This is a genomic window from Kitasatospora sp. NPDC022785 (assembly GCF_055561295.1).
In genome coordinates, this window is the sequence record NZ_JBVHHB010000026.1 from 54,790 (window position 1) to 112,460 (window position 57,671).

The 57,671-nt window shown below is 73.6% G+C and carries 40 protein-coding genes, 1 tRNA gene, 1 other RNA gene, 2 pseudogenes and 1 riboswitch (1 of these 45 running past the window's edge); of the genes and pseudogenes, 8 read left to right on the forward strand and 36 right to left on the reverse strand.

From position 1 onward, the window contains the following. From ACZ3YO_RS31500 to ACZ3YO_RS31510, 3 genes are all read right to left on the reverse strand, one after another. On the reverse strand, nt 1-1,079 hold the 5' portion of the coding sequence (locus ACZ3YO_RS31500; protein WP_465576148.1) for a glycoside hydrolase family 18 protein. Its footprint begins 511 nt before the window's first position; only the first 1,079 of its 1,590 coding nucleotides appear in the window; it begins with the start codon at nt 1,077-1,079; its stop codon lies beyond the left edge, outside the window. A 278-nt stretch (nt 1,080-1,357) separates the two neighbouring features. Next, a complete protein-coding gene (locus ACZ3YO_RS31505) occupies nt 1,358-2,923 on the reverse strand; it encodes a sensor histidine kinase (RefSeq protein WP_465576151.1) in 1,566 nt (521 codons plus the stop codon). Then, nucleotides 2,920-3,645 (reverse strand): response regulator transcription factor, encoded by a 726-nt coding sequence (locus ACZ3YO_RS31510; protein ID WP_465576154.1) that lies wholly within the window; start codon nt 3,643-3,645, stop codon nt 2,920-2,922. Before ACZ3YO_RS31510 ends, ACZ3YO_RS31505 begins: the two co-directional genes overlap by 4 nt. Before the next feature lie 200 nt (nt 3,646-3,845). Here ACZ3YO_RS31510 and ACZ3YO_RS31515 point away from each other — a divergent pair, with 200 nt between their 5' ends. Continuing rightward, complete coding sequence (locus tag ACZ3YO_RS31515) at nt 3,846-4,397, forward strand: hypothetical protein (RefSeq protein ID WP_465576156.1); 552 nt, start codon at nt 3,846-3,848, stop codon at nt 4,395-4,397. Between the two features lie 22 nt (nt 4,398-4,419). On the opposite strand, the pseudogene ACZ3YO_RS31520 reads toward ACZ3YO_RS31515, so the two are convergent. After that, nucleotides 4,420-4,866: pseudogene (locus tag ACZ3YO_RS31520) on the reverse strand (VOC family protein); the annotation flags it as partial. Between the two features lie 269 nt (nt 4,867-5,135). On the opposite strand from ACZ3YO_RS31520, the gene ACZ3YO_RS31525 reads away from it, so the two are divergent. Beyond that, on the forward strand, nt 5,136-5,681 hold the full coding sequence (locus tag ACZ3YO_RS31525; RefSeq protein WP_465576159.1) for an Lrp/AsnC family transcriptional regulator: 546 nt from the start codon (nt 5,136-5,138) through the stop codon (nt 5,679-5,681). Between the two features lie 69 nt (nt 5,682-5,750). Here the strand turns inward: ACZ3YO_RS31525 and ACZ3YO_RS31530 are convergent, their stop codons facing one another. The 3 genes from ACZ3YO_RS31530 to ACZ3YO_RS31540 form a co-directional block, all read right to left on the reverse strand. Next, nucleotides 5,751-6,557 (reverse strand): S16 family serine protease, encoded by an 807-nt coding sequence (locus ACZ3YO_RS31530; RefSeq protein WP_465576161.1) that lies wholly within the window; start codon nt 6,555-6,557, stop codon nt 5,751-5,753. A gap of 24 nt (nt 6,558-6,581) precedes the next feature. Beyond that, nucleotides 6,582-7,232 carry an IclR family transcriptional regulator gene (locus ACZ3YO_RS31535; protein ID WP_380316659.1) on the reverse strand — a complete coding sequence of 217 codons (651 nt, stop codon included), beginning with the start codon at nt 7,230-7,232 and terminating at the stop codon, nt 6,582-6,584. Between the two features lie 620 nt (nt 7,233-7,852). Continuing rightward, nucleotides 7,853-9,685, reverse strand: coding sequence for a DEAD/DEAH box helicase (locus tag ACZ3YO_RS31540; protein ID WP_405363714.1), 1,833 nt, complete (start codon nt 9,683-9,685; stop codon nt 7,853-7,855). A 333-nt stretch (nt 9,686-10,018) separates the two neighbouring features. On the opposite strand from ACZ3YO_RS31540, the gene ACZ3YO_RS31545 reads away from it, so the two are divergent. Continuing rightward, nucleotides 10,019-10,516 carry an SsgA family sporulation/cell division regulator gene (locus ACZ3YO_RS31545; protein ID WP_465576164.1) on the forward strand — a complete coding sequence of 166 codons (498 nt, stop codon included), beginning with the start codon at nt 10,019-10,021 and terminating at the stop codon, nt 10,514-10,516. A 128-nt stretch (nt 10,517-10,644) separates the two neighbouring features. On the opposite strand, the gene ACZ3YO_RS31550 is transcribed toward ACZ3YO_RS31545, so the two are convergent. Genes ACZ3YO_RS31550 through ACZ3YO_RS31560 form a run of 3 tightly spaced genes read right to left on the reverse strand, consistent with a single transcriptional unit; the run spans nt 10,645 to nt 15,145 of the window. Then, nucleotides 10,645-13,182 (reverse strand): rhomboid family intramembrane serine protease, encoded by a 2,538-nt coding sequence (locus tag ACZ3YO_RS31550; RefSeq protein ID WP_465576166.1) that lies wholly within the window; start codon nt 13,180-13,182, stop codon nt 10,645-10,647. Further along, on the reverse strand, nt 13,179-14,504 hold the full coding sequence (locus tag ACZ3YO_RS31555) for an alpha/beta hydrolase (protein WP_465576169.1): 1,326 nt from the start codon (nt 14,502-14,504) through the stop codon (nt 13,179-13,181). Before ACZ3YO_RS31555 ends, ACZ3YO_RS31550 begins: the two co-directional genes overlap by 4 nt. Continuing rightward, nucleotides 14,501-15,145, reverse strand: coding sequence for a class F sortase (locus ACZ3YO_RS31560; RefSeq protein ID WP_465576171.1), 645 nt, complete (start codon nt 15,143-15,145; stop codon nt 14,501-14,503). Before ACZ3YO_RS31560 ends, ACZ3YO_RS31555 begins: the two co-directional genes overlap by 4 nt. A gap of 418 nt (nt 15,146-15,563) precedes the next feature. Between ACZ3YO_RS31560 and ACZ3YO_RS31565 the strand changes: the two genes are divergently transcribed. Next, nucleotides 15,564-16,871, forward strand: a complete 1,308-nt coding sequence (locus tag ACZ3YO_RS31565) for a polysaccharide deacetylase family protein (protein ID WP_465576173.1) — start codon at nt 15,564-15,566, stop codon at nt 16,869-16,871. Nucleotides 16,872-16,874: 3 nt separating this feature from the next. On the opposite strand, the gene ACZ3YO_RS31570 is transcribed toward ACZ3YO_RS31565, so the two are convergent. Beyond that, nucleotides 16,875-18,311, reverse strand: coding sequence for an MFS transporter (locus ACZ3YO_RS31570; protein ID WP_396322750.1), 1,437 nt, complete (start codon nt 18,309-18,311; stop codon nt 16,875-16,877). A gap of 94 nt (nt 18,312-18,405) precedes the next feature. After that, on the reverse strand, nt 18,406-18,720 hold the full coding sequence (locus ACZ3YO_RS31575; protein WP_396322751.1) for a DMT family transporter: 315 nt from the start codon (nt 18,718-18,720) through the stop codon (nt 18,406-18,408). 44 nt (nt 18,721-18,764) lie between these two features. Further along, nucleotides 18,765-18,830: riboswitch (guanidine-III (ykkC-III) riboswitch) on the reverse strand. A 236-nt stretch (nt 18,831-19,066) separates the two neighbouring features. Here ACZ3YO_RS31575 and ACZ3YO_RS31580 point away from each other — a divergent pair. Then, a tRNA-Cys gene (locus ACZ3YO_RS31580) sits at nt 19,067-19,141 on the forward strand. Nucleotides 19,142-19,270: 129 nt separating this feature from the next. On the opposite strand, the gene ACZ3YO_RS31585 is transcribed toward ACZ3YO_RS31580, so the two are convergent. The 6 genes and pseudogenes from ACZ3YO_RS31585 to ACZ3YO_RS31610 form a co-directional block, all read right to left on the reverse strand. Beyond that, entirely contained in the window at nt 19,271-21,598 is a 2,328-nt protein-coding gene (locus ACZ3YO_RS31585) for a xanthine dehydrogenase family protein molybdopterin-binding subunit (protein ID WP_465576177.1), read from the reverse strand. 895 nt (nt 21,599-22,493) lie between these two features. Continuing rightward, nucleotides 22,494-22,938, reverse strand: a pseudogene (locus ACZ3YO_RS31590) ((2Fe-2S)-binding protein); the annotation flags it as partial. A 71-nt stretch (nt 22,939-23,009) separates the two neighbouring features. Then, nucleotides 23,010-23,876 (reverse strand): FAD binding domain-containing protein, encoded by an 867-nt coding sequence (locus tag ACZ3YO_RS31595; protein ID WP_465576259.1) that lies wholly within the window; start codon nt 23,874-23,876, stop codon nt 23,010-23,012. Nucleotides 23,877-24,197: 321 nt separating this feature from the next. Continuing rightward, nucleotides 24,198-25,808, reverse strand: a complete 1,611-nt coding sequence (locus ACZ3YO_RS31600; RefSeq protein WP_465576180.1) for a beta-N-acetylhexosaminidase — start codon at nt 25,806-25,808, stop codon at nt 24,198-24,200. 84 nt (nt 25,809-25,892) lie between these two features. Further along, entirely contained in the window at nt 25,893-26,174 is a 282-nt protein-coding gene (locus ACZ3YO_RS31605; RefSeq protein WP_174315682.1) for a DUF3039 domain-containing protein, read from the reverse strand. A 63-nt stretch (nt 26,175-26,237) separates the two neighbouring features. Continuing rightward, a complete protein-coding gene (locus ACZ3YO_RS31610) occupies nt 26,238-26,822 on the reverse strand; it encodes a YqgE/AlgH family protein (RefSeq protein ID WP_396322755.1) in 585 nt (194 codons plus the stop codon). Nucleotides 26,823-27,158: 336 nt separating this feature from the next. On the opposite strand from ACZ3YO_RS31610, the gene murA reads away from it, so the two are divergent. After that, a complete protein-coding gene (gene murA / locus ACZ3YO_RS31615) occupies nt 27,159-28,499 on the forward strand; it encodes a UDP-N-acetylglucosamine 1-carboxyvinyltransferase (RefSeq protein ID WP_465550090.1) in 1,341 nt (446 codons plus the stop codon). A gap of 73 nt (nt 28,500-28,572) precedes the next feature. Here murA and ACZ3YO_RS31620 read toward each other — a convergent pair whose 3' ends face one another. From ACZ3YO_RS31620 to ftsE, 8 genes are all read right to left on the reverse strand, one after another. Beyond that, nucleotides 28,573-28,854 carry an HU family DNA-binding protein gene (locus ACZ3YO_RS31620; protein WP_030059737.1) on the reverse strand — a complete coding sequence of 94 codons (282 nt, stop codon included), beginning with the start codon at nt 28,852-28,854 and terminating at the stop codon, nt 28,573-28,575. Between the two features lie 510 nt (nt 28,855-29,364). After that, nucleotides 29,365-30,837: an NAD-dependent malic enzyme gene (locus ACZ3YO_RS31625; RefSeq protein ID WP_405360001.1), complete on the reverse strand. Its 1,473-nt coding sequence runs from the start codon at nt 30,835-30,837 to the stop codon at nt 29,365-29,367. A 338-nt stretch (nt 30,838-31,175) separates the two neighbouring features. Beyond that, nucleotides 31,176-33,479: a HelD family protein gene (locus tag ACZ3YO_RS31630; protein ID WP_465576185.1), complete on the reverse strand. Its 2,304-nt coding sequence runs from the start codon at nt 33,477-33,479 to the stop codon at nt 31,176-31,178. A gap of 185 nt (nt 33,480-33,664) precedes the next feature. Next, nucleotides 33,665-34,046, reverse strand: a transfer-messenger RNA (tmRNA) gene (gene ssrA, locus ACZ3YO_RS31635). A gap of 108 nt (nt 34,047-34,154) precedes the next feature. Beyond that, entirely contained in the window at nt 34,155-34,631 is a 477-nt protein-coding gene (gene smpB, locus ACZ3YO_RS31640) for an SsrA-binding protein SmpB (protein WP_396322759.1), read from the reverse strand. Nucleotides 34,632-34,701: 70 nt separating this feature from the next. Beyond that, a complete protein-coding gene (locus tag ACZ3YO_RS31645) occupies nt 34,702-35,844 on the reverse strand; it encodes a S41 family peptidase (protein WP_465576189.1) in 1,143 nt (380 codons plus the stop codon). A 157-nt stretch (nt 35,845-36,001) separates the two neighbouring features. Further along, nucleotides 36,002-36,913, reverse strand: coding sequence for a permease-like cell division protein FtsX (ftsX, locus tag ACZ3YO_RS31650; protein WP_396322761.1), 912 nt, complete (start codon nt 36,911-36,913; stop codon nt 36,002-36,004). Between the two features lie 76 nt (nt 36,914-36,989). Beyond that, a complete protein-coding gene (gene ftsE, locus ACZ3YO_RS31655; protein ID WP_148644607.1) occupies nt 36,990-37,679 on the reverse strand; it encodes a cell division ATP-binding protein FtsE in 690 nt (229 codons plus the stop codon). Between the two features lie 349 nt (nt 37,680-38,028). On the opposite strand from ftsE, the gene ACZ3YO_RS31660 reads away from it, so the two are divergent. After that, on the forward strand, nt 38,029-38,223 hold the full coding sequence (locus ACZ3YO_RS31660; RefSeq protein WP_465576194.1) for a hypothetical protein: 195 nt from the start codon (nt 38,029-38,031) through the stop codon (nt 38,221-38,223). A 128-nt stretch (nt 38,224-38,351) separates the two neighbouring features. Here the strand turns inward: ACZ3YO_RS31660 and prfB are convergent, their stop codons facing one another. The 3 genes from prfB to ACZ3YO_RS31675 form a co-directional block, all read right to left on the reverse strand. Beyond that, complete coding sequence (gene prfB, locus ACZ3YO_RS31665; protein WP_465576197.1) at nt 38,352-39,467, reverse strand: peptide chain release factor 2; 1,116 nt, start codon at nt 39,465-39,467, stop codon at nt 38,352-38,354. 79 nt (nt 39,468-39,546) lie between these two features. Further along, complete coding sequence (locus ACZ3YO_RS31670; protein WP_465576200.1) at nt 39,547-40,803, reverse strand: serine/threonine-protein kinase; 1,257 nt, start codon at nt 40,801-40,803, stop codon at nt 39,547-39,549. A 211-nt stretch (nt 40,804-41,014) separates the two neighbouring features. After that, entirely contained in the window at nt 41,015-42,895 is a 1,881-nt protein-coding gene (locus ACZ3YO_RS31675; RefSeq protein ID WP_465576203.1) for a serine/threonine-protein kinase, read from the reverse strand. A 426-nt stretch (nt 42,896-43,321) separates the two neighbouring features. On the opposite strand from ACZ3YO_RS31675, the gene ACZ3YO_RS31680 reads away from it, so the two are divergent. After that, nucleotides 43,322-46,171, forward strand: a complete 2,850-nt coding sequence (locus ACZ3YO_RS31680) for an FtsK/SpoIIIE domain-containing protein (RefSeq protein ID WP_465576206.1) — start codon at nt 43,322-43,324, stop codon at nt 46,169-46,171. Nucleotides 46,172-46,265: 94 nt separating this feature from the next. Here the strand turns inward: ACZ3YO_RS31680 and ACZ3YO_RS31685 are convergent, their stop codons facing one another. The 7 genes from ACZ3YO_RS31685 to ACZ3YO_RS31715 form a co-directional block, all read right to left on the reverse strand. Beyond that, nucleotides 46,266-47,084, reverse strand: coding sequence for a hypothetical protein (locus ACZ3YO_RS31685; RefSeq protein WP_465576209.1), 819 nt, complete (start codon nt 47,082-47,084; stop codon nt 46,266-46,268). Nucleotides 47,085-47,274: 190 nt separating this feature from the next. Then, on the reverse strand, nt 47,275-47,829 hold the full coding sequence (locus tag ACZ3YO_RS31690; RefSeq protein ID WP_465576212.1) for a hypothetical protein: 555 nt from the start codon (nt 47,827-47,829) through the stop codon (nt 47,275-47,277). A gap of 96 nt (nt 47,830-47,925) precedes the next feature. Further along, entirely contained in the window at nt 47,926-52,872 is a 4,947-nt protein-coding gene (locus ACZ3YO_RS31695) for an NAD-glutamate dehydrogenase (protein WP_465576215.1), read from the reverse strand. Between the two features lie 320 nt (nt 52,873-53,192). Next, nucleotides 53,193-54,824, reverse strand: a complete 1,632-nt coding sequence (gene pruA / locus ACZ3YO_RS31700) for an L-glutamate gamma-semialdehyde dehydrogenase (protein WP_465576262.1) — start codon at nt 54,822-54,824, stop codon at nt 53,193-53,195. 144 nt (nt 54,825-54,968) lie between these two features. After that, on the reverse strand, nt 54,969-55,625 hold the full coding sequence (locus tag ACZ3YO_RS31705; RefSeq protein WP_465576218.1) for an HAD family hydrolase: 657 nt from the start codon (nt 55,623-55,625) through the stop codon (nt 54,969-54,971). A gap of 76 nt (nt 55,626-55,701) precedes the next feature. Continuing rightward, the gene (locus tag ACZ3YO_RS31710) at nt 55,702-56,211 is read right to left on the reverse strand and encodes a DUF6912 family protein (protein ID WP_465550064.1); all 510 of its coding nucleotides are present in this window, start codon (nt 56,209-56,211) and stop codon (nt 55,702-55,704) included. Between the two features lie 236 nt (nt 56,212-56,447). After that, on the reverse strand, nt 56,448-57,521 hold the full coding sequence (locus tag ACZ3YO_RS31715) for a patatin-like phospholipase family protein (protein WP_465576221.1): 1,074 nt from the start codon (nt 57,519-57,521) through the stop codon (nt 56,448-56,450). Nucleotides 57,522-57,671: the final 150 nt, after the last annotated feature.

Genomic DNA, 57,671 nt, shown 5'->3' on the forward strand with positions numbered 1-57,671 from the left:
TTCTTCTGCAGCTGGGCGATGGCCTGCGCACGGCGGGTGTTGGCCGCGGCGTTGGCGATCGCGCCGCCCTCCACGTCGAAGTCGACCTTGGTGAGGCCGAAGGTGTCGACGGTCTTCTGGTAGACGGCCGTGAGGTCGGCCACCGAGGAGCAGGTGAGGGCCGGCTCGCTGCCGTTGGCGCCGCCGAAGGAGACCCGGACGTCGCCGCCCACGGCCCGCAGCGCGCCGATCTGGGCGGCCACCGCGTCGGCGGCGAGGTCGGTGACGCCGCCCCACTTCGGGGTGCAGCCGCCGCCGGAGACCACGAACGCGAGGTTGAAGTTCCTGACGCCGGTGGCCTTGGCGGTGGCGACGAGGTCGTACGGCGGGTAGAGCGAGGTGTCCACGTACGGGGCGAACCCGGCGCCCCCCGGCGCCGGGGTGGGGGTTCCGGTGGGGCTCGGGGTGGCGCTGGTGGGGGCAGCGGTGGGGCTGGGTGAGGCGGTGGTGGGCTTGGCCGTGGCGGTCGGGCTCGGCGGCGCCGGGGTGGGCTTCGCGGTCGCGGTCGGCGTCGTGGTGGGGGCCGTGGTCGGCGAGGCGGTGGGCGTGGTGGTCGGACGGCCCGAGGGAGTCGGCGCGGGGCCGTCGCCGGCCTTGCAGGAGACGTTGTCGATCAGGCAGTTGCCCGGCTCGGCCTGGGCGGCGCCGGCGCCCTGCGCGACGAAGCCGACCACCACGCTCTTGCCGGGCTCCAGACGCTTGTTCCACGACTCGGGCCTGACGGTGATGTGCTGCCCGTCGGCGCTGAAGGTGGCGTTCCAGAGCGAGTCGATCTTCGCCCCGGCCGGCAGGTCGAAGGTCAGCGTCCAGTTCTCGATCGCGCTGCCGTCCGTGTTGGTGACCAGGTACTGGCCGGTGTAGCCGGCGTCCCAGGTGCTGGTGCGGCTGTAGACGGCGCCGAGCGAGGCGGCGCTCGCCGAGGAGGCGAGGGCGACGACGCCGCCGGTGACCAGCGCGGCGGCGACCGCCGAGGCCCCGATGACGACGCCCTTGCGGCTGCGCCGGCGGTGGCCTGAACGGCGGTTGGGCTGAGTCGTCATGGTGGCGTACCTCCGCGGGTGGCAAGTGGGACCGGATGGGGTCACCGCGGCCGGGCAGGGGTCCGTGGACCCGTTGCGGGCGGCGTGCCCCGGCTCGGTCGGGTGACCGGCGCGGATGACGCTAGCGGTGCCGGATGGCCGAAACCGGCCCCCTGAGCGAGGGGTACAGCTCCCTTAGGGCCCGCTTAAGAAAGAGAGGGGAGGAACGGCCCGGGAGAGGGAGACGGCCCGGAACGCGCGCGGGGGATCCGGACCGCGGGCTCACCGCCCGCCGGTGGTCACCGTTGGAACAGCGTGTTGCGGCTGCGCCGGCGGCTGGCGCGGGCCGGGGCGCCGTCGGGCCGGGCCTGGAGCCGCAGCCGGATCTCGGCGCCGCCGAGCACGGCGGATCGGCCGAGGGCGAGGTCGCCGCCGGTGGCCTCGGTGAGCTTGCGGACGATGTCCAGGCCGAGGCCGGTGGAGCCGTCACCGCCGTGGCCCTGGCCGCGCTGGAGGGCGGACTCGGGATCGGTGAAGCCCGGGCCGGCGTCGCCGACGAGGACGATGACGGAGCTCTCGGTGGCCAGCACGTCCACCGAGAAGGCGGTGCCGACGGTGGTGTGCCGGAACACGTTGCCGAGCAGTGCGTCCACGGCCGCGGCGAGGTCGCCGCGCTGGACCGGCACCGGGACGGGCCGGTCGGCGCCGGCCAGCTGCCAGCGGCGGCCCTCGTCCTCGGCGAGCGCGGACCAGAAGCCGACCCGCTCCTGGATCACCTCGGCGGCGTCGCAGCCGACGGTGACGGCGGGCGCGTCCTCGGGGGCGCGGCGGGCCGAGCGGATGATCTGGTCGACCTCGCGTTCCAGCTGGGAGACGGCGTGGCGGGTGGCGTCGGCGGCGTCGCCCTCGCCGAGCGAGGCGGCGTTGAGCCGCAGAACGGTGAGCGGGGTGCGCAGCCGGTGCGACAGGTCGGCGGCCAACTCTCGCTCGGCGGCGAGCAGTTGGACGACACGGTCGGCCATCGCGTTGAACGCCTGGCCGGCCTCGCGCAGTTCCTCGGGGCTGCCGGCGCTCCGCGGGCCGTCGACCGGCACCCGGACGGCGAGGTTGCCGCCGCCGAGCGAGCGCGCGGCGGCGGCCAGCCGGCGGGCGGAGGCCACGATCCGCGCGCCCATCCGGTCGGCGACCAGCACCGAGATGGCCACCAGCGCGAGTGCGACCGCGGAGAGCACCAGCCAGGCGGTGGAGACGCCGCGGGTGAGGTCGCCGTCGGCGACGAACACCTCGACCACCGCGGTCCGGCCGGTGTCGACGGCGACCGGCTGGAGCAGGGCGAAGCCGCCGGGCACCTCGACGGTGAACGAGCGGCCCTGGCCGCCCGCCGTGGCCACGTCGGCGGCCAGGGCGCGGGCCTCGCCGATGGTCGCGCCGCCGTCCGGCCCGACCATCGCCGTCGCGCCGGATGCCGTCACGCCGGGCGGTGTCGCCACGGGCAGGGTCGCCACGGCCGGTGTCGCCACGGCCGGTGTCGCGGCCGGCCCGCCGGGCGGGGCGGACGGCGCCGGGGAGGCCGGCGGAGCCGGGGCGCCCGCCCCCGTCGGCAGCGGCAGGTGGACCGCCATCCGCCGCTGCGCGCCGGCGTCCGTACTGGCCACCGCGCGGGCGATGGCGTCCTGGTCGGTGGTGATGGCGAGGGCCGGTCCGAGCGCCGCCGCCTGCCGCTCGGCCGCCGTGAACGCCCGGTCCCGGGCGGTCTGTTGGACCATCAGCCCGAGCGGGATGAGGAAGGCCAGCGCGACCATGGTGGTTCCGGCCACGGCGGCCTTGATCAGGGCCCAGCGCAACGAGTGCCCGGACCTCCTCATGTCCGGCGCTCCGCGGGGGCGGGCCCGGGCCCGGCCGGGTGCTCGGCCGCCTCCAGCCGGACGCCGACGCCGCGCACGGTGTGCAGGTAGCGGGGGTTGGAGGCGGTCTCGCCGAGCTTGCGGCGCAGCCAGGAGAGGTGGACGTCGATGGTCTGGTCGCCGCCGTAGGTCTGGCGCCACACCTCGGCCAGGATCTCCTTGCGCGGGACGACCACGCCGGGCCGGGCGGCGAGGAAGGCCAGCAGGTCGAACTCACGCCGGGTCAGGTCGAGCGGCCGGCCGTCCAGGGCGGCCTCGCGGCGCTGGAGGTCGATGGCGAGCCCGCCGACCCGGAGCACCTGGGCGGCCGGCGCGGTGCCGCCGCCGAGCCGGCGCAGCACGGCGGCCATTCTGGCGCTGAGGTGTTCCCCGGAGAAAGGTTTCACCAGGTAGTCGTCGGCACCGTCGTTGAGCAGCCGGACGATCTCGGCCTCGTCGTCCCGGGCGGTGGAGATGATCACCGGCACGTTGGTCAGCCCGCGGATCATCTTCAGCGCCTCGCTGCCGTCCAGATCGGGCAGTCCGAGGTCGAGGATCACCAGGTCACAGCCGACCTGGGCGACCTCGCGCAGCGCCTCGAGTGCCGTGCCCACACTGCGGACCGCGTGACCGGTGTCGGTCAGGTGCCGGATGAGGGCGGAGCGTACGAAGGGGTCGTCCTCGACCACGAGCACTGTTGCCATGGCCCTGCACGGTACGCCATCGGCCTCCGGTGGTCTGTACCTCGGGTGGGTCCGGACCGGCGACGCGACCGGCCGCGGGAGAGGTGCCGGGGCCGGGCCGGGGCCGTTCCGGTGCGACCCTCGCGGTTTGTGCAACTTCCCTGCTGAATAGCAGGGGTGCCCACCTGCGGTGCCCCGGAATGCGGCAGGATGTGCGGACGATGCGGAACGGACTGGTACAGCTCGGCGCCTGGGCGGCGGCCACCGGGGCGGCGGTGGCGCTGTCCTGGTTCGGCGTGCACGCGGTGCTGACCGGCGCCGCGTTCGAGCAGCCGACGGCGCTGCCGCTGCCGTCCCCGGCGTCCACCGGGGCACGGACGCCGTCGCCCACCACGACGGCCGAGGCAAAGCCCGCACCCCAGTCGGAGCCACCCGCCTCTCCGGCCTCCCCGACGTCCGCCCCGGCCTCGACGGCCGCCTCGCACAGCGCGGCCCCGCCCGCCAGTGCCCCGCCGTCCTCGCGCCGGCCCTCGCCGACCGCCACCACCACGTCCTCCGTGAGCAGCTACCCGGTGCCGGGCGGCCGGGTGGCGCTGGACCTCAAGGCGGACAGCGCCTCGTTGGTCTCCGCCACGCCGGACCCGGGCTGGCAGATGCAGGTCTGGAACGGTCCGCAGTGGCTGCGGGTGGACTTCACCAAGGGCGACCAGGCCAACTCGGTCTTCGTCGCCTGGAACGGTCACCCGCCGACCGTGGAGACCGCCGTCCGGTGACCGGCTACCACCCCGCGAACGGCACGTACCCGGGGAGGTAGGGGCCGCGGTAGCGGGAGCGGTCGACCAGGGTGTGCCGGGTGCCGCCGGGTACCCCGATCGCGGCGAGCACCACCGTCCCGTGCCGGTCCTGCAGCTCGTAGGGCTCGGCGAGCGAGCCGGCGCCGCGGTCCACGGCGTAGTCGTACGCGTAGTAGACGTCGGGCACGGCCACCGCGAGGTCGACCACCCCGTCGCCGTGCCGGGCCAGGTGTCCGGCCAGCTCCCGGCCGCGCGGCCCGATCACCTGGACCAGCGAGGTGATCACGAACCTGGTCCCGGGCGCGTGCAGGACGTAGGAGGCGGTCTCCGGCTCGCCGGTCTCGGGGCCGGCGTAGGCGGTACAGCGCAGCCCGAGCGCGGTGGCGTAGCGGCGGGCCGCCCGCGCGGCGTCGCCGACCGCGAAGACCACCGCGTCGGCGCGCCCCATCGGGACGAGGTCGGGTTCCTCCCGGCCCGCGGTGAGCAGCACGGGTTCGGCGGCGGTGTCGGTCATGACGGCCCTCCCGGTAGGCGTACGAGACCACGGTCTGTCCCCGTGGGCCGGTGTGGGGCCCGGCTCACGGCGTTGTGGCTGGAGGGTGGCGCCGCGCCGACCGCCGCGCAACTGTTCCGTTTCCTCCTGGTCAAGGTGTGCGCCGGGGCGGGAGAATCGGCCGCACCGCTGTACAGAATGCCCACCGGAGGACGGAGCCCGCGATGCCCCCCGCCCACTCCCCCAGTGACCCCGACTCCCCTGCCGGGCAGGCGACTTCCGCCCCGGCGGGCGGCAGCAACGACGCGATCGACGTGCTGGACGGCCGGCTGATCCGGCTGCTCGCCGAGGAGCCGCGGATCGGGGTGCTGGAGTGTTCGCGCCGCCTCCAGGTGGCGCGGGGCACCGTGCAGGCCCGGCTGGACCGGCTCCAGTCCAAGGGGGTGATCGGCGGTTTCGGGCCGGAGGTGGACCCGGCGGCGCTGGGCTACCCGGTGACGGCCTTCGCCACGCTGGAGATCTCCCAGGGGCAGGGCTCCGACGTGCGAGCGCACCTGGCGGCGGTGCCGGAGGTGCTGGAGCTGCACACGATCACCGGGCGCGGGGACATGATGGTGCGGATCGTCGCCCGGTCCAATGCCGATCTCCAGCGGGTGATCGACCGGGTGGTCGGCTTCGACGGGATCGTCCGGTCCTCGACGGCGATCGCCCTGGAGAATCCGGTGCCGTACCGGATCCTGCCGCTGGTGGACCAGGCCGCCGCCGAATAGCCCCTCCGAACAGCCCCGGCCGCACCGGCAGGGCGCACCTGCCGATGCCGCACCCACCGCGCCGACGGCTCAGCAGCCGGGGACGGCACCGCCGGTGCGCAGTGCGTCCAGCGCGGAGACCGCCTCGCCCAGCGTGCCCACCGGGACCAGCCGCAGCCCCTGGGGCGTGTTCACCTTGGCGTCCGCGCACTCGTCCTTGGGCAGCAGGAACACCGTCGCCCCGTCGCGGGCGGCGGCCTGGGTCTTCAGCGGCACGCCGCCGACCGCGCCGACCACGCCCTGGTCGTCGATGGTGCCGGTGCCCGCGACCTTCAGCCCGCCGGTGAGGTCGCCGCCCTTGCCGTCGCCGGCGAGCTTGTCCACGATGCCCAGTGCCAGCATCTGGCCGGCGCTCGGGCCACCGATGTCGCCGAGGTCGACCTTCACCTTGACCTGGGCCGGCGAGAGGTGGAGGTAGGAGAGCGCGGCCGTGGTGGCACTGTCCTGCGATTCCGCCATCTGCTGGGCGGTCACCTCCTCCGCCTTGGCGGGGTCACCCTGCGGGTAGACCGTCTCGGTCGGCCGGATCGCCTCGTCCTGGTCGAACCAGGCCCGCAGCGAGCGCCAGAAGGTGGTCCGCTCGCCCGGGTTGGTCGCCGAGATGGTGACCATCCGCAGCTGGCCGTCGGTGGTCCGTACCGGCGCACCGGTGATGGTGATCACCGGCTTGTCCTGGTAGGTGCCGAGGGTGTCCGCGGTCACACCCGGCCACGTCAGCGTGTACGGCAGCGGGACGAAGGCGGCCACGCCGAACAGCGCGGCGATCAGCACCCCGCAGAGCGTCAGCGCGCGGGTCCGCGGCGAGGTCAGGGCCTTGGGCAGCTTGGAGTCGGACACAGAGGCATCCAAACACACCGGGGCCTACCGCAAGGCGTCGGCGACCTCCGTCGCGGCTTCCACCACCCGGGGACCGACCCGCTCGGGGACCAGCCCGTTCAGCATCACCACGCCGACACTGCCCTCGATCCCGCTCAGCCCGACCAGCGCGGCGGCCGCGCCGCACGCCCCGGACTGCTCCTCCGCGCGGGTGATGACGAAGCCCTGCTCCGGACGGCGCTGGCTGGGGAAGCCCCGCGCCTCCAGGATCGCCCGCCCGGCGGCGCTCTCGCCCAGCGGGTGGCGCAGCCCGGTCCGGTAGGCGACGTGGAAGTCGGTCCAGCTGGGCTCGACCACGGCGACGGCCAGGGCCTCGTTGCCGTCCACCAGGGTGAGGTGGGCGGTGGCGCCGAGGTCCTCGGCCAGGCTGCGCAGGGCCGGCAGCGCCGCCTCGCGCAGCAGCGGGTGCACCCGGTGGGCCAGCCGCAGCACGCCGAGGCCGACCCGGGCCCGGCCGCCGATGTCCCGGCGGACCAGCCCGTGCTGTTCCAGGGTGGCCAGCAGCCGGTAGACGACGGTCCGGTTGACGGCGAGCCGGGCCGCCAGCTCGGTGACGGTCAGCCCGCGCTCCGAGTCGGCGAGGAGCTTGAGGACCCGGACGCCACGGTCCAAGGTCTGGGAGGTCTCTGCAGTCACGACGCGCAATTCCTTTCCGCGGCGGGTCGCCGGAACGGCGGCGCCGGTCCGGGACTCAAGGTGTCGCACGCAGGCGGGTGGCCGCGCTCGGGCCGCGGTGTGTCGTCCTTGACGTCCTGGCGGTCCTGCGGCGCCCGTCTCGCGGGGGGTTTCCCGGCGGGAGAGCGTGTGGGAAAGGTAGTGAAGGAATTGTCGCGGCGGAAGTGCTTGTCCAAAATTCGGGCATGATCATTTTCGCCCGGCGTGCCAGATACGGGCAAATGCCCACAATTCACCAGTGGGGACCGGGCGCAGGTCCGAGCACATTCCGAAGTCCGGACAGCCGGGCCCGGAGGGGCGCCGCCCGTCCGGGCGGCGGTTCGGAGCAGGGTGCGCAGGACCGGCCGGGCCGGTGCCGGCGGGGCCCCGCGGTGCGCGGGCGGCCGGCACCGCGAAGCCGGCCGGCCGGGGAGGCGGGCACCGCGAAGCCGCCCGGGCCGGAGCCGGGGCGGCGTGCCGCGGACGGCGTGCGCAGGATCAGCCGGGCGGCAGACGGCCCCGGGGGTCCGTGCGGTCGTCGCCGGCGAGGAAGAGGATCCCGTCGACCAGGACCGGAGGCCGGATGGCCACCTGGCGGACCGTTACTTCGCCCATTCCCGAATGCGGTCGATCCGCGCCTTCAGCTGATTGACGGTCGCCTGCGCGGTGAGCGGGCCACCGCACTGGCGGCGCAGCTCGTTGTGGATGGTGCCGTGCGGCTGGCTGGTCCGGTGGTGCCAGGCCGCCACCAGCGCGTTCAACTCCTTGCGCAGCTCGCGCAGTTCCTGGTGGGTGACGACCGGTCGCTGCTCGGCCGGCAGCTCCAGCAGGTCGGCCTCCTCGGCCGGCTTGGCCTTGCTGCGCTGGATCTGCCGGTGCTGGCGCTTCTGCAGCAGCATCTGCACCTGGTCCGGCTCCAGCAGGCCCGGGATGCCGAGGTAGTCCTCCTCCTCCTCGCTGCCCGGGTGCGCCTGCATGCCGAACTCCATGGCGTTGTACAGCACCCGGTCGAAGACCGCGTCGGAGCCGATCGCCTCGTAGGAGAACTCGTCGCCGCCGGCGCCGTCCGGCCCGTCGTTGGCCCGCTCGGCCTCGGCGAGCAGCCGGTCCTCCTCGTCGAAGAGCCCCTCGCCCTCCTTCTTCGGCCGGTCCAGCACGTGGTCGCGCTGAAGCTCCATCTCGTTGGCGAAGCCCAGCAGCGTCGGGATGGTCGGCAGGAAGACGGAGGCCGTCTCGCCGCGCTTGCGGGCGCGCACGAAACGCCCGACGGCCTGGGCGAAGAACAGCGGGGTGGAGATCGAGGTGGCGTACACGCCGACGGCCAGGCGGGGCACGTCGACGCCCTCGGACACCATCCGGACGGCGACCATCCAGCGCGAGTCGCCCGCCGCGAAGTCGGAGATCCGCTTGGAGGCCTCCGCCTCGTCGGAGAGCACCACGGTGGCCTTCTCGCCGCTGATCTCGCGCAGCATCTTGGCGTAGGAGCGGGCCGTGTTCTGGTCGGTGGCGATCACCAGGCCGCCGGCGTCCGGGATCGCCTTGCGGACCTCGCTCAGCCGGCGGTCGGCGGCCTGCAGCACGCTGGGGATCCACTCGCCCTGCGGGGCCAGCGCGGTGCGCCAGGCCTGGGCGATCAGGTCCTTGGTCATCGGCTCGCCGAGCCGCGCCTCCAGCTCGTCGCCGGACTTGGTGCGCCAGCGCATGTTGCCGCTGTAGGAGAGGAAGATCACCGGGCGGACGACGTGGTCGGCGAGCGCGTGCCCGTAGCCGTAGGTGTAGTCGGCGACCGACTTGCGGATGCCGTCGCCGCCCGCCTCGTACTGGACGAACGGGATCGGGTTGGTGTCCGAGCGGAACGGCGTACCGGTCAGTGCCAGCCGGCGGGAGGCCGGCTCGAAGGCCTCGAAGCAGGCCTCGCCCCAGGACTTGGAGTCACCGGCGTGGTGGATCTCGTCCATGATGACCAGCGTCTTGCGGGCCTCGGTGCGATTGCGGTGCAGCATCGGGTTCACGCCGACGCCCGCGTAGGTGACCACGATGCCGTGGTACTCCCGGGAGAGCGGTCCGGAGGAGTAGGCCGGATCCAGCTTGATGCCTATCCGGGCGGCGGCCTCGGCCCACTGCTTCTTCAGGTGCTCGGTCGGCGCGACCACGGTGATCTGCTGCACCAGGTGGTTGTGGAGCAGATAGGAGGCCAGGGTCAGCGCGAAGGTGGTCTTGCCTGCGCCCGGGGTCGCGACCGCGAGGAAGTCGCGCGGCTGGCTCTCGATGTACTTGTCCAGCGCCCCCTGCTGCCAGGCCCGCAGCTTGCCGGCGGTACCCCAGGGGGCCCGGCCGGGGAAGGCCGGCGACAGGTGGTGCGAAGAGGTGGACGACGCATGGCCGCCGGCCCGGACGGGCGCGTGCGGCTCCTGCGCGTCGGAGAAGAGCGGCATCGAGGAGGCGGCGGCAGTACTCACGGTCTCCGAGGGGGGATCATCGCAGGTCAGAGGCGGTTTGGCAGCCCTGACCCACGGTCGGGGGGCAATCGGACAACCCGCCCAGCCTACCCGGCCCGGCGCCGTTCGGGCGGCCAGGCCGGGCCCGCGCGCGGCCCGCGCGGCCGGAAACGGATGTGACGCGGGTCACGACGATCGACGGGGAAAAGCGGGTAATCGCAGCCGCCCCCGCCGACTCTCACCAAGGTGAGGCCGCCCCGTCCTCCACAGCCGTCACCGCGGCCTCACGCCACCGAGAAGGCCCCACACCACCGAGAAAGGCGCCGCGCCGTGCACACCGTCGTCGAAGAGAACGTCCAGGCCCGTCTGATCCTCTCCACCCACCGCTCCGCCCGGCTGCGGGTCGGCCTGTCCTACCGCCCGGAGGACCCGCTCGCCGTCCGGATGGCCTTCCCGGCCGAGTTCTCGCTGGACGAGCCGGCCGACCGGCCCGGCCAGGACACCGGCCAGGACACCGGCCAGGACGCCGGCACGGACGGCGACTCGGACGGCGACTCGGACGGCGGCCAGGACATCGTCTGGGTCTTCGCCCGCCAGCTGCTCTCGGCCGGCCTGGAGCTGCCCGCCGGCGTCGGCGACGTCCACATCCGGCCCGCGGCCGGCCGGCGCACCATGGTCGAGCTGCGCGCGCCCGAGGGCACCGCACTGCTTCGATTCGACAGCGCCGACGTCCGCCGCTTCCTCTGGCGCAGCCGGCTGGTCGTCCCCGAAGGCGAGGAGCACCTGCACCTGGACGCCGACCGGGCCCTGGCCGAGCTCCTCGGCTAGGGCGGGTCCCGCCCGGAGGCCCGACGTCCGGGAGCGTCCCGGTGCCCCGCCCCTGCCCGCAGTCGGGCCGGGGGCACCTCCCGGCCGAAGGCCGGGCGGAGAAGCGGCGGCCGCCCGGCCCGGACGGGTCAGGAGGAGAGCCGACGCATCAGCCGGACGCCCTGGGCCGCCGTCAGGTGCGGCAGGTACGCCTTGCCGATCGCCCGGGTGATGCTGGGCAGCGCCGCCGGGTCCGGGTACGCCATGAACAGCGGCCGGTACTCCGGCTGGAACTTCGCCTTGAACGCGAGCAGCGAGCGGAACCCGTACACCGGCTCCAGCACCCGGCCCATCCAGTCCAGCATCCGCTCCAGGCCGGTGGGCGCCGCGTCCTTTCCGGAGCGGGCCAGCGGTGCGCCGGAGAGCGAGAGGAAGCGCGCGCCCTCCTCCTTGAAGCCCAGTGCGGCCGAGGCGATCAGGAACTCCGTCACCCCGCGGAAGCCGTCCGAGCGCCGGCGCATGAAGTCCAGCGTCCAGCCGACCGGCGACCCGTTCTCGTACACCGGCATCCAGCTGGTCAGCCCGTGCACGGTGCCGTCGGCGTCCACGGCGATCAGCAGCCGGACCGCCGGGTCGTCCAGCTCCTCCAGACCGCCGAGGGTGAAGCCCATCTCGGGCAGGCCCTTCTCCGAGACCCACTCCTCCGAGATCGACCGGATCTGGTCCCGCAGCGCGAGCGGCGCGTCGTGGTAGGACCACCACTCGGCGGTGATGCCCTGCTTGCCGGCCTTGTTGAGGGCGGTGCGGATGTCCTGCCACTTGCGGCCGGTGAAGGCCAGCTCGGGCAGGGCGACCACGGTGTCCTCCGCGACCTGCAGCGAGCGCCAGCCGAGCTGTCCGGCGGCGGCCCTGGTCGCCGGGGTGACGCTGTAGAAGCACGGCGTCCAGCCGCGCGCGTCGCAGTAGCGGGCGAAGCCGGCCACCGCCCGGCGGCGGGCCTCCGGTTCGCCGAACGGGTCGCCGGTGGTCAGCGCCACGGTGGAGAGCACCCGGTAGGCGACGCCCGCCCGGCCCTCCTCGTCGAACCAGTAGTGGTTGCCGTCCCAGGTGGTGACGAAGGAGAGCGTGCCACCGCCGTACGCGGTGAGCAGCGCCCGGGCACGGGCCGCGTCCGCGGCGTCCGCGTGCACCACCGGCCGCCGGAAGGTCACCAGCAGCGCGGCCAGCGCGACCACCCAGAAGGTCAGGCCGCAGTACGTCTCCAGCAGCCGGGCCCCCCGGCCGACGGCTATCGGGTAGTCGGGCAGCAGGTCGTTGTAGGCGGGCGGCAGGAACTGCGCCGGCAGCCCGGAGACCAGCCCGCGGAAGGTCGCGCCGGGCTCGAACTGCCCCGCCAGCAGGAGGCCGAGGCCCGCGTACGCGGCGGAGGCGGCCAGCATCGCACCGCCGAGCAGGGCGGCGAGCCGGCCGAGCACCGCGCGCGGCAGCCGCAGGCCGAACCGCTGCCGGGTGGCCAGCAGCAGGCCGCTGGTGAGCAGCGGCAGCAGCAGCGCCTCGACGAAGTACTGCACGACGTCGCCGGAGCCCGTCCCCGTCTCGGTGTACAGCCAGACCAGCAGCGCCGCCCAGAGGAGCTCGGTGGCGACGGTGATCCGCCAGGCGAGCCGCAGGCCGCGCCGCAGCCCCTCGGCGAGGACCAGCAACAGGGCCGGGAAGAGCGCGGCCATCAGCCGGGCCGGGGTGTCGAAGATCCGCTCGACGGCGTGCGCACGGGCGCAGTCGTGGGCGGAGAGCGCGCAGAAGTCGGCCACCTCGTCCGGGGTGAGCCGGTGGGAGAAGTAGAGCTCGGAGAAGGTGTTGAACGGCCCGGCGGCGTTGTCGTACAGCGAGGCGATCAGCGGCCCGAGGGCGGCGGCCACCAGGCAGAGCGCGACCAGCACCCGGGCCTCGGTGTGCGAGGAGCGGTGCCGGCGCAGCTGCCACCGGCCCCGGGCCAGCATCGCGCCGGCGCCGAGGCCGAGCAGCGCGCCGGCGAACCGCTGGACGCTCTGCAGGTGGCCGACGTACAGCGTCATCACCAGCGGGACGAGCACCACCAGCAGGTGCAGCCGGCGCCGCCAGAGCACGGTGAGCCGGAATCCGAGCACCCCGGCCAGCGCGAACAGGCCGGTGGCCGGGCCGATGGCGGTCTGCCCGGAGACGGCGGTGGTCCACGGCTCGCCGGTGCGCGAGCCGGCGGCGACCACCGCGGTGCCGAGCAGGGTGCCCACCAGCTGGCCGGCGACGAGCACGCCGGCCGTCCGCAGCTGCCCGAGCCGGTTCTCGGCGGCCGGGCCGACGAGGAGCAGCAACAGGCTGGTGAAGACGTACGAGGTGGGGCTGGGGCACCAGAACAGCGAGGTGAACGGGGTCCACCAGCGCCCCTCGGTGAGCGTGGGCAGGCCGACGCCGACCTGGGCCAGCAGCCCCCGGGAGGGGCCGTGGGCCAGGCTGCCGGTGGCGCCGGCGACCGCCCAGAGGACGGCGAGCAGCGTGAGGGTCAGCGGCGCGGCGCGCAGCCGGGCGGCCGGCCCGGCGGGGGCCCGCCGGCCGGGCTGCGGGCCCGGTTCCGGGGCGGCCTCCGGCACCGGGGCGGCGGGGCCGATCCGCTGGGCGGGCAGCGCTGGGGCCGTTCCGAGGCGTATCACGGGGTCAGCCCGGTCTGCTGGGCCAGCCACGGCAGTTGGTCGATGATTCCGGGCCGGAAGATCACCCAGCCGTGTCCGCCCGGCATCAGGTCGAACTTGGCCTTCATACCCGCCGCCAGTACCGCCTGGTAGACCTTCTCCTGCTGCCCGCGGAACTGCTCGTCGGTGCGTCCGACGACGATCGCGCCGGCGGTGTCCGGGAACTGCTTGCGGGCCATGACGTGCAGGGGGTCGACGGCCTCGAACGCCGCGTTGTCCCCGCCGAAGGCGGCGTCGACGGTCTCCGCCCGGGTGCCCAGCGTGGGCTCGTCCTGGCCGGACATGTCGAGGAAGGAGCCGTAGACCTCGGGGGCGTTGACCGCGAGCTGGAGGGCGCAGGTGCCGCCCATGGAGGCGCCTCCGATCGACCAGGAGCCCCGGCCCTTGGCGGCCTGGAGGTGCTGGTGCACCCAGTCCGGGACGTCCTGCGCCAGGTAGGTCTGGACCTTGGCGATCTTCGAGTCGAAGCAGAGCGTGTTGGCCCAGGTGGAGCCCAGCTGGTCGGGCATCACCACGATCGGCGCCAGGCCCTCGTGTGCGGCGGCGAAGGTGTCCAGCGCCTCGTTCACCTGGGCGGTGTTCACCCAGTCCTCGGGCACGCCGGGCTGGCCGCCCAGCAGGACCACCACGGGCAGCAGCGGCCGGGGCGAGGCCTGGTAGGCGGGCGGGAGGTAGACGTAGGCGTCGCGGGCCTTGAAGCCCGACTTGGCCCCGGGGATCGGTGTCCGGGAGACGGTGCCCTTGTCCGGCAGCCCGGGCGGGGCGTGCCAGACCTCGGACAGCGGCTTTCCGGGCGGCGCCTCCACGGTGTCGGCCTTCTTGCTGGTGGTCAGCTCCTGCGTCTTGTTGAGCCAGGGCGCGAGCATGACCCGGCCGCTGGGGTACTGGTCGAAGCCGCGGTTGACCTGCGAGGAGGACATCAGCAGGACCAGCACCGCGCCGCCGACGGCCAGCAGCTTGCCCCGGCGGGGCAGCCTCGGCGCCCGGAATCCGGCCAGGCAGCCGGCGAGCAGCGCGACGGCCGTCCACCACCGGACGTACCGCGGCAGCCCCTCCGGGAAGGGGTGCCACCAGCCGTCGACGACGGCGTCCAGCAGCAGGCTGAGTGCGGCGGCGGCGAGCAGCGCGGCGGGCAGCCGGCGGCTCCACCAGGCGCGGCCGCGGGCCAGCACCAGCAGGAGCAGGGCTCCCCAGCCGGCGGCGAGCACGGCGTACGGGATCGGGCCGTGCGTCAGCGGCCAGTCGATCGGGTTCCAGCGGACGGCGAGCGAGACGGGCGTCATATCTTCTTTCCCGGCCGGGTGGTGTCGGCCAGGAAGCCGTAGGCGACCACGTTTCCCTGGTAGCCGCGTTCCTCGCTGTACCCGCCGCCGCAGGTGATCACCCGGAGCTGGGCATCGGCGGCCTGGCGGTACACCCGGTCGTCCGGGAAGTCCTTTCGGTCGTGCACTTCGATGGCGTAGAGCTGGTAGACGGCGGTGGCGCCGTCCTCGCGGGCGATCTCGATCCGGTCGCCGCGGTGCAGCGCCCCCAGATGGTAGAAGACGGCGGGCCCGGTCCGGTTGTCGACGTGCCCGGCGATGATCGCGGTGCCGCGCTGCCCGGGGGTGGCGCCGCCGCGGTACCAGCCGGCGAGGTTCCGGTCGGCCTCCGGGGGTGTCTGGAGGTGGCCCTCGCCGTCCAGGCCGAGGCCGGTGACGGGGGCGTCGAGCTTGACGGCGGGGATCCGGATCCGGGTGGGGGCGGAGGGGCCGAGCGGTGGGACGACGGAGACCGGGGCGAAGCCGGAGAGGGCCTGGCCGGCGGTCGGGGCCGGGGGCAGTTCGAGGTGACCGCCCTGGTTGAGCAGCCATGCCCCCAGGACGAGCGCGGCGCCGACCGCCAGGGTGCCCGGCCACGGGCTCCTGTTCTGCTGGGCGCCCACCCGGCGCTCCCCTCTGCTGACGACGTACTGGTTCCTGGGAGTTCCCTGGGAACCCATTCAACCGGACCGGACCTTAAGACACATCAATACGATGGTCGTACTGACACCCCCCGATTGGCAGGGCCGGGGGCGCGAGGCGTGCTCCGAGTAGGCCGTCGACCACCCAGAGAGAGCATCGGTCACCGCGGCGACCACCTGGCTCCACCCGCATGGACATCGACAACCTCAGCCGCCAGTCCGGTTGCATCAATCGGGCGATCACTTCCGACCGTCCGTGGTGCATCGCCGACCGATCGCGACCGCATGCCATGCTGACCCCGCTCAAGGTCTATCACCGCATTTGTCTGACCGGACGTGCGACCGCCCCCCTCCTCCAGGCTGTCACGCTCCGTCCGCACGCTTCACGAACGGAGTGACCATGGACGCTCTCTCCCGCCGCACCCTACTGGCCGCCGGTGCCGCGACCGCAGCCACCCTCGCGGCCGGCTGCGGCGGAACCGGCGGGCCGGGAGGCGCGCACGCGGGCACCCCGGTGCCGGTGCCGGCCAGCCCGGCGGCGGAGCAGGCGGCACCCGCATCCGAGGCCCCCAAGCCCCCCGCCACCCTGATCGGCGACGGCTCCACCTCGGACACCGGCCCGCAACCGGGCCAGCCCACCGCCGAACCGCTGAAGCTCGGCGAGCGGCCGCCGCAGTTCGTGGTCTTCTCCTGGGACGGCGCCGGCGAACTGGACAACGGCCTCTTCCGCCGGTTCCGCAAGCTCGCGCGGGAGCACAACGCGTCGATGACCTTCTTCCTGAGCGGCCTCTACCTGCTGCCCGAGTCCAAGAAGGACCTCTACCGCCCGCCGCAGCACAAGGTCGGCGCCTCCGACATCGGCTACCTGAGCGACCAGCACATCCACGACACGCTGGAGAACCTGCACGCGGCCTGGATGGAGGGGCACGAGATCGGCACCCACTTCAACGGGCACTTCTGCGGCGCCACCGGCGTCGGCCAGTGGTCGCCGGAGGAGTGGGACAGCGAGATCCAGCAGGCGATGGACTTCGTCATGAACTGGAGGACCAACACCGGCTTCACCGACCTGCCCGCGCTGCCCTTCGACTACCGCAAGGAGCTGATCGGCAGCCGCACCCCCTGCCTGGAGGGCCAGCGCAACCTGCTGCCGACCGCCGCCCGGCGCGGCTGGAGGTACGACAGCAGCGGCAACGGCACCCAGATCTGGCCGCAGAAGATCCAGGGCGGCGCGCTCTGGGATCTCCCGCTGCAGTCCATCCCCTTCCCCGGGCACACCTTCCAGGTGCTGTCGATGGACTACAACATCATGTTCAACCAGTCCGGCAGCAACACCAAGGCGGACCCCTCGCTGCACGCGGCGTACCAGACGCAGGCCCGGGACTCCTACCTGATGGGCTTCGAGCGGGCCTACACCACCAACCGGGCGCCGTACGTCATCGGCAACCACTTCGAGCAGTGGAACGGCGGCATCTACATGAACGCCGTCGAGGACGCGCTCAGGGCCATCGCCGGCCGGCCCGACGTCCGGCTGGTCTCCTTCCGCCAGCTGGTGGACTGGCTGGAGGCGCAGGATCCGGCGGTGCTGCGCAAGCTCCAGAGCCTCGCCCCCGGCCAGGCCCCGGCCGGCGGCTGGGAGACCTTCCTCGGCTCCCCCGCCCCGGCGAGTGCCCCCGCCGCCGCGGCCTCCCCCGTCGCCGGGGGCAAGTGACCGTCAGCCCTTCCGCACCCGGCCGGCCACCAGCGCGCCCAGCAGCGCCACCCCGGTCATCGTCAGGAAGATCACCGCGAACGCACCGGCCGAGCCGGTGCCCTCGACGCCCTCGTGGGCGGCGGCCGTCGCGCCGCCGCCCAGCGCCGAGAACAGCACCCCCGACAGGCCGACCAGCAGGACGTTGCCGAGCGCGTCGCTCATCTGCAGCGAGGCCGAGTTGGCCCCGGCGTCCTCCGGCGCCGACAGCTTCATCATCAGCACGCTGACGCTCGCCACCGTCAGCCCCATGCCGATCCCGCCGACGCCCCAGGCCACCACCGCCGCCCAGACCGGCACCGCCGGCACCAGCACCAGCGCCGCGCCCGCGATCGCCAGCGCGGTCAGCACGAAGCCACCACGGATCATCGCCTCCCGGTACCGCTCCGCGCCCGGCCGGCCCTGCAGCCAGGAGCCCAGCGCCCAGGAGAGGCCGCCGCTGGTCAGTGTGAGCCCGGCCAGCGTCGGCGAGAGGCCGCGCTGGGTGACCATCATCAGCGGGATGAACGCCTCGGCCGCGAAGAACGCCCCCGCCGCCACCCCGCGCAGCAGGATCACCGTCGGCAGACCGCGCCCGGCGCGCAGCGTCCCGGTCGGCAGCAGCCCCAGCACCGCGGGCAGCAGCAGCGCCGCACCCACGACGGCCGGGACCAGCCCGAGCAGGTCGAGCCGCTGGCCGGCGTACTGCAGCAGGCCCGCGCCGACCGCGGCCATCGCGGCCAGCAGGGTGCGGCGGCGGTCGAAGCCGGCGCCCTTCAGCACCGGCTGCTCCCTCTCGGAGCGGCGCAGCGCGGGGCCCATCACCGCCAGCGGCAGCAGTATCAGCACCGGGACGGCGAGGAACACCCAGCGCCAGCCCAGGTGCTGGGTGACGAGGCCGGACACCACCGGGCCGACGATCGAGGGCAGCACCCAGGCCGAGGAGAAGGCCGCGAAGACGGACGGCCGCAGCCGCTCCGGGTAGGCCCGGCCGACCACGACGTACAGCGCGACGATCACCAGGCCGCCGCCCAGGCCCTGGATCGCCCGGCCCCCGACGAAGACCCACATCCCGGGCGCCGCCCCGGCCACCACCAGGCCCGCGCCGAACACCGCGATACCGGTGAACAGCGGTTGCAGCGGGCCCCGCCTGTCGCACCACTGGCCGGAGACGACCAGGGCGAACAGGGTGGTGGTGAAGTAACCGGAGAACGCGAAGGCGTACAGCCCCAGCCCGTCCAGCTGACGGGCCGCCACCGGCATCGCGGTGTTGACGGCCGTCGCCTCGAAGGCGAGCAGCAGGACCACCGAGACGATGCCCAGGGTCAGCGCGCGGTAGCGGCCGCCGAGAACCCCTCCGGAGTCGGTCGTGTCGGGGGGTGTCGGGGCGGCGTCGACCGGGGTGGGGGAGGCTGTGGTCATACGAAACATCGTAAGACCCGTCCGATGGCATGACCCCTGACCCGGGTTGGTGATCGACTACTCCGAGGGACCTAGGACCGGGCCCGCCCCGGCGTCAGTGCAGCACCTTGAGGCCCACCACGCCGGAGACGATCAGCAGCAGGCAGCCGATCCGGGCCGCCGTGACCGCGTCCCCGAGCACCGCCATGCCGTACAGCGCCGTCCCGACCGCGCCGATGCCGACCCAGACCGCGTAGCCGGTGCCGATCGGGATGGACCGCATCGCGTACGCCAGCCCGCCCATGCTGAACGCCAGCGCGACGCCGAAGACGACGGTGGGGACGAGCCGGGAGAACCCCTTGGACGACTCCAGGGCCACCGCCCAGACGGTCTCCAGGACGCCGGAAAGAATCAGAACGAGCCACGCCACGACGACAGCACCTCCGCAGTCAGCAGCGGCCGGGTTGCCGCTGTGCTGCGCCGTCTTGTCGTCACCGGGTACGACGCGCTCGTCCGGGGCGGCCGGAAAACGACCACCTGCCTTCGACGGTAGCACAGCCCGCCATACAGAATTTACAAAGGGATATTGACGTCCCCCCGCCCATTCCGCCAAGATGAATTCACCAACACGGCGAACGACGACAGGAGTCGGCAATGGACAGGAAGACGGCGGCCCCCGCGGCCCTCCGCACCTGTACCCCCGCTCCCCTGTGTTGTCGCGCCTGTCGCTGCTGCCGCTGCGCCTGAGCCGCACCCGCAGTACAGCTCCACCCCATGGCCGTGTGCCCGAGTGGTTGAGGGAACCGCCTGCAAAGCGGTTTACACGGGTTCGATTCCCGTCATGGCCTCCACGAAAGAGAATTGCCGGTCGGCGTCGTTTGCGCCGGCCGGCAATTCGCCGTTCCATTTTCCGGAGAAATTCCCGGAGAAATTCCCGGGGGTGACCGGCGGGTCACCCCCGCCGGGCCGCCCCCGCCGGGTCAGCCGGTGACGGCGTCCTCGGGGCGGATCGGAAGGCGGCCGACGGGGAGCCCGGTGGCGGCGCGGACGGCGGCTGCCACGGCGGCGGGGGCGACCACGGCCGGGGCGGCGCTGACCGCCTTGGCGCCGAAGGTGGCGACCACGTCGCGCTCCTCCAGCAGGGCGGCGATGCGGACCTCGGGGGTGTCCAGGGCGGTCGGCAGGCGGTAGCCGGTGAGGGAGGTGTTGACCAGCATGCCGCCCTCGGTGCGCAGGTCCTCCAGCAGGGCCAGGCCGACGCCCTGGGCGACGCCCGCCTCGATCCGGTCCTCGATCTGGCGCGGGTTGAGCGCCCGGCCGACGTCCTGGGCCACCGTCATGTCGACCACCCGGACGGCGCCGAGCTCGATGTCCACGTCCACCACGGCCCGCATCGCGCAGAAGGCGATGGAGACGAACGCGTCGCCCTGCCCGGCCTCGTCCAGCGGCTCGGTCGGGTGCGGGCGGCACTGCGCGGTGGCCCAGAGCTCCTTGCCCTCCAGCGCCTCGGCGACGGGCATGCCGAGCACCCCGTCGTAGGAGGTGATCTTGCCGTCGGAGATCTGGAGCAGCTCGACCGACATCCCGAAGTTGGCGGCGATCGGCTGGAGCAGCTGGTGGCGGACCATCAGCGCGGCCCGCTCGACCGCGCCGCCGGAGACCCAGGTGTGCCGGCCGCGGGCGGAGGGCCCGGCGATCGACTGGTCGCTGTCGGCCGGCGCGATGTACACCTCGCTGACGCCCAGCACCGACTGCACGATCTGCCGGGCCAGGGTGGCGAAGCCCTGGCCGGAGTCGACGGCCGCGCAGATCACCGTGGCGTGGTCGCCGCTCACCCGCACCGTCGCGGTGGAGACCTCGTCCTCGCCCTCGGCGCCCAGCATGTGCACCATGCCGACCGCGTAACCGATGCCGCGCCGCACCGCCGCCGGGTCGCCGGCGCCGCCGGGCCCGCCCGGCAGCAGCCACTCGGCGTCCGGGTCGTCCACCGGCAGCGGCGGCAGCGGCTCGGAGGAGACGGCCTCCAGCAGCGCGGCCACCGGCGCGGGGCAGGTGACGGCCTGTCCGGTGGGCATCGGGTCGCCGGTGGCCATCGCGTTGCGGCGGCGGATCTCCACGGGGTCGACGCCGACCCGGGCGGCCAGCTGGTCCAGCTGGGACTCGTAGGCGAAGCAGGCCTGGAGGGCGCCCTCGCCGCGCATCCGGCCGGCCGGCGGGTTGTTGGTGCGCACGGCCCAGGCGTCGACGAAGACGTTCGGGCAGACGTAGGGGCCGACCGAGAAGGCGGTGGCGGCGGCCAGCGCCTCGGCGGAGACGTCCGCGTAGGCGCCGCCGTCCAGCAGGATCTGCGCCTCGACCTTGACCAGCCGGCCCTCTGCGTCGGCGTGGTGGCGGTAGCGCAGCAGCGCGGGGTGGCGGGAGGTGTGGGTCTGGAAGGACTCCTCGCGGGTGAGCGTCATCTTCACCGGCCGGCCGGTGCGCAGTGCCAGCAGCGCCAGGGTGACCTGGAAGGAGAGGTCCTCGCGGTCCGAAGTGGCGCCGGGCACACCGGTGACGACCAGTCGGACCCGGTCCGGCTCCAGGCCCAGGCAGGTGGCGGTGCGGTCGCGGTCCCCGTGCGGGTCGGTGGAGGAGAGGTGCAGCTCGACGCCGCCGTCCGGGCGCGGCACGGCCAGGCCCGCCTCGGCGCCGAGCGGCGCCGGGTCCTGCCGGCCGACCTGGTAGAGGCCTTCGACGATGATCTCGCCGGCCGCCTCCGGGTCCCCGGTGCGCAGCGGCAGGTGGCGGAACAGGTTGCCGTCCGGGTGCAGCGCCGGCGCGGTGAAGGCCTGCTCGGGGTCGGTGACCGCCTCCAGCGGCTCATAGTCGACGGTGATCAGGCCGACGGCGAGGCGGGCGGTGTCCGGGTGGTCGGCGGCGACCGCGGCGACCGGCTCGCCGTGGTGGCGGACCACGCCGGCGGCGAGCACCGGCCGGTCGGCGACGATCGGGCCGGCCGGCGCGCCGTCGGGGCCGCCGTCCGGGCCGGCCGGCAGGTCGGCGGCGGTGACCACGGCGTGCACGCCGGGCAGGGCGAGCGCGGCGGAGGTGTCGATGCCCTTGATCCGGGCGTACGGGTGGGGCGAGCGCAGCACCGCGCCCCAGAGCAGGCCCTCGGCCCAGAGGTCGGCGGCGTACGGGTAGATGCCGAGCGCCTTGGGCAGGGCGTCGCTGCGCAGCGGGGAGCTGCCGAGCCCGAACGGCTCCGGTGCGCCGCCCTCGTCGCCGTCCTGCTGGGGTGCTGCGCCGATGTCGGTAGGCGACGTCATGATGCGTGGTCGTCCTCGGGGAGCCGGATGCCGTGGGCGGGGGTGGCGCCGTACGGGACGCCGGCGGGGGCGGTGCCCTCGGCCGGGACGCCGTGCGGGGGCGTGGGGACGTACGGCGTGCCGTGCGCGGGCGTGCCGTCGAAACCGGTCCCGTCGAAACCGGTGCCGTCGAAACCGGGACCGCCGTAGCCGGCGCCTTCGAAGGCGGGGCCCGGCAGGGCGGTGCCGTGTGCGGGGGTCGGTTCGTAGACCGGGCCGTCGTAGTTCGAGGCGGCGTCGTAGGACGGGGCCGCGTCGTAGGACGGGGCCGCGTCGTAGGACGGGGCCGCGTCGTAGGACGGGGCCGCGTCGTAGCCGGGCTGCTGCGGGTAGCCGCCGTCGGGGAAGGCGCCGGGCGGGTAGCTGCCGTGGGCCGGGGTGTGCGGGCCGCCCTCGCCCTGCCCGCCGGTCGCCTGCGCGCCCGGCCCCTGCCCGCTCATCTGCGGGTAGCCGGCCTGCTCGGGGTAGCCCTGCTGCGGGTAGTAGCCCTGGCTGCCGTCGGCCTGTGCGGGGATGCCCGGGACCGGCGGGAGCACCGCCGTGTCGTAGACGCCGGTGTCGTAGCCGCCGTGGCCGTCCGGCGTGCCGTACTGCATGCCGACGCCGACGCCCGTCCCGGCGGTCGTCCCGACGGTTGTCCCGCCGGCCGGAGCCTCCTCGGCGGGCGGCTGCGGGACGTGCTCGATCCAGGCGTCCTCGTCGGTGTACACCGGCGGGTCGGCGGCCGGCCCGGGCTCCTCCGGCGCGGCCGGGACGGGGGCCCCGGCGGTGCGGGCGGCGGCCTCCCCGGCCGGCTCCTCGGCGGGCGCCTCGTCCGTGCCCTCGGCCTCCACCGCACGCGCGTCGGCGATGGTCTGGACCGCGGCCAGCACGCCCCGGTAGCCGGTGCAGCGGCAGAGGTTGCCGCAGAGTGCCTGCCGGGCCTCGACCTCGGTGGGCCGGTGGTTGCGCTGGAGCAGGTCGTGCACGGCCATCGCCATGCCGGGCGTGCAGTAACCGCACTGCACCGCGCCGGACTCGGCCAGCGCCTGCTGGACGTCGCTGGCGCCGCCGGCGGCCGACAGGCCCTCGACGGTGTTGATCTCGCTGTCCGCGGCCAGCGCGGCGGGCACCAGGCAGCCGGCCACGAGCTGCCCGTCGACCTGCACCGAGCAGGCGCCGCACTCGCCCTGCTCGCAGCCGTCCTTGGCGCCGGCCAGGCCGAGCCGCTCGCGCAGCACGTAGAGCAGGCTCTCGCCGATCCAGGCGTCGGTGACGGGCCGTTCGAAACCGTTGACCCGCAGCGTGTACGAGGCGCAGGGGCGCAGCTCGCGGCTGACCTGCGGCGCATGGTCGAACAGGCCCGCGTCGAGGGTTTCGATGGGGTCAGTGGTCACTTCAGCGCCCTTCCCAGTGCCCGTCGGGCCAGCACCGATACGGTACGCCGCAGCCGAACGGCGGCCGCGCTCGGCCCCTCGGTCACGGCCTCCCAGGCGCCCTCGGCGCCGTAGTTGTCGGGTACGCAGGCCGCGGCCACGTACTCGCCGAAGGCGGCGGTCGCGGCGGGGTCGATCTCCCGGCTGCCGTCCCAGTCGATGCAGCCCGCCACCCAGGCCTCGGCCTCCAGCGGCCGCAGCGGGACGGGGGCGACGGCGCCGACGGCGCAGCGCACGGCGCGCCGGGCGGGGTCGAGGACGAGGGCGACGGAGGCGGTGGCGCGGGCCGGGCCGCTGCGGCCGGTGGCCTTGAGGAAGACCTGCGGGGCGTGCAGCAGCGGGACGCGGACCCAGGTGAGCAGTTCGCCGGGGCGCAGCGGGTCGAGGCCGGTGAGCAGGTGGCTGACCGGGACCTCGCGGGTGGCGCCGGCCCGGGCGAGGGTGACGGTGGCCTCCAGCGCGGTGAGCACCGGGAGGGTGTCGCCGGCCGGCGCGGCGGTGGCGATGTTGCCGCCGAGGGTGCCGACGTTGCGCACCTGCGGGGGTCCGGCGGTGCGGGCGGCGTCGGCGAGGGCGGGGATGAGCGCCGCGAAGTCGGGGCGGTCCATCCGGGCGTGGGTCAGCCCCGCGCCGAGGACGGCGGTGCCGCCGTCCTCGTAGCGCCAGCCGCGCAGCTCGGTGATCCGGCCCAGGCCGATCAGGGCGGCGGGGCGCAGCCGTCCGGCGTTGACGGCCTCCATCAGGTCGGTGGCGCCGGCCACCGGTACTGCGGCCGGGGTGGCGGCCAGCGCGTCGACGGCCTCGTCGAGGGAGGCCGGCAGCATGATCGTCCGGTTCACCTGGGTCCCACCGTGCTCCACTTGCTCATCGATCGCCTGCCGCCCGCGGCCCTCGGCCGGGGTGTCCGCGTCGGCAGCCCGGCCTGGCCCGTAGGGTACGGGCGATCGGGCCGGGTTGGGCAACTCTGGCACACAATGCTCGATGATCATTTCGGGACGGGCGTACGGAACTGCCCGATTGGGACGGATACCGGGCGGTATCTGCTCCAGTCCGGACCGGACTGAAGCAGATGTTCATCTGTTCTTGACGTCAGATGACCACCCAGAAGTTCCCGGACGCCGCGGTCAGCCCGCCGGCCTCCCGCCTCAGACCGCCGGCGGCGGTCCGTCGAGCGGGCGGCCGGCCACGCCGGGCCGGCGCTGCCAGGGGTGCGGCCCGGCCGCCGGGCGGTACTCGACACCGAGCGCGTCCAGCACGGCGCGGTGCGTCTCCATCCGCCGTTCGAAGCCGGCGTAGTCGCGCGCGGCCGGGTCGGTGGGCAGCGCCGACCAGGCCACCTCGGCGAAGGCGGCGAGCCGGGGGAAGGCCCGGTAGTCGACGTCCCGGGCACTGTCCGCGAACTCGCTCCACAGGTTGGCCTGGGTGCCGATCACCCGGCGGGCCGCGGCCTCGTCCAGCTGCGCCGGCACCGGCTCGAAGCGGTACACGTCCTCCAGGGTGCGGACGAAGCCGACCGGGATGGGCTCCTCCGGGCCCGGCGCCTGCCGGTGGTCGAGGTAGACGTGCTGTTCGGGGCACATCACCACGTCGTGCCCGGCCTCGGCGGCGGCGATCCCACCGCCGTAGCCGCGCCAGGAGGAGACCGCCGCACCGGGGGCCAGGCCGCCCTCCAGGATCTCGTCCCAGCCGATCAGCCGGCGCCCGCGCTCGGCCAGCCAGCGGTCGAAGTGCCGGATCACATGGCTCTGCAGCTCGTCCTCGTTGGCCAGGCCCAGCTCCCGGATCCGTGCCTGGGCGGCCGCGCTGTCCTTCCACTGCTCCTTGGGGCACTCGTCGCCGCCGAGGTGGACGAACTCGGACGGGAAGAGCTCCAGCACCTCCTCCAGCACGCCCTCGAAGAAGCGCAGGGTGCCCTCGGAGGGGTTGAGCACGTGGTGACTGACGCCCCAGTCGGTCCAGACGCCCAGCGCCGCGGTGTCCACCACATCGGCGTTGCCCAGCTCCGGGTAGGCCGCGATGGCGGCCTGCGAGTGACCCGGGAGGTCGATCTCCGGGACGACGGTGACCGCCCGCTCGGCGGCGTAGGCGACGATCTCGCGCACGTCGTCCTGGGTGTAGAAGCCGCCGTGCGGGCGGTCGTCGCGGCGCCCGCCGGCCCGGTAGCCGACCATCGAGCGCTCGCGCCAGGAGGCCCGCTCGGCCAGCTTCGGGTAGCGCTTGATCTCCACCCGCCAGCCCTGGTCGTCGGTCAGGTGCAGGTGCAGCACGTTGAGCTTGTGCGCGGAGAGCTGGTCGACGAAGCGCAGCACGTCGGCCTTGGGCAGGAAGTGCCGGGCGACGTCCAGCAGCGCGCCGCGCCAGGCGAAGCGGGGGGCGTCCTCGATGTCGGTGCCGGGGAGCACCCAGCCGCCGTCGCGCAGCGGGGCCCGGCGGTAGGCGTCGGGGCCGAGCAGCCGGCGCAGCGTCTGCGCGCCCCAGAGCGCGCCGGCCGGGCCACCGGCGGTGATCACGGCGCGGCCGGGGCGCACCGAGAGCCGGTACGCCTCGCCGGCCAGTGACCCGTCGTGGACCAGCTCGATGCCCTCACCGGGCCGGCCCGGGGCGAGCGGCAGTCCCGTCGCGGCGGTCAGCGAGGCCCGCAGCCACCGCTCGGCGCCGGCCAGCGCGGGCCGGGCGGTGAGGGTGGTGCCGCGGTCGAGGGGGAAGTCCTGGTCCTGGAGGCGGACGGAACTCAAGGGGGCGGGAATGAGGTCCATTCCGCCATCCTGCCCCCGTCCGCTCAATTGGCATAGACCACTTGGCGAAATGGTCCGCTGTGCAAAACGGTCCGGGCCTTCGGGCTACTTGTCGTCGCCGCCCTTGCCGTCCTGGGGCTTGCCGATGCCGTCGTAGATCTCCTTGCACATCGGGCAGACCGGGTACTTCTTCGGGTCGCGCCCGGGCACCCAGACCTTGCCGCACAGCGCCACCACGGGGGATCCGGAGAGCGCGCTCTCCATGATCTTGTCCTTCTGGACGTAGTGCGCGAAGCGCTCGTGGTCGCCGTCCCCGTTGGACACCTGCGGGACGGGCTCGACCAGGGTGCCGGTGCCGAGGCCGCGCTCGGGCTCAAGAGTGCTCATGGGTGCCAAGTCTATGGGGGCTCCGGGAAAGCGGGCCAGTGTCGCGCCCGGGGCGGTCGCACGTCAGTTCAGCGTGGGGTCGTCCGGGTACGTCGCGAGCAGCGCCAGCGGGCCGCGCTGGCGGCGCAGCACCGCGCGCCAGAGCCGCTCCGGCTCCGGGCTGGAGATGTCGCCCGGCTCGCAGTCCACCAGGTACCAGGCCCCGGAGGAGACCTCCGCCTCCAGCTGGCCCGGCGACCAGCCCGCGTACCCGGCGAAGATCCGCAGGCCGCCCAGCTCCCCGGCCAGCACCTCGGGCGGCGCCTCCAGGTCCACCAGGCCGATCGCGCCGTGCACCCGCCGCCAGCCGAGCGGCTCGACGGAGCCGGGCTCCCCCGGCGCCACCGCCAGCCCGAGCGCCGAGTCCAGGGCCACCGGCCCGCCCTGGAACACCACGGCCGGCGGCCCGACCAGTCCGCCCCAGCCGTCCAGCACACTGCCAACCTCGACCGGCGTCGGTCTGTTCAGCACGACGCCGAGCGCCCCCTCGGCGTCGTGGTCGAGGAGGAGCACCACCGCCCGCGCGAAGTTCGGGTCGGTGAGCACGGGGGTCGCGACGAGCAAACGGCCGGTGTGGGACCGGCCTCCGTGCGAATGGGCCGCCGTCATGCCTCACATGATCCCGCAGAACCCCCGGGGGCGGACACCGCAACACGAAGGCCCCGTGACGGCCGCCGTCGCGCCGCACGGACACCCGCACGGACACCCGTACGGACACCCGTACGGACGCACCGGCGGGCGCGACACCACCCCGAGAGAGCACCATCACGGGAGAGGCTCACGGGAACCACCGGGACGCCCACTACCATCTACTGATGGTGGACGCCCTTATACGGTGCCGACTCGGTCACGCCGGGGGCCCGAACGCGCCCGTACGACCGGTCCACCGCCGGCTCCCCTCCTGGAGCCACACCCACTCCTCTGGCACCCCGGATTGCGAGAACGATGACCGACGACGTCCTGCTGGTCCACGGCGGAAACCCGCTCGAAGGCGAGATCCGCGTCCGTGGTGCGAAGAACCTGGTCCCCAAGGCCATGGTCGCCGCCCTGCTCGGGCAGGGACCCAGCAGACTGCGCAACGTCCCGGACATCCGCGACGTCAAGGTGGTCCGCGGCCTGCTCCAGCTGCACGGCGTGACGGTGCGCACCGGTGACGAGGACGGCGAGCTGATCCTCGACCCGTCCCACGTGGAGAGCGCCAACGTCGCCGACATCGACGCGCACGCCGGCTCCTCGCGGATCCCGATCCTGTTCTGCGGCCCGCTGCTGCACCGCCTCGGCCACGCCTTCATCCCCGGCCTCGGCGGCTGCGACATCGGCGGCCGCCCGGTCGACTTCCACTTCGAGGTGCTCCGCCAGTTCGGCGCCACCATCGAGAAGCACCCGCAGGGCACCTACCTCGTCGCCCCGCAGCGCCTGCGCGGCACCCGGATCGAGCTGCCCTACCCGTCGGTCGGCGCCACCGAGCAGGTCCTGCTCACCGCCGTCCTCTGCGAGGGCGTCACCGAGCTGCGCAACGCGGCCGTCGAGCCGGAGATCGTCGACCTCATCTGCATCCTGCAGAAGATGGGCGCGATCATCACCATGGGCACCGACCGCACCATCCTGATCACCGGTGTGGACGAGCTCTCCGGCTACAACCACCGCGCGCTGCCGGACCGCCTGGAGTCCGCCTCCTGGGCCTGCGCGGCGCTGGCCACCAAGGGCGACATCTACGTCCGCGGCGCCCGCCAGCTGGAGATGATGACCTTCCTCAACACCTTCCGGAAGGTCGGCGGCGCCTTCGAGGTGGACGACGAGGGCATCCGCTTCTGGCACCCCGGCGGCGAGCTCAAGGCGATCGCCCTGGAGACCGACGTGCACCCCGGCTTCCAGACCGACTGGCAGCAGCCGCTCGTGGTCGCACTGACCCAGGCGACCGGCCTGTCCATCGTCCACGAGACGGTGTACGAGTCGCGGCTCGGCTTCACCGGCGCGCTGAACCAGATGGGCGCCCACATCCAGCTCTACCGCGAGTGCCTGGGCGCCACCCCGTGCCGCTTCGGCGCCCGCAACTTCCTGCACTCCGCGGTCGTCTCCGGCCCGTCCAAGCTGATGGGCGCCGAGCTGGTCATCCCCGACCTGCGCGGCGGCTTCTCGTACCTGATCGCGGCGCTGGCGGCCGAGGGCACCTCGACCGTGCACGGCATCGACCTGATCAACCGCGGCTACGAGAACTTCATGGAGAAGCTGCGCGACCTCGGCGCCCACGTCGAGCTGCCCAGCGAGCGGCTGGTCACCGCCTGACCGGCGGCCCCGCACACGGCGAGAGGCCGGGCTCCCCGAAGGGAACCCGGCCTCTCGGCGTTCAAGGGGTTGCTCAGGCGCCCTTGGCGGCTTCCTTGAGCTTGGAGCCCGCGCTCACCTTGGCGCTGTAGCCGGCCGCGATCTGGATCGGCTCACCGGTCTGCGGGTTGCGGGCGGTGCGGGCAGCGCGGTGGGTGCGCTCGAAGGTCAGGAAACCGGGGATGGTGACCTTCTCGTCGCCCTTGGCGACGACCTCGCCGACGATCTCGGCGAAGGCGGCCAGAACGGCGTCGGCGTCCTTGCGGGTCACCTCGGCGCGCTCGGACAGCGCGGCCACCAGCTCACTGCGGTTCATGTGTACTCCTGTGGTCTGTTCGCTTGCGGTGTGCGGGGGCCCATCGGTGCTCCCTCCGGGGGGCACCCGGATAGGCCGCAGGTCCGCACACAGTGCTCATTCAGGCAATGCGTGGTCGCGGGCCGGGTTCGTGCCCCGTGCCGCGGCGCCGGTACCGTCGAAGGCCCGCCTGCCTGCCCGGATACGAATCCTGCCCCGACCGGCCCCGAGAAAGCCAATCGGGCCCCGGCTGCGCCACCCGAACAACGCCCGCCCGCCGGAGGTGTGATGCTCCGTCGGCTCCGGCGGACCGGGCGCGGGCGGCGGTCGGGACGACACGCCGGAAGACCAGGGGGACGTTCCGTACTTGTCGGACACGCCTGCCCCGTGCAGGGCTACCGTACGCCCTAGGCACGACAAGCCCAAACACGCCCCTCGCCCTTGTGTCGCAAGGGTTCGGGGCGGACTTGGGCGGGTAAGCGCGGTAATCGGTCATTTGACCGATCCGCGACACGTGCCGCGGGGCCGCCGTCAGAGCTTGACGGAGGGGAAGGACGCGGTGTCGAGGGTGCCGACGATGCCCGGGGTCGGGCGGGACGGCTCGCGGTCCTCCTGCGGGCCGGCCAGCGCGGCGTCACGGACGGCGGCGGCCACCGTCTTGGCGACGTCCTTGTGGAAGACGCTCGGGATGATGTAGTTGGCGTTCAGCTCGTCGTCGGCGACGGTGGTGGCCAGCGCACGGGCGGCGGCGATCATCATCTCGGTGTTGACCGTCCGGCTCTGGGCGTCCAGCAGGCCGCGGAAGACGCCCGGGAAGACCAGCACGTTGTTGATCTGGTTCGGGAAGTCGCTGCGGCCGGTGGCGACCACGGCGGCGGTCTGCCGGGCGATCGCCGGGTCGACCTCCGGGTCCGGGTTGGCCAGCGCGAAGACGATCGCGTCCTCGGCCATGGTGGCCAGGTCGTCGCCGTCCAGCACGTTCGGGGCGGAGACGCCGATGAAGACGTCGGCGCCCGCCACGGCCTCCTTGAGGGTGCCGGTGCGGCCCGAGCGGTTGGTGTGCTCGGCGATCCAGCGCAGCGAGTCGTTGAGGTCCTCACGGCCCTGGTGGACCACGCCCCGCACGTCCGCGACGGTGGCGTGCTCGACGCCGGCCGCCAGCAGCAGCTTGAGGATCGCGGTACCGGCGGCGCCGGCGCCCGACATCACCACGCGGATCTCGGAGATGTCCTTGCCGACCACCTTGAGCGCGTTGGTGAGCGCCGCCAGCACCACGATCGCGGTGCCGTGCTGGTCGTCGTGGAAGACCGGGATGTCGAGGGCCTCACGCAGCCGGGCCTCGATCTCGAAGCAGCGCGGCGCGGAGATGTCCTCCAGGTTGATGCCGGCGAAGCCCGGGGCGATCGCCTTGACGATGGCCACGATCTCGTCGGTGTCCTGGGTGTCCAGGCAGATCGGCCAGGCGTCGATGCCCGCGAAGCGCTTGAACAGGGCCGCCTTGCCCTCCATCACCGGCAGCGCGGCCGCCGGGCCGATGTTGCCCAGGCCCAGCACCGCCGAGCCGTCGGTGACCACGGCGACGCTGTTGCGCTTGATGGTGAGGCGGCGGGCGTCCTCGGGGTTCTCGGCGATCGCCATGCAGACCCGCGCGACACCGGGGGTGTAGATCATGCTGAGGTCGTCACGGTTGCGGATCGGCAGCTTCGAGGACATCTCGATCTTGCCACCGAGGTGCATCAGGAAGGTACGGTCGGAGACCTTGCCGATCGACACGCCGTCGATCGTGCGGAGCTTCTCGACGATCTCCTCGCCGTGGGCGACGGAGGACGCGGCGACGGTCACGTCGATCCGCAGCGCCTCCAGGCCGGAGGCGGTGACGTCGAGCCCGGTGACCGAACCGCCGGAGGACTCGACGGCCGTGGTGATCGCACTGACGGCGTTGCCCCTGGCCGGGACCTCCAGCCGCACCGTGATCGAGTTGGAGACACTGGGCACCGTCGCCATCGACGTTCCTTCTTCCGTCCGGTCAGTCGCTTCAACATATTGTTGAAGGCCTTCGCCTGCGCATGCTAGACCTCGATCGTCGCATCTACCAGGCTGAAGCCAGAAATAATGTTCATTGAGTGTGCGAAGTCGACAACTTCTTGCCTCAGCGGGCCGATGCGTTACATTGGACGGGACACCGGCTCGATCCAAGCCCCCGGGCCCAACCTTCGTCCCTTCGAGGGACCACTTGCCGCGAGGCGAGCATGGCGGGTCGGTGTCATCAACGTCTGAAGGCCCCTCACCACCGGTGAGGGGCCTTCTTCGTGTGCCGCCCGTCGTGACGGGCGGTCAGCTGGTCATCCGTCCAGCAGCGCCGGGACGCCGTCCGCGTCCGGCAGGTCGTCCGGGCCGGAGAGCACGGTCAGCCGCTGGGTCGCCCGGGTCAGCGCCACGTACAGCACCCGCAGGCCCGCCTCCGACTCGCCGGCGATCCCGGTCGGGTCGGCCACCACGGTCGCGTCGTACTCCAGGCCCTTGGCCTCCAGGCTCCCCAGCGCCACCGCCCGCTCGCCCAGGCCGGCGATCCACCCGGCCGCCTCGGCCCGGCGGTCCATCGGCACGACGACCGCCACGGTGCCGTCCACCTCCGCCAGCAGCCGCTCCAGCTCCGCCCGGGCCGCCGCGCCGAAGGCCTCGGGCGACGGGTCCGTGACGGCCGCGAACCGCGGCTCCACGCCGACCCGGCGCACCGCGCTCGGCGAGGGCGTTCCCGGCGCCGCCAGCGCCAGCACCTTGGCCGCCACCTCGGCGATCTCGGCCGGGTTCCGGTAGTTGACGGTCAGCGTGTAGCGGCGGCGCGGCTTGCCGGAGAGGACCTCGTCCAGCGCGGCCTGCGCCTCCTGCGGGAACGGCCAGGAGGACTGCGCCGGGTCGCCGACGATCGTCCAGGTGGCCATCCGGGCCCGGCGGCCGATCATCCGCCACTGCATCGGGGTGAGGTCCTGCGCCTCGTCCACGATGATGTGGGCGTACTCGGTGCGCTCGACCGGCACCCTCTCGCGCTGCCTGGAGTTGCGGTCGGCGAAGGTGGTGACCTCGTCCAGGCCGCTCAGCAGGTCCACCGCGTCCACCTCGCGGACCTTCGGGCGGACCGCCTCGCCGAGCAGCACCCGGAGCTCGTCCACCAGCGCCACGTCGTGCGCCGACAGCTCGCCCTCGCCGCGCTCGGACAGGTGCCGCCAGGAGCCGGCCAGCAGACGGGCCTCCTCCGGGGTGACGGCGCGCCGGGCGATCCGGTTGGTGTGCCGGGTCTGCTTCAGCGTGCCGAGCACCCGCCGCGGGGTCACCGCGGGCCACCAGGCGTCCAGGAAGTCCAGGAACGACGCCTCGTCCGAGACGTACTCGTCGAAGCTCTCCTTCTCCTCCTGGCGCTGCTCGCGGGCGTAGTGGTCGGCCGGCTTCGGCAGGTGCCGGGTCGCCTCCTGCCACAGGGCGTCCAGCAGCAGCCGGCGGGCACGCGGGCGGAGCAGGTTCAGCGGGGTGCCGCCGGAACCGATCACGTTGCCGCGCACGGCCTTCAGCCGGCCCGCGTCCAGCCGCAGCACCTCGCCGCGGGCGACCACCTTCAGCTCCTGCGGCGCACCCAGCTCCAGGGCCGCCCGGGCGGCCCTGCGCAGCAGCTGCACCATCCGGGCCGAGCCCTTGACCCGGGCCGCCTCCGGGGTGTCGTAGGTGCCCGCCTCGATGCCGTCCACCAGGGAGCCGACCGCGCGGACGGCGACCTGCCCCTCCTCGCCGAGCGAGGGCAGCACGCCCTCGGTGTAGGAGACCAGCAGCGGGGTCGGGGAGACCACCAGGATGCCCCCGGCGTAGCGGCGGCGGTCCTGGTAGAGCAGGAAGGCGGCGCGGTGAAGGGCGACGGCGGTCTTGCCCGTGCCCGGGCCGCCGGTGACCAGGGTGGCCCCGGCCGCGGCGGCGCGGATGACCTCGTCCTGCTCCTTCTGGATGGACGAGACGATGTCGCGCATCGAGTGGCTGCGGGCCCGGCCGAGCGAGGCCATCAGCGCACCGTCGCCGACCACCGCCAGCTCGCGGCCGTCCAGGGTGGGGGTGAGGTCGGGGCGGAGCAGGTCGTCCTCGACGCCGATCACCTTGCGGCCCTTGGAGCGGATCACCCGGCGGCGGATGACCCGGCCCGGCTCCAGCGGGGTGGACCGGTAGAACGGCGCGGCGGCCGGCGCCCGCCAGTCGATCACCAGTGGGCCGTACTCGGCGTCCAGCACCCCGAGCCGGCCGATGTGCAGGGTCTCGGCGACGGCCGGGTCGGCCGGGTCGAGCGGGGTGTCGGAGGGGATGCCGTGCTCCTCCGGCGCGTCGGCCTGCTGGAGGTCGATGCGGCCGAAGAGGAAGTCCTCGAACTCGTTGTTGAGCCGCTGGAGGTGGGCGCCGGCCCGGTAGACCTGGGCGTCCCGCTCGGCGAGCGCGCCGGGGGTGCCGACCTGCACGCGCTTGGCGGCGTCCTCCAGGATGTACTCGGCCTCGGCGAGCTTCTCCTCCAGGCGGTGGTAGACCGTGTCGAGGTGGTGCTGCTCCCCGGCGATCTCGCGCTCGCGGACGGTCTCGGAGTCGGTGGCGGCGGTGGTGTCCGTATTGCTCTGCATGGCCTCGGTGGTAGCGGCGGGAGTCCGGCTCTGGGAAACGAGCGGACGGAAGATCCTACGCCCCCGCCGCTCCGCCGTGCCGCACCGGGACGGGGAAGAACGCGAAGCGGGGGCGCAGCGGGGCGGGGAAATGCGAAGGCCGCCCTCCGCTGAGCGGTGGGCGGCCTTCGCCGTGCAACATGGGGTGGTGGAGATGCCGGGAATCGAACCCGGGTCCAGTGGAGTGGATTCAGGACTTCTCCGAGCGCAGTCCGCTGTGAGTTTCTCGGCCCTGGCAGTCACGCGGACAAGCCGCCAACAGGCCCAGCTGCTGTTTGATTTCCCATCCACCCCCGCAGCCCGGGTGGACGGTTGAGTTCCCTAGATTATGCCAGGGTCCGGGTCGGGAACTCCCCGGTCTGACACCCAAGCACTCTTAGCTGTTATTAGGCAGCGAGAGCGAACTGCTGGGAATCGCGCTTAGAGTTGGCGATTATTTTTTTGCGACAGATGGTTAACGAGATCATTGCCGCGTTCCTCGGCTCGCTTCTCCTGTTTCGACTTCCCCTGTCGAAACCGATCATCCCCATGTTTTGTTGAGAAACAGCTCGGACGGTTGCCGTCCGTGTTGCTGGCGCCATACTACGCGAGGCGACCAGCGGGGGTCCAGCGGATTAACGCCGGCGCCGCCGGGTGTCAGCCCTGACGGCGTCGCGCCGCCGCCACCGCACGGGCCGTCTCGCGGGTGTCCTGCTTCTCGCGCAGCGTCTGCCGCTTGTCGTACAGCTTCTTGCCGATGGCGAGCGCGAGTTCGAGCTTCACCCGGCCGTCCTTGAAGTACAGCGAGAGCGGGATCAGGGTGTGGCCGGCGTCCCGGACCTTGGCCTCGATCTTGTGGATCTCCATCCTGTGCAGCAGCAGCTTGCGCTTGCGCCGCGCGGCGTGGTTGGTCCACGTCCCCTGGGTGTACTCGGGGATGAAGACGTTGTCGATCCACGCCTCGTGGTTCTGGATGTAGGCGTACCCGTCGACCAGGTTGGCCCGCCCCTCGCGCAGTGACTTGACCTCGGTGCCGGTGAGCACGAGACCGCACTCGTAGGTGTCGAGGATGGTGTACTCGTGTCGCGCCTTCTTGTTCTGCGCGATCAGCTTCTGTCCGGTTTCCTTTGCCATAGCGCCGTCATTCTCGCACCTCGGCCCGGTGCCGAGCAGCCCCTTTACGCACGCGTCAGCACCTGGCGCGTCAGGCGCGGGTCCCGAGGCCCGCCAGGACCCGCAGGGCCAGCTCGCCGGCGTCCTCGGAGCCGGACGCGGGCACGTCGGGGGTCAGGCCGGTGCCCTCCGGGGAGCGGCCGGCGGGGGTGTAGTAGCGGCCGACGGTCAGCTCCAGCACCGCGCCGTCGGCGAGCCTGCTGGGCTGCTGGACGGTGCCCTTGCCGAAGGTCCGGCCGCCCACCACGACGGCCCGGCTGCGGTCCTGGAGCGCGCCGGTGAGCAGCTCGGCGGCGCTCATGGTGCCGCCGTCCACCAGCACCACCAGTGGGGTGCGCTGGTCGCCGCCGGGCGGCGCGGTCAGCTCGCGGGTGCCGCCGCGCTCCTGGTAGGAGCCGACCGGGCCGCCGTCCAGGAAGACCGCGGCGGTGCCGGCGGCCTCCTCGACCAGCCCGCCGGAGTTCCCGCGCAGGTCCAGCACCACCCCGGCGTGCGGGCCGCGCAGGGCGGCGCGCACCTTCTCGGCCACACCGCTGGTGAAGGCCCGCACGGTGATCCGCACGACGCCCTTCTCCAGGTGCTCGACCGTGACCTGCTGACTGTCCAGCAGGGCCCGGTGCAGCCGGACCTCGCGGATGTCGCCGTCGCCGCGCTGGACGGCGAGGGTGACCTCGGAGCCGACCTGCCGCTCCCCCTCGCGCCCGCGCAGCCGGGCGACCACCTCGGTGACCGGCAGGCGGTCGGCCTGGTCCGGGCCGATCCGCAGCAGCCGGTCGCCGGCGGCGATCCCGGCCTCGGCGGCCGGCCCGGCCGGCTGCACCTGCGAGACCGCGGTGGCGCCGTCCTGCCCGCGGCCGACCGAGAGGCCCACGCCGAGGTAGCGGCCGTCCAGGCCCTGGCTGAACTCGGCGTACTCCTGCGCACTGTAGTAGGCGCCCCAGCGGTCGCCGTTGGCGCCGATCAGGTGCTCGGCCTGCTGCTCGGAGAGCGCGGTCCCGGCCGGGTCCTGCCCGGCCGCGACGGTGGCCACGGACGCCGGGACCGCGTCCGCGGACGGGTGCGCCGGCCTGCTCGGATCGCCCCAGGCGCCGGTCGCGGCGCCGGCCAGCAGCACGGCGCCGAACACCAGGCTGAGGGTGGCCGCCTGACGTGCCCTGCGCGGAGTTTCTGGCATGGCATCGGAGTGTAGGCGCAGCGCGCGACGCGGCGGGCCGGAACGGCTGACGGCGAAACGCCGACGGCCCCGGACGGCGCAGTGCCGTCCGGGGCCGTCGCAGCGCCGGGGCCGGACCGGGGCCGGCGCTGCGGGGCGGTGCTGGACCTTGCCGGTGCTAGACCTTCAGGTACTTCCGGAGGGTGAAGAACGCGGCGATGCCGGCCATGCCCATACCGACCACCACGAGCAGCGGTATCACCGCCAGCACCGAGCCGAGCCCGATGAAGTGGATGAACTGCACCCGGTCGGCCAGCCAGCTGTGGACGAAGAAGTGCCCGCCGAGCAGCAGTCCGGAGGCCATCACCGCGCCGAGCAGCGCGGCGAACGCGGCCTCGGCGATGAAGGGCATCTGGACGTAGAAGTTCGAGGCACCGACCAGGCGCATGATGCCGGTCTCGCGCCGCCTGCTGTACGCCGACACCCGGACGGTGTTGACGATCAGCAGCAGGGCGACGAACAGCATCAGCACCATGATCACGAACGCCGCGGTCTGCAGGCCGTTCAGCAGGCCGAAGAGGTTCTCCAGGATCTTCCGCTGGTCCTCGACCGACTTGACGCCCGGCTTGCCCGCGAAGGCGCTCTGGATGACGTCGTACTTGGTCGGGTCCTTGAGCTTCACCCGCCAGGACTGCGGGATGGCCTCCGGGCCGAGGACGGAGATGAGCGGGTTGTCCGGGTTCATCTCCTTCCAGTGCTTGTACGCCTCGGTGGAGTTCTCGAAGGTCGAGGACTGCACCACCGAATCCATCTTGTCCAGCTGGGACTTGATGTCGGCGATCTGCGGGTCGGTGGCCGCGCCGTTCTGGCACTGCGGCGAGTTGCGGGCGTCCGACTTCGTACAGAAGTAGATGCTCACCTCGACCTTGTCGTACCAGTACCCCTTCATGGAGTTGACCTGGTCACGGACCAGGAGGGAGGCACCGGCGAGGGCGAGGGAGAGCGCGACGCTGACGACGACCGCGATGGTCATCGTCAGGTTGCGGCGGAGACCCACACCGATCTCCGACAGGACGAACTGGGCGCGCATGCGTGTAACAACTCCAGGGTCGGTACTGCTGGTCGGGCGGGACGGGCCGGGGGCCCACGGGATCAGCGCCGGAGAGTCAGTGCTGGTACCCGTAGACGCCGCGGGCCTGGTCGCGGACCAGCAGCCCCTTGTCGAGCTCGATGACGCGCTTGCGCATCTGGTCGACGATGGCCTGGTCGTGGGTGGCCATCAGTACCGTGGTTCCCGTGCGGTTGATCCGGTCGAGCAGCTTCATGATGCCGACCGAGTTCTGCGGGTCGAGGTTGCCGGTGGGCTCGTCCGCGATCAGCAGCATCGGCCGGTTCACGAACGCCCGGGCGATCGCGACGCGCTGCTGCTCACCACCGGACAGCTCGCCCGGCATGCGGTCCTCCTTGCCGCCGAGGCCGACCAGGTCCAGCACCTCGGGGACCACCTTGTTGATGGCGCTCTTGGGCTTGCCGATCACTTCGAGGGCGAAGGCCACGTTCTGCGCGACCGTCTTGTTGGGCAGCAGGCGGAAGTCCTGGAAGACCGTGCCCAGCTGGCGGCGCATGTGCGGCACCTTCCAGTTGGACAGCTTGCCCAGGTCCTTGCCCAGCACGTGCACCTCGCCGGTACTGGGGCGCTCCTCCCGCAGACACAGGCGCAGGAAGGTGGACTTGCCCGAGCCGGACGAGCCGACCAGGAAGACGAACTCACCCTTCTCGATCTCCAGCGAGACGTTGTCCAGGGCGGGACGGTTCTGCTTGGGATAGGTCTTGGAGACGTTGTCGAATCTGATCACGGCTGCATCACGGAGGCCATCCTAGGCGGCGCCAGTCCTCGGTCGGTCCACCCCGGGCGCCCGGCCCGGGGGCGGGCGGCGGGAGCGGAAAGGGCCGCTCCCGGCTTGGGACCATACGCGAAGCGGCGGCCGGCCCGCAGGGGCAGCCCGTGACAGAAACCGATTCCCGGGGGAGAATGACCGGTTATGCCCCGAAAACTGGGAGGCATCTCACAGCCCGGGGGCCGGAACGGCCAGAACCTGGCAGAGTGGAGGTGGCGGCCGAGGTTGGCCGCTCCCCCGCACAGGGCAAGTAAAGGAACCAAAGCCCCGTCCGGTGCGTTGGCTGTAGCAGCGAGGAGGAGATCGCATGACCTGCGACCATCTGGTGTGCGCCAACTGCAACGGCCGCGTGAGCGATGGCCGCTGCCCGGTGTGCCGCGCCAACCGTGCCCGTCTGCAGGACCAGCAGGGGCCGTTCGCCGCGCTCTCCCCCGCGATGCTGCTCGCCCTTCTGGCCGGGCTGCTCGCGGTGGCGCTGATCGCCCGGCAGGCGCTGGCCTGATCCCGGCGGACGTACGGGACGGACGTACGAGAAGGCCCCGACGGATCACCGTCGGGGCCTTCTTCGTGTCACTGCCTACCGCGCGGCGGCCTCGACGCCGTGCTCGATGACCGTCGGGGCCGGATTCCTCACGCCTGGTTCGCGGTTTCCCGCTGCTTCCTCCAGCGGATGCCCGCCTCGATGAAGCCGTCGATGTCGCCGTCCAGCACGCCCTGCGGGTTGCCGACCTCGTACTCGGTCCGGACGTCCTTGACCATCTGGTACGGGTGCAGCACGTAGGAGCGCATCTGGTTGCCCCAGGAGCTGCCGCTGTCCTTGAGCGCGTCCATCGCGGCCCGCTCCTCCTGGCGGCGCCGCTCCAGCAGCTTGGCCTGGAGGACGTTCATCGCGGACGCCTTGTTCTGGATCTGCGAGCGCTCGTTCTGGCAGGAGACCACGACACCGGTCGGGATGTGCGTGATGCGCACCGCCGAGTCGGTGGTGTTGACGCCCTGGCCGCCGGGGCCGGAGGCGCGGTAAACGTCGATGCGCAGCTCGGACTCGTCGATGTCGACGTGGTCGGACTGCTCGACGACCGGGAGCACCTCGACACCGGCGAAGGAGGTCTGCCGGCGGCCCTGGTTGTCGAAGGGCGAGATGCGCACCAGCCGGTGGGTGCCCTGCTCGACCGAGAGCGTGCCGTAGGCGTACGGGGCCTTGACGGTGAAGGTCGCGGACTTGATGCCGGCCTCCTCCGCGTACGAGGTGTCGTACACCTCGGTCGGGTACCCGTGCCGCTCGGCCCAGCGCAGGTACATGCGCATCAGCTGCTCGGCGAAGTCGGCGGCGTCCACGCCACCGGCCTCGGCGCGGATGTTGATCAGCGCCTCGCGGGCGTCGTACTCGCCGGAGAGGAGCGTACGGACCTCCAGCTCCTCGACCGCCTTCTTGACGGCGCCCAGCTCCTTCTCGGCCTCCACGCGGGTGTCCGCGTCGTCCTCGGCCTCGGCGAGCTCGAAGAGGACCGCGAGGTCGTCGATGCGGCTGCGCAGGCTCTCGACCCGGCGCAGCTCGCCCTGGAGGAAGGAGAGCCGGCTGGTCACCTTCTGCGCGTTCGCGAGGTCGTCCCACAGGTCGGGGGCGGCTGCCTCCTCCTCCAGACGCGCGATGTCGGCCCGGATCTTGTCCAGGTCGAGGACGGCCTCGATCGACCCCATGGTCGTTTCGAGGTTCTTGAGCTCTTCGGAAGGATCGACGGCTGCCACGCACCCAGGGTAATGCCCCCGGGGGGGCTCCTGGCGACACCGGGTGCCTCCGGCTCCCCGACCGGGTGCCCGCCGTCCCCTACGGGGCCCGCTGCGGTGCGGAGTGGACCACCGGGCGGGGCGCCTTCCCGGCGTCGGGGGCGGTGGCCGCGAAGGCCGTCCAGGCGGCGGCCGCACCGGCCAGCAGCAGGATCGTGGCCAGCAGGACCGCCAGCACCCGGCGGCGGCGCAGCAGCGCCTGGCGGTCCCGGCGGTGAGCCGTGGGGGCGGTGCGCTGGGCCCGGGACTCGGCCGCGTAGGAGGCCAGCTCCTGGGCGGAGGGGCGGCGCAGGCTGGTGTGGGTGTCCCGGGTGGAGTCCGGGGCGACGCCCGGCACCAGCGGGACGGCCGGGCCCCGGCGGCGCTTGTGGGTGCCGGGGCCGGCGTCCACCTCGGCGTAGACGGCCTCGCCGGGGGTCAGCAGCTCCTCGGCGGGGGGCCGGCCCTGCTGCGGGACGGCCAGCACCGGGAGCCCGGCCAGCGCCGGCAGCTGCTCGCGCAGCCGCGCGGCCAGCTCGGCGGCGCGCAGCCGGGAGGCCGGGGCCTTGGCCAGGCACTCGGAGATGATCCGCCAGAGGCCGTCCGGCAGGCCGGGGATCGGCGGTACCTGCTCGGTGACGTGGCGGCGCAGCACCGCGCCGGTGTGGCCGCCGCCGAACGGGGTGGAGCCGGCCAGCAGCTCGTAGAGCACGGTGGCGAGGGCGTAGATGTCGACGGCCGCGCGCGGCTCCAGACCCTCGATGATCTCGGGGGCGAGGTAGTCGGGGGTGCCGATGATCCGGGTGGCGCGGGTCCGGCGGGGGGCGTCGACCAGACGGGCCACGCCGAAGTCGGTCAGCTTGGCGCGCGGGGCACCGCCGGGGCCGGGGGCGGCGGCGAGGTCGAGCAGGACGTTCTCGGGCTTGACGTCGCGGTGGACGATCCCGGCGGCGTGCGCGGCGGCCAGGCCGTCTGCGACGTCCGCGATGACCGAGACGGCGGTCTGCGGGGCGAGTGCGCCGTCGCGTTCCAGCCGGGAGCGCAGGTCGGTGCCCTGGACCAGCTCCATGACCAGGGCGAGGTCGCTCCCGTCGACGACCATGTCGCGCACGCCGACCACCCGGGGGTGGTCGAGGCTGGTCAGCGCGGCGCGTTCCTGGACGAAGCGGCCGACCAGCACCTGGTCGGCGGCGAGGTCCTCGCGCAGCAGCTTGACCGCCACCGGGCCGTCCGGCCCCTCGCCGAGCCAGACCGTCCCGGCCGAGCCCCGGCCGATCACCTGGTGGACGGTGTAGCGGCTGCCGATCTTGCGTGCCAATGCTGCTCCGTGGGCGGCGGGAGCGCGCCGGGGGTCCGGTGCGCTCGGTGGGGCGGGACAACAGCGACCAACCTACGCGCCCGGACCCCCTCCGCGGGCCGCCTGAGGGGGTCCGTCGGGCACTGGCGGCCGAGAAATATTGAGAATTATCGACAAAGCGTCAATGTCGCTGCCAGGCCCGGCGCCTGGAGTCCGTGCCGGGCCCGGGCCGTCACTTGTTCGAGTCGAGGATGCTGCTCACCCAGTCGCTCGCGCTGTTGAACCAGCCCTGGACGTCGGCCCAGTACTGCGGCAGCGGCGTGAAGTTCCACAGCGCCACCGCGGCCACGGCCAGCACCAGCAGGACCATCAGGCAGCCCTTCAGGCAGCCGAGGCCCGGGATGTACATCCGGTTGCGGCTGCGCCGGCGCGGCTCCCGGGGCTCCGGCTCCCGGCGGGCGGGCTGCGGCGGCGCCTCCCGGCGCTGCGGGGGCTCGCGGTGCTGCGGCGCCGGCGGCTCGGCCCGGCGCGGCGCGGCCTGGTAGCCCTGCGGCGGTCCGGCCGGCGGCTGCTGCGGGCGGCCCTGCGGCTGCCGGTACGGCTGCGGGGGCTGGTAGCCCTGCGGCGGGCGGCCGTGCTGCGGGGGCTGGTTGTAGCCGCCGGGCGGCCCCGGACGGCCGCCGGGGGCCGGCTGACCGCCCTGCCCGGCCTGGTAGGGCGGCGGGGCCACCGGCGGGCGCTGGGCGTACCCGGGCGGCGGGGCCTGCCGGTAGCCGCCCGGCGCCTGCTGCGGCTGGTAGCCCTGCGGACCCTGCGGGCGGCCGCCGGCGGGGCCCCCCTGCCCGGCCTGGAAGGGCGGCGGGGCCACCGGCGGGGCGTCGAAGTCCTCCGGGTCGAAGTAGCCGATCTCGGTCTGCTGGTTGCGGTCCCGGGCGGCGCGCAGCTGGGTCTGCCACGGGTGCGGCGCCTCCGGCTGCGGCGGCCCGGGCGGGACGGGCGGCGAGGCCGTGGGCGGCATCAGCTGGGTGCGGTCCGCCGCGCCGTACGGGGCGGCCGGCGGCGGCTGGGTGCTCATCACCGCGGTCGCGGCGGCCGGGTCGTACTGCTGGCCGGACTGGACGGCCGGGCCGGCCGGGAGCACCTGGGTGCGGTCCTCGGCGGATGCGCCGTCGGGAGCGGCGGGGGGCACCGCGGCCGGCTGCGGGTCCGGCAGCAGCAGCGCGCCGACCGCGAGCGCCGCGTCCACCGCCACCGGCGAGGCGTGCACCCCGACCCCGGCCGCGACCACGCGCAGCGCGCGGGCCAGCGAGACGGCGCTCGGCCGCTGCGCAGGGTCCTTGCGCAGGCAGCGCTCGATCACCGTCCAGAGCGGGTCCGGCATGGTGGACGGGCGCTGCGGCTCCTGGGCCAGGTGCGCCTGGAGGATCGCCAGCGGGCCGTCGCCCTGGAACGGCTGCCGGCCGGTGACCAGCTCGTACAGCATGATGCCGGCGCCGTACACGTCCACCGCGGAGGTCTGCGGGCGGCCCTCGGCGGACTCCGGCGCGACGTAGGCCGGGGTACCGACGAACTCGTGGGTGCGGGTGATACCCGGGGAGTCGGCGAGCCGGGCGATGCCGAAGTCGGTCAGCATCGGGTGCATCTGCTCGGTGCCGTCCACCATGGTGGAGGCGAGCAGTACGTTGGCCGGCTTGAGGTCGCGGTGGACGACGCCGTCGGCGTGGCTGGCCGCCAGCGCGTCGGCGACCTGGGCCATCAGGAGGGCGCCGGCGATCGGGCTGAACGGGCCGTTGCCGCGCAGGTAGCGGGCCAGGTCGGGGCCCTCGACCAGGTCCATCACCAGGGCCAGCAGCTCGCCCTCGACGACGAGGTCGCGGACCTTGACGATGTTGGGGTGGGTCAGCCGCAGCAGCAGCGAGCGCTCGCGCAGGAAGCGCATCACCACGTCCGGGTCGGCCGCCAGCTCCTCGCGCAGCACCTTGATCGCGACCGGCCGGCCGGGCTCGGTGCCGGGCACCACGACGTCCGGGCGCACCCGTCCGCGCCAGACGGTGCCGGTGGCCCCCCGTCCGAGGGTCTCCTCAAGCAGATACTTGCTGCCGACTGGCCGCACCTGTCGCACTCCTCGCCGTGCCGCCCGCGCGGGGCGCTCCTCCGCCGGTGCGGTGAGCCTGCCGGGCCCGTGTTCCGGCCACTCTAACGGTGTCCGTTCACGTTTTTGAGGCGACCGGCGAGGGGTTCGGCGCGGCTCTGCGGGACATCCCCCGAGGGGGTCCCGGGGAGCGGCGGCCGGGACCGGGCGGGCGGCGGTTGACCTGACTCCCCGTCGCCCCCACCATGGCGGTGATCGCAAGATCGTCAAATCCTGTACCGTGCGCGGACTGTCGGTGACGGATGGCAGGATGACACTTGCCACTCTTGTGGCCCAATGCCGTCGCGGCGGCCCGCAGGGCGCCAGGCGCCGGCGGGCAGGCAGCACAGCCCGGGCGGCAAGCGTCGGCACCAGGCGTCAGCACCAGCAGAAGGGACCGCGGGCGAGATGCAGATCCGGCTGACCGTCCTCCGACCGCGCAGCGGACCGGCAGCCGCCGGATCCGCCATCCCCTACGTGGACGTGCTGGTCACCGCGCCCGTGGGCACCGCGCTCGGCTCCCTCGCGGGCGCCCTGGCGGGCGCCGTGGGCGTGCGCGGCCCACGGGCCGCCACCCATGTGCACCTGTACGCCGGGGCGCACCGGGTGGACGAGCACACCCTGCTCGGCCACCCCCCGCTGCTCGACGGCGCCGTGCTCAGCCTCAACGAGCCCGACCCGACCGCCGACGACCCCGACGACGGCCCCGGCGCCGCCGAACTGCGGGTGGTCGGCGGCCCCGACGCCGGCGGCGTGCACCGCCTGCACGGCCGGGAGATCCGGGTCGGCCGCTCCGGCGAGGCCGACGTCCCGCTCGACGACCCGGACGTCTCCCGGCTCCACCTCGCCCTCCACCTCGGCGAGGACGGCCGGGTCACCGTCCGCGACCTCGGCTCCACCAACGGCACCACCCTGGACGGCCGGATCGTCCCGCCCGGCCCGGCCGAGGAGGCCGTCCCGCTCGACGGCACCGGCCTGCTGCGGATCGGCGAGTCGACCCTCCAGGTCGCGGCCCCGGAGCTCCGGGACGGATCCGGGGCGCCCGCCCGCTCGGCGCTCCCCGACGGCCACGGCCACCTCCAGCTCGCCCCGCCCGCCCCGCTGCGACCCTCGCCCCCCGTGGTCGAACCGCCCGCCGCACCCGAGCCCGCCGCCGGCCGCACCCGCGGCCTGCTCTCGCTCCGGCTCGGCCGCGCCGCCGCGGAGCCGCCCGGCCAGGAGAGCGCCGAGCGCCACCACGCCGCCGTCCGCACCCGCCAGGCCGCCGCCCAGCGCGAGCGCTGGCCCGACCTCGCCACCCTGCTGCTCAACGCCCTCGGCCCCGGCCCCCGGCTCTGGGAGCGAGGCCCCGGCCACCCCGACGCGCTCACCCTGCGCCTCGGCACCTCCGACCGACCGGGCGGCCCCGGCACCACCCCCGGCACCCTGCTGCCCGCCGTCCCCGTCACCCTCGACCTGCAGACCGCCGGCAGCCTCGGCCTCAGCGGCCCGCGCGAACGCCTCGACGCCCTCACCCGCGCCGTCGTCGCCCAGCTCGCCGCCCTGCACCCGCCCACCGGCCTCAGCCTCGTCGTGGTCGACGCCGACCCCGCCCGGCCCGCACAGGACCGCGCCGACACGTGGGCCTGGGCACTCTGGCTGCCGCACCTGCGCCCCGCCGACGGCCAGGACTGCCGGCTGCTGATCGGGCTCGACGACGACCAGGCCACCGCCCGCCTCACCGAGCTCACCGCCCGGCTCAGCGGCCCGACCGGCCTCGGCGGCCACCCCGCCACCGTCGTCGTGGTCGACGGCCGCCCTGCCGCCGAGGCCGCCCGGCAGGCGCTCGACCTGCTGCTGCGCCAGGGCCCGGCCGTCGGCATCTTCCCGGTCTGCCTCGCCGAGCAGCCCGAACTGCTGCCGCGCGGGCTCGGCGCCACCGCCCTGATCACCGGCGAGGTCGGCACCCAGCTCTCCCTCGACCGGCCCGTCGCGCGCGGCCGCGAGACCCTGCACGAGGTCTCGCTGGACGCCGTCTCCGACGCCTGGGCCGAGCGGCTGGCCCGCGTCCTCGCCCCGCTGCGCGAGGCCGTCCCGGCCGCCCGGGGCCCGCTGCCCGACGCGCTGCGCCTGCTCGACCTGCTCCAGCTCGACACCGTCACCCCCGCCAAGCTCTCCGCCCGCTGGGCGGCACACGCCGGCGGCATCGGCGCCGCCACGGCCCTGCTCGGCACCACCCGGGACGAGCTCTGCACCCTCGACCTGGCCGACCCCGAGCTCACCCTCCCCTCCCCCGACCCGGGCGGCCCGCACCTGCTCATCGGAGGCGCGCGCGGCTCCGGCAAGACCGAGCTGCTGCGCACCCTGGTCGCCTCGCTCGCCGTCTCCGAACGGCCCGAGCGGCTGGCCGTCACGATCATCGAGGGCCGGGCGTCGGAGGACGGCCTGGACGGCTGTACCGAGCTGCCGCACGTCACCGGCCATCTGAACGCCGCCACCGACCCGCGGGCCGCGCTGCTCGCCGCGGAGTCGCTGGAGGACGAACTCGCCCTGCGCGAGCGGCTCTTCGACGGGCTGGACTTCGCCTCCTGGCACGCGGCCCGCATCCTCGACGGGGAACGGGGCCTGGACGCGGAGCGGGACCTGGAGGGTGACGACCGCCCGGCCGTCCCGGTGCCCGCCGCGGTGGGGGCGGCCGGCGCCGCACCCGTCCCCCGGATCGTCCAGCCCCGCAGCGGCGACTCCCCCCGGCCGGCCCCCGCCGCCGCACCGGTACCGGCCCGGCTGGTCGTCGTGGTGGACGACTACGACGCCCTGCTCGCCCCCACCTCCCCGGCCGGCCGCCCGCTCGCCCGGGCACTGGCCGCGGTCGCCCGCCGCGGCGGCCCGCTCGGCGTGCACCTCGCCGTCGCCACCGGCCGCCCGGAGGAGAGCGCCGGCACCGAGGTCGACGAGGCCGCCCTGCTCCGGATCGCCCTACGCACCGACGACCCGGCCGACTCCGACCTGCTCATCCATCTCGGCGACGCGGCCGCGCTCGCCGAGGACACCCCGGGCCGCGGCTACCTGCGGCTGCCCGACGGCGGCGTCACCGCCTTCCAGACCGCCCGGATCAGCGGCCGCATCCCGCGCACCGCGACCCTGCGGCCCACCGTCGTCGCCATAGACCCGCTCCAGCTCGGCGCCCCGCCCGCGCGCCGCCCGGTCCGCGAACTGGGCAACGGGCCGACCGACCTCGCCCTGCTGGCCAGCGCCCTGCAGCGGGCCGCCGGGCGGTAGCCCCAGGGCGGACCGATGGCCCCGGCCGGATCTCACCGGCCGGGGCCGTCCGCCGTCCGCCGCTCGGCCGCGCCCCCGCACGGCTTCCGGATGCTCAGGAGCAGAACGTGCCGCGTTTGACCAGGGCGAGGCCGGCGACCTTCGCACCGTCCATGGTGAACTCGTACATCCAGCCCTCGCTGCCCTGGCGGCCCTCGGCCGGCATCTCGTACTTGCCGGTCCCCTCCTTGGCGGGCTGGAGACCCTTCCCGTCGTAGGCCTGCTTGAGCTCGTCCAGCGTCGAGCCGGCGCCGATGCCCTCGGCGGTCCTCGTCCCGGCCGGGGCGACGAGTTCACGCAGGCCCTCGGTGCCGAAGCCGGCCCGGCCGGTGGTCAGGAAGGTCTTGTCCCGCGTCTCGCGCGCCGTGCCGAGGACCTTCGACTCCTCGGAGAGCCGGGCGACCTCCTTCATGTCGGCGGCGTCCTGGTCGAGCCGGGCCGCCTGGCGCTTGTAGTACTCCTGCATCTCCTTCAGCGACGCGCCCGGTGGCAGCGTCTCCGTCGGCTTCTTCTTGGCCTTGATCTCGTCCAGCTTGGCCGTCAGCGCGTCGGACTTGGCGCGGGCGTCCGCCTCGGCCGCCATCCGGACCGGGTCCGGCGCCGGGCCGCCCTTGTAGACGAAGTCGGTGCAGCCGTTGAGCAGCGACACCGGGGCGGCTTCCAGGGCGCCGGTGGCCAGCGCCGCCTCCTTGGTCATACCGGGCTTCAGGCCCTTGTAGCCGCCCGCGCCGAACGGCTCCGGCGGCGGGCTCACGGCGGTGGCCGCTTCGGCGGCGTCGGTCTTGGTCCTGTTGTCGCAGGCCGCCGCGCCGGTGACGACGAGCGCGGCGGTCAGTACGGTCACCGCCAGACGCCCGGTGCGCGTCGTTCTCATGATGATCATCCCCCCGTTTCCGCAGGCCACCGTACCGAAGCCGGATCCGCGACCCGCATCCGGCACCCGGCCCTGCGAGGGGGCGGTCAGAGCGCCCGGAAGTCCGGACCGCCCGAACGGTCCGTCCACCCGGAGGGTCAGTCCGTCCGGAAGGGTCAGTCCACCCGGAGGGTCAGTCCGTCCGGAAGGGTCAGTCCACCCGGAAGCCACCATGCCGGGCCGTCTCCTGGAGCCAGTCGAGCCAGAGCGGCCAGATCGGGCCGGCCTCCAGCTCGCGGCGGACGGCGGCGGGCGCGGTGGCGTAGCGGGCCAGGGCTTCGGTGATCTCCTCCGAGCCGACCAGCCAGGGGCCGCTCTCCGTCATCTTGAACTCGGGTATCCCCACCATGCCGAAGACGCGGTGGGCCTGGGCGGCGCGGTCCGCGGCGTTGTGGGCGTCCCGGACGCCCTGGGGTGCGGCGTACCAGTCGGCCATGCCGGCGAACGGCCACTCGGGGAAGTCCGGTTCGTCGGCCTCGTAGCTCATCCGGGTGCGACGCATGCCCTCACGGCAGACACCCATCTGGTGGTCGTCGAGGGTCATCCGGTAGTCGGGCACGAGCGCTTCGTACTCCGCCCGGCAGTCCGGTGTGTGCGGGCACTCGGGGAGCCGTTCCACGCAGGTCTCGAAGCGTGCGCGGGCGGCGGCCGCCGGCTCAGGCAGCTGCTCCCACTCCAGGTCGTACTCGATGTCCAGGTCGTCCACGGGCTCCCCCTTCAGGCGGAGCAACAGAATAGGGCGGGACCGCGTCGGGTGACGCGGTCCCGCCCCATCTGACCGGAACTCAGGCTGCCCGGGCCGTCAGCGCATCGACCCCGTGCGGAGCAGGGTGCGGATGACGCGCATGGCCACCGACAGGCTGGACAGCTCGTAGTTGTCCGAACCCCTTATGTCGTCGAGCGTGCTCTTGGCGCGGTTCAGCAGGGTGGCGTTGAGGTCCGCCCACGCGGTGTACCGCTCCTCGGGGGTGGCGCCCTCGGGGCCGCAGGCCAGGATGTCGGCGGTCAGGGCCGCGTGGGCCGCGAAGAGGTCCTCGCGGATGGCGGCGCGGGCCATCGACGACCAGCGGTCGATGCGCGGCAGCTCGATGATGCGGTCGAGCAGGTGGGTGATCTGGAGGCGGTCGGCGAGGTCGTAGTACAGCTCGGCGACCTCGGCGACGTCCTTGCCGGACCGGTCCGCGACCTCGGTGATGTCCAGGGTCGGGAAGGTCGAGGAGAGACCCGCGATCCGGTTGGCCAGGGCCTCCGGGACGCCGGCGGCGGCCAGCTCGTCGTAGACCGACTCGAACCAGGCCAGGTCCTCACCGCGCAGCGGCTTGGGCAGCGAGCCCCAGACCTGGTTGACCCGGTCGTGGAAGAACTCGATGGTGGCGGCGATGTCGAGCGGCTGGCGGCGGTTGTTGAGCATCCACCGGGTGGCACGCTCGACGAGCCGGCGCGAGTGCAGCCGCATCTTGGTCTGGGCGCGGGCGGGGACCTGGTTGTCCAGGGCCTCGATCTCGGACCAGATCCCCTCCAGGCCGAAGACGGCCCGCGCGGCGGTGTGCGTCCGGGCGATCTCCTCGTACGTGGCGCCGGTCTCCTCCTTCAGCCGGAAGGCGAAGGTGCAGCCACCGCGGTTGATCGTGTCGTTGACGATCAGCGTGGTGATGATCTCGCGGCGCAGCGCGTGGTTGTCGATCGCGTCGGCGAACTTGGCCCGCAGCGCGCTCGGGAAGTACTCGTGCAGCGCGGTGCGGAAGAACGGGTCGTCGGGCAGCTCGGTGGCGAGCAGCTCGTCGGCCAGCGTGATCTTGGTGTAGGCGAGCAGCACCGACAGCTCGGGCTGGGAGAGGCCGCGGCCGTTCTGCTGGCGCTCGCGGATCTGCCGCTCGGTGGGCAGGAACTCCAGCGCCCGGTCGAGCCGGCCGTCGCGCTCCAGGCGGTTGATCATCCGGGAGTGGACGTTGACCATGCTGACGGCCTGGGCGACCGCGTTGGCCAGCACCACGTTCTGCGCGTAGTTGTTGCGCAGGACCAGGTGGCCGACCTCGTCGGTCATCTCGGCCAGCAGGGCGTTACGCTGCTTGACCGTCATGTCGCCGTCGGCGACGACCTGGTTGAGCAGGATCTTGATGTTGACCTCGTGGTCCGAGGTGTCCACGCCGGCCGAGTTGTCGATGGCGTCGGTGTTGATCCAGCCGCCCGTGCCCTCGGGACCGCCGGTGGCCGCGTACTCGATGCGGCCGAGCTGGGTGCAGCCGAGGTTGCCGCCCTCGCCGATGACCCGGGCCCGGACCTGCTCGCCGTTGACCCGGATGGCGTCGTTGGCCTTGTCGCCGACCTCGGCGTTGGTCTCGGCCGAGGCCTTGATGTAGGTGCCGATGCCACCGTTCCAGAACAGGTCGACGGGCGCCTGAAGGACGGCCTTCATCAGCTCAGCCGGGGTCAGCCGGGACTCCTCGATGCCGAGCACGGCCCGGACCTGCGGGCTGAGCTGGATCGACTTGGCGCTGCGCGGGAAGACGCCGCCGCCCGCCGAGATCAGCGACTTGTCGTAGTCGTCCCAGGAGCTGCGGGGCAGCTCGAAGAGGCGGCGGCGCTCGGCGTACGAGGCGGCCGCGTCCGGGTTGGGGTCGAGGAAGATGTGCCGGTGGTCGAAGGCGGCGACCAGGCGGATGTGCTCGCTGAGCAGCATGCCGTTGCCGAAGACGTCACCGGACATGTCGCCGATGCCGACGACGGTGAAGTCCTGGGTCTGGGTGTCGTGGCCCAGCTCGCGGAAGTTGCGCTTGACCGACTCCCAGGCGCCGCGGGCGGTGATGCCCATGCCCTTGTGGTCGTAGCCGGCCGAGCCGCCGGAGGCGAACGCGTCGCCCAGCCAGAAGCCGTACGACTCGGCGACACCGTTGGCGATGTCGGAGAAGGTCGCGGTGCCCTTGTCGGCGGCGACGACCAGGTAGGTGTCGTCCTCGTCGTGGCGGACCACGTCGGCCGGGTGCACGACCGCGCCGCCGACCAGGTTGTCGGTGATGTCGAGCAGCGCCGAGATGAACGTCTTGTAGGACGAGATGCCCTCGGCCAGCCAGGCGTCCCGGTCCACCGACGGGTCCGGCAGCTGCTTGGCGACGAAGCCGCCCTTGGCACCGACCGGCACGATGACGGTGTTCTTCACCATCTGCGCCTTGACCAGGCCGAGGATCTCGGTCCGGAAGTCCTCACGCCGGTCGGACCAGCGCAGACCACCGCGGGCGACCTTGCCGAAGCGCAGGTGCACGCCCTCGACCTGCGGCGAGTACACCCAGATCTCGAACGCCGGCCGCGGGGCCGGAAGGTCCGGGATGGCCTTCGGGTCGAACTTCATCGACACGTAGGAGTGCCACTCGCCGGTGCCGTCGTGCTGGAAGAAGTTGGTCCGCAGGGTGGCCTTGATGAGGTGCAGGAAGGAACGCAGGATGCGGTCCTCGTCCAGCGAGACGACCTCGTCCAGCGCGCCGGAGAGCTCCTCCACGATGCCCTCGGTCAGCTCGGCGGAGCCCTGCTGGTGGCTGGGGCTCAGCCGGGCCTCGAAGAGGTTGACCAGCAGGCGGGTGGTGTGGGTGTTGTTGCGGAGCGCGTCCTCCATGTAGTCCTGGGAGAACGTGGAGCCCGCCTGGCGCAGGTACTTGGCGTACGCGCGGAGCATCATCGTCTGGCGCCAGGTCAGCCCGGCGGTCAGCACCAGCTCGTTGAAGCCGTCGTTCTCGGCCCGGCCGGTCCAGGTGGCGGCGAACGTCTCCTGGAAGCGGTCGCGCGCCTCGTCGGTCAGCTCGACGGCCTCGCGCAGCCGCAGGCCGAAGTCGTACACCCAGGCGGTGGTGTGGTCCGAGCGGGTCAGCGCGTACGGGTGCTCGTCGAGCACCTCGACGCCCAGGCGCTGCAGGACCGGCAGGACCTCGGTGAGCGAGATCGGGCCGCCGACCCGGTAGATCTTGAAGCGGCGCTCGTCGTCGCCCGCGCCGACCGGCTGGTACAGGTTGAGGCGGAAGTCGCCCTCGCCGTGCAGCGACTCGATCTGCTTGAGGTCGGCGACGGCGGTGCGCGCGGTGAAGTCGGCGCGGTAGCCGTCCGGGAAGGCGTTGGCGTACTTGCGGGACAGCTCGGCGGCCCGCTCCTCGCCCAGCTCCAGGTGCAGCTGGTCGTTGAAGCCGTCCATCCAGAACCGGGCGGCCTCGGCGAGCTTGCCCTCGATCCGCTCGATCTCGGCGTCGGTCAGGTGCGGCAGCTCGCTGCCGGGGGTGACCCGGACGACGAAGTGCAGACGGGTCAGCACGGACTCCGTCGACCAGACCGTGTAGTCGATCGAGGCGCCGTTGAGCTCCTGCATCAGGATGTCCATCAGGCGCAGCCTGATGCGGGTGGTGTAGCGGTCGCGCGGCAGGTAGACCAGCGCGGAGAAGTAGCGCCCGTACTCGTCCTGGCGCAGGAACAGCCGCAGCCGGCGGCGCTCCTGCAGGTAGAGCACGCTGGTGGCGATCTGGAGCAGCTCGGCGGCCGGGGTCTGGAAGATCTCGTCCCGGGGGAAGGTCTCCAGGATCTGCAGCAGGTCGCGGCCGTCGTGGCTCTCGGTGGAGAAGCCGGAGCTGGCGATGACGTCCTGGACCTTGCGGCGGACGACCGGGATGCGGCTGACCGACTCGGTGTAGGCGGCGGCCGAGAAGAGGCCGAGGAAGCGGCGCTCGCCGATGACCTCGCCGTTGGCGTCGAACTTCTTCACGCCGACGTAGTCGAGGTAGGCCGGGCGGTGCACGGTGGCGCGGCTGTTGGCCTTGGTGAGGACGAGCAGCTTCTTCTCGTGCGCCTTGGCACGGACCGGCGCGGAGAGCCGGCCGAAGGCCTCGCTCACCGGGTGGTGGTCGTCGTCGTGGCTGATCGGGTCGGAGCGCAGGATGCCGAGGCCGGTGCCGGCAACGGCCTTCAGGACCTCCTCGCCCTCGTGCTCGACCAGGTCGTACTCGCGGTAGCCGAGGAAGGTGAAGTGGTCGTCGGCGAGCCAGCGCATCAGCTCCCAGGCCTCGCCGACCTCCTGCTCGGGCAGGTGGGCCGGGGGCTCCTCGGCGAGCTCGTCGGCGAGCCGGAGCGCGGAGTCGCGCATCTTCGACCAGTCCTCGACGACCTCGCGGACGTCGCCGAGCACGCGGCGCAGGTCGGTCTCGATCGCGCGGAGGTCCTCGCGGTCGGTCTCGCGGTCGATCTCGATGTGCATCCACGACTCGACCACGGCGTCGGCGGGCCACTCGGCACCGGCGGCCTGGCTGCGGGCGCAGGCGTCGATGTCCAGGATCTCCAGCAGCTTGCCGGTGATGTCACGGCGGACGACCAGCTGGGGGTGGATCACGATGTGGATCGCGCGGTCCTGGCGGGACAGCTCGTTGGTGACCGAGTCGACCAGGAACGGCATGTCGTCGGTGACGACCTCGACCACGGTGTGGCCGCAGGACCAGCCGTTCTCCTCCACCGAGGGGGTGTGCACCCGCACCTCGGCGGTGCCCTGCGGGCGCTTGAGCCCGAGCCGGTAGTGCGAGGCGGCCGCGCCGTACACGTCGACCGGGTCGCGGTAGACCAGGTCCTCGGCCGCGGTGTGCAGGTAGTAGTGGTGCAGGTACGCGGACAGAGCGCCGTTGCTCAGGCCCTCCCCCGGCGCCGCTCCCCCCACCTGGCTGTTCTCAGCGGCTGCTGCTGCCTTCGTGAGCAGTTCGGCCTTGGCTGCGTCCAGCTTGGTCTGCATGACTTCTTGGCTCCTGTCGCGCGCCGTTGCGTGACTCGGTGGTGTGTGGATGTGCACCGCCGGGTCCACCGCAATCCTGCCGCACCGACCGACTGAAAGGCTTCCATGGCGCGCATGAAACACCTCTGCAGCGGGTAGGACGAGACGTTCGGCCTGCAGCACCCGACGACGCCAGCCAGCCTAACGGGAGGATTTGAAGGTGTCAGGGGACAGGGAGGCACAATCCTGCAGGAAGATCCCTCCGTCCTGGACACCATGTCCAATCCGGCCCGTCATGTTCGCCATCAGCTGGAATGCGTTCACCCACGGCCGTACGGCGTTCACGCTGAGCCCATGTGCGGGTAGCCGTACGCGGTCGGCGGGACGAAGGTCTCCTTGATCGACCGGGCCGACGTCCAGCGCAGCAGGTTCTGCGCGGCGCCCGCCTTGTCGTTGGTGCCGGAGGCCCGGCCGCCGCCGAACGGCTGCTGGCCGACCACCGCGCCGGTCGGCTTGTCGTTGATGTAGAAGTTGCCCGCCGCGAACCGCAGCTCCTCCACCGCGCGGGCGATGGCGTAGCGGTCCTGGGCGATCACCGCCCCGGTCAGGCCGTACGGCGCGCCGGAGTCGACCCGCCCGAGCACGTCGTCCCAGCGGGCGTCCTCGTAGACGTGGACGGCCAGGATCGGGCCGAAGTACTCGGTCCGGAACATCTCGTTGCGGTGGTCGGAGGAGACCAGCACGGTCGGGCGGACGAACCAGCCGATCGCGTCGTCGTACTGGCCGCCGGCCGCCAGCTCCACCGTCGGGTCGCTCTTGGCCCGCTCGATCGCGTCGCGGTTCTTCTCGAAGGCCCGCCGGTCGATCAGCGCGCCCATGAAGTTGGAGAGGTCGGTGACGTCGCCGACGGCCAGTGCGTCCACCTCGGCCAGGAAGTCGTCCTTGATCTTCTGCCAGAGGCTGCGCGGCAGGTACGCGCGGGAGAGCGCCGAGCACTTCTGGCCCTGGTACTCGAAGGCGCCGCGGATCAGGGCGGTCTTCAGGGTCTCCGGGTCGGCCGAGCGGTGGGCGAGCAGGAAGTCCTTGCCGCCGGTCTCGCCGACGATCCGCGGGTACGTCCGGTAGCCGCCGATGTTGGCGCCGATGGTCTGCCAGAGCGACTGGAAGGTGGCGGTGGAGCCGGTGAAGTGCAGCCCGGCCAGGGCCGGGTCGGCCAGCGCCACCGCGGAGAGCTGCTGCCCGTCGCCGGTCACCAGGTTGATCACCCCGGGCGGCAGGCCGGCCGCCTCCAGCAGCCGCATCAGGTGGTGGGCGGCCAGTGTCTGGGTCGGCGCCGGCTTCCAGACCACGGTGTTGCCCATCAGCGCGGGTGCGGTCGGCAGGTTGCCGGCGATCGCGGTGAAGTTGAACGGGGTGATCGCGTAGACGAAACCTTCCAGCGGGCGGTGGTCGGTGCGGTTCCACACCCCCGGCGAGGAGACCGGCTGCTCGGCCAGGATCCGGCGGGCGAAGTCCACGTTGAACCGCCAGAAGTCGATCAGCTCGCAGGCGGAGTCGATCTCGGCCTGCTGCACCGTCTTGGACTGGCCCAGCATGGTCGCCGCGTTGAGCGTCTCCCGCCAGGGCCCGGCCAGCAGGTCGGCGGCGCGCAGGAAGACCGCCGCGCGGTCGTCGAAGGAGAGCGAGCGCCACTCCCGCCCGGCCGCCAGTGCCGCGTCCACCGCCGCCCGGGCGTCCTCCCGGGTGGCGTTGCCGAGCACGCCGAGCTTGGCCGCGTGGTGGTGCGGCTGGACGACGTCGATCCGCTCACCGCCGCCGAACCGCTGCTCGCCGCCGATCGTCATCGGCAGCGGGATCTGCTCGGCGGCCAGCTCGTCCAGCCGGCGCACCAGCCGGGCCCGCTCCGGGCTGCCGGGCGCGTAGCCGTGCACCGGCTCGTTCCCCGGGACCGGGACCTGGGTGACTGCGTCGATGGGCATGGCGGCTCCGCTCGTCCTGGTGGCCCGGCCCACAGCGGCCCGGCGTCAATCCAGACTGACCAGCGGCGGGCCGGTTCGCCCGCTCAGACACGCCACCGGCGGACGTGGTTCACGCCACGCCCCGGGCGGCCGCGGGGGTCAGCCCGCCATCCGCCCGGCCAGCTCGACCGCCTCCGCCAGACTGTCCACCACCGGGACGCCGACCGGCTCCAGCTTCTCCCGGGTGTGCGAGCCGCCGGTGTACAGCACGGCCTGGGCGCCCGCGTTCAGCGCCGCCAGCGCGTCGTCCGCGGCATCGCCGATCAGCACCGTACGGGCCGGGTCGACGTGCGCGCCGAGCGCCGCCAGGTGCCGGGTCAGGTGCTCCGCCTTCTGGCCGCCGGACGGGCCGCTGCGGCCGTCCACCCGCAGGAAGTGACCGGTCAGGCCGAACGCATCGACCACCGGCAGCAGCCTCTCGTGGTCGTACATCGACAGCAGCGACTGGCTGTGCCCGGCCGCCTGCCAGCCGTCCAGCAGCTCCACGACCCCGTCGGTCAGACCGCAGGCCACGCTCAGCTCCCGGTAGCGGTCGTGGAACGCGTCGTCCAGCAGCAGCCACTCGGCCTCGGAGGGCATCCGGCCGAGCAGCCGCTGGTAGAAGCGGGGAATGGGGATCTCGTACTGCTCCCGGTACTCCTGCATGGTCATCGGCGCGATGCCGACGGTCGCGAACGCGGCGTTGCTCGCGCCGAGCACCGCCTCCATGTCATGAAAGAGCGTGCCGTTCCAGTCCCAGACGATATGAGTGCGCACGGAGGGAACGGTAACCCCGGCTGTCGACAGGCCGGTAGGACGGGGCTCACGCGGGCCGCCCGCCGGGGCCGGCGGCTCAGGCCAGCAGGGAGGGGATCTCCTGGGTGGCGAACCAGAGCAGGTCGTGATCCTCCGCGCCGTCCACCGTGAACTGGGCGTCCTGGTCGCCCGCGTCGGCCGCCGCCACGGCGGCCACCGCCGCCTCGACGTCCGTGACCACCTCCTGGTCGGCCACGTCCGCGTGCACCGCGGCCGCCTTCGCCAGCCGCACCGGGCCGGCCAGCACCACGCGGCCCAGCGAGGCCTGGTCCTGGTACTCGTCGCCGGGGAACGGCTCGACCGCGGAGTCGGCGACGTCCAGCGCCACCACCACCCGGCGGCGCGGGGCGTCCGGATCCGCCGCCAGCAGGCGCAGCGAGGACTGGGCGGCCCGGTTGAGCGCCGCGTACTCCAGCTCCTCGATGTCGTCGCTGACGTACCACTCGCGCAGCGCGGGGGTCACGGCGTACGCCGCGGACTGCTCCAGGGCGCCGCCCGGGTGCGCCGCCGCCAGGCCGGTCAGGGTGGTGGGCACGTACACGCGCATGGGTGGCACTCTCCGGTTCGTCCAGCGGCACAGCTTCCAGCGCCCCCAGAATAAGCGCCGGGACGGCGCCCGTGATCACGCGCTCACCCCCGTCCGCGCCCCGTGCGCCGGGTACGGAGGGGGCGACGTGGCCCGACAGCCGCCGCGTGCCCGGTCACGGCACGCCCGGCCGCGCGCCCCTGGGGCCGCCTTCACGCCCGGGCCGCCCTACCTCCGGGGCCCTTCCCCGCGCCTGGTCACCGGACGCCGTCCAGGGCCGCCCGGCTGGTCTGCAGCGCGCTCTCCAGCACCGCGCCGCGGCGGGCCGGGTCCATCATGTTCGGGCCCATCACCGCCAGGTCGGCCAGGGTCGGCGCGAGCAGGTGCACCCGGACGCCGCTCTCCCGCAGCACCCTGGCCTCGCGCAGCAGCTGCCGGGTCACCGCCCGGCGGTAGCGGCCGACCAGCTGGGCGAGCACCCCGCGCGGGCGGTCCCGGGCACGCCACTCGCGCAGCGCCGCCAGCGTGCCCCGGCCCGGGCCCTCTGACGACTCGGTGCGGCCTCGGGGGTCCAGCCGCAGGCCCATCGGGGCGAGCACGTAGACCTCGTCCAGGCCGCGGCCGAGCATGAGGTCCGCGTTGGTGGCCGACCAGCAGCCGCCGTCCACGTACGCCGAGCCGTCCACCCTGACCGGGGTGAACCAGCCGGGGATCGCGCAGGAGGCCATCACGGCCTCCGCGACCACCGCGGGCGGCGCGTCCGGGTCGCCGAAGACCACCCGGTGACCGCTGCGGTAGTCCACCGCGGCCACCCGCAGCGGCGAGCCGTCCGGAAAGCCGCCCGGGCCGAGCAGGCCGCGCACCAGGTCGCCGACCGGCGCCAGCGAGCCGCGGCCGTGCGGCGCCATCGCCGAGACCATGGTCAGCAGCGGGTACTCGCGCGGGTGCCGGACGGCGTCCCGGAGCAGGCCCGGCGAGCCGATTCCGGCGCGTGGCCGCGGGGGCAGGGCGCCGCCGACCGCCGTGTCGTAGTCGAAGTCCACCCCGGCGAGCGGGCCGGTGGTGACGGGCAGGCCGCGCTGGTGGTCGCGGAGCTGGTCGGCGCGGACCCCGCCGGCCAGCATCGCGCCGAGGATCGCGCCCGCCGACGTGCCGAGGACCACCTCGGCGCTGCCCGGCTGCCAGCCGGCGGCCTCCTCGACGGCGCAGAGCGCGCCGACCGTCCAGGCCGCGCCGAGCATCCCGCCGCCGCCCAGCACCAGGCCGCGCCGGGGAGCGTCATCGGCGGGGCGTGGCGCCGCCGCCCTCGTCTCCGATACCCGTGTCGTCATGCCGGCCGCCTGTCGTCGTCGGGGCGGTTGTCGTCCGTGCCTTGGCTGTCGTCCTGCCGGGGCTGTCGTCCGTGCCTTGGCTGTCGTCCGCTTCGGGCGCTGTCCTCCGTCTCGGGGTGCCGACGCCGGCCTCCGCGGCTTCCGGTCCGG

Bases quoted from the DNA above. Each gene is read 5' to 3' on its own strand.
- ACZ3YO_RS31510 (WP_465576154.1), bottom strand. From the start codon at position 3,645: ATGGCAACAGTGCTCGTGGTCGAGGACGACCCCTTCGTACGCTCCGCC.
- ftsX (WP_396322761.1), bottom strand. From the start codon at position 36,913: ATGCGCGCCCAGTTCGTCCTGTCGGAGATCGGTGTGGGTCTCCGCCGC.
- ACZ3YO_RS31710 (WP_465550064.1), bottom strand. From the start codon at position 56,211: ATGCGCGTGTACGTGCCCACCACCCTGACCGGCCTGGCGGCGGCGCAC.
- ACZ3YO_RS31620 (WP_030059737.1), bottom strand. From the start codon at position 28,854: ATGAACCGCAGTGAGCTGGTGGCCGCGCTGTCCGAGCGCGCCGAGGTG.
- murA (WP_465550090.1), top strand. From the start codon at position 27,159: ATGACCGACGACGTCCTGCTGGTCCACGGCGGAAACCCGCTCGAAGGC.
- ACZ3YO_RS31565 (WP_465576173.1), top strand. From the start codon at position 15,564: ATGGACGCTCTCTCCCGCCGCACCCTACTGGCCGCCGGTGCCGCGACC.
- ACZ3YO_RS31715 (WP_465576221.1), bottom strand. From the start codon at position 57,521: ATGACGACACGGGTATCGGAGACGAGGGCGGCGGCGCCACGCCCCGCC.
- ACZ3YO_RS31660 (WP_465576194.1), top strand. From the start codon at position 38,029: ATGACCTGCGACCATCTGGTGTGCGCCAACTGCAACGGCCGCGTGAGC.
- ACZ3YO_RS31540 (WP_405363714.1), bottom strand. From the start codon at position 9,685: ATGCCGCTCTTCTCCGACGCGCAGGAGCCGCACGCGCCCGTCCGGGCC.
- smpB (WP_396322759.1), bottom strand. From the start codon at position 34,631: ATGGCAAAGGAAACCGGACAGAAGCTGATCGCGCAGAACAAGAAGGCG.
- ACZ3YO_RS31645 (WP_465576189.1), bottom strand. From the start codon at position 35,844: ATGCCAGAAACTCCGCGCAGGGCACGTCAGGCGGCCACCCTCAGCCTG.
- ACZ3YO_RS31600 (WP_465576180.1), bottom strand. From the start codon at position 25,808: ATGGACCTCATTCCCGCCCCCTTGAGTTCCGTCCGCCTCCAGGACCAG.
- ACZ3YO_RS31525 (WP_465576159.1), top strand. From the start codon at position 5,136: ATGCCCCCCGCCCACTCCCCCAGTGACCCCGACTCCCCTGCCGGGCAG.
- ACZ3YO_RS31685 (WP_465576209.1), bottom strand. From the start codon at position 47,084: ATGAGAACGACGCGCACCGGGCGTCTGGCGGTGACCGTACTGACCGCC.
- ACZ3YO_RS31625 (WP_405360001.1), bottom strand. From the start codon at position 30,837: ATGGCGACGGTGCCCAGTGTCTCCAACTCGATCACGGTGCGGCTGGAG.
- ACZ3YO_RS31595 (WP_465576259.1), bottom strand. From the start codon at position 23,876: ATGCTGCCGGCCTCCCTCGACGAGGCCGTCGACGCGCTGGCCGCCACC.
- ACZ3YO_RS31555 (WP_465576169.1), bottom strand. From the start codon at position 14,504: ATGACGCCCGTCTCGCTCGCCGTCCGCTGGAACCCGATCGACTGGCCG.
- ACZ3YO_RS31680 (WP_465576206.1), top strand. From the start codon at position 43,322: ATGCAGATCCGGCTGACCGTCCTCCGACCGCGCAGCGGACCGGCAGCC.
- ACZ3YO_RS31695 (WP_465576215.1), bottom strand. From the start codon at position 52,872: ATGCAGACCAAGCTGGACGCAGCCAAGGCCGAACTGCTCACGAAGGCA.
- ACZ3YO_RS31515 (WP_465576156.1), top strand. From the start codon at position 3,846: ATGCGGAACGGACTGGTACAGCTCGGCGCCTGGGCGGCGGCCACCGGG.
- ACZ3YO_RS31585 (WP_465576177.1), bottom strand. From the start codon at position 21,598: ATGACGTCGCCTACCGACATCGGCGCAGCACCCCAGCAGGACGGCGAC.
- ACZ3YO_RS31570 (WP_396322750.1), bottom strand. From the start codon at position 18,311: ATGACCACAGCCTCCCCCACCCCGGTCGACGCCGCCCCGACACCCCCC.
- ACZ3YO_RS31505 (WP_465576151.1), bottom strand. From the start codon at position 2,923: ATGAGGAGGTCCGGGCACTCGTTGCGCTGGGCCCTGATCAAGGCCGCC.
- ACZ3YO_RS31630 (WP_465576185.1), bottom strand. From the start codon at position 33,479: ATGCAGAGCAATACGGACACCACCGCCGCCACCGACTCCGAGACCGTC.
- ACZ3YO_RS31605 (WP_174315682.1), bottom strand. From the start codon at position 26,174: ATGAGCACTCTTGAGCCCGAGCGCGGCCTCGGCACCGGCACCCTGGTC.
- ACZ3YO_RS31610 (WP_396322755.1), bottom strand. From the start codon at position 26,822: ATGACGGCGGCCCATTCGCACGGAGGCCGGTCCCACACCGGCCGTTTG.